The following is a 45774-nucleotide window of genomic DNA, read 5'->3' as shown; positions in this document are numbered from 1 at the left end:
GCGGCAAGCCCCTTCGCGCGCAAGCGCGCTCCTACAGGGCAGGGGCTGCGTGGTATTCTTCCGGCCCCTCGAAGAAGACCCCTCATGCATACCACCCGTTGGAACCAGCAGTGGTTCTTCAACGTGCGCGGCGACATCCTTTCGGGACTTGTTGTCGCGCTCGCGCTCATCCCCGAAGCCATCGCGTTCTCGATCATCGCGGGCGTCGACCCGAAAGTCGGTCTGTACGCGTCGTTCTCGATGGCGGTCGTGATCGCGTTCGCGGGCGGCCGTCCAGCGATGATCTCCGCCGCGACCGGCGCCATGGCCCTGCTCATGGTCAGCCTGGTGAAGGAGCATGGCCTCCAGTACCTGTTCCTCACGACGATCTGTACCGGCGTGGTCCAGATGATCATGGGTGCGCTGAAACTGGGATCGCTGATGCGCTTCGTATCGCGCTCGGTCGTCACGGGGTTCGTCAACGCGCTCGCCATCCTGATCTTCCTGGCCCAGTTGCCCGAACTGATCGGCGTGCCCTGGCTCGTCTACCCGATGTGCGCGGCCGGCCTCGCGATCATCTATCTGTTTCCTTATGTGACCCGGGCCGTACCTTCGCCGCTGGTTGCGATCGTCCTGCTGACCATCGTCGCGATCGTGTTCAAGCTGGATATCCACCGCGTCGGCGACATGGGCGCATTGCCCGATTCACTGCCGCATTTCCTCTGGCCGGACGTGCCACTGAACCTGGATACGCTGAAGATCGTGCTGCCGTATGCGCTGACGATGTCGGTAGTGGGCCTGCTCGAGTCAATGATGACCCTTCAGATCGTCAACGACATGACCGAGACGCGCGCGGACAAAAACCGCGAATGCATGGGCCAGGGCCTGGCCAATATCGCGACGGGCCTGATCGGTGGCATGGCAGGCTGCGCGATGATCGGCCAGTCGGTGATCAACGTGAAGTCGGGTGGCCGTGGGCGCCTGTCCACCCTGGTGGCGGGCGTCGTCCTGCTGATCCTCGTGGTATTCGGGGCACCGTGGGTCCGTCAGATCCCCATGGCCGCTTTGGTGGCTGTGATGATCATGGTCTCGCTGAGCACCTTCAGCTGGCGCTCGCTCGCGACGCTGCGTTCGCACCCGACTTCGTCCAGCGTGGTGATGCTGGCCACGGTCGTGGTCACGGTGTGGACCCACGACCTCGCCCGCGGTGTGCTGACGGGCGTGCTGTTGTCGGCGGTGTTCTTCGCCACGAAGGTCGGGCGCATGCTCGACGTCGATAGCTCGCTTTCGCACGACGGCATACGCACGTATTCGGTCAAAGGCCAGGTCTTCTTCGCCTCGTCCGATACGTTCGTCGAGGAATTCGATATGCGTGAGGATGGCCTGTCAGGTGTGGTGATCGACGTGGAAGAGGCCCACTTCTGGGACCTCACCGCGGTCGGGGCGCTGGACAAGATCGTGCTGAAATTCCGCGATCTGGGCGTTCCCGTGGACGTTCGTGGCCTCAACCAGGCCAGTGCGACCCTGGTGAGCCGCCTGGGTATCCATGACAAGGAAGGTGCCCGTCCGGGCACGGGTCACTGACATCGCAGGTTTCCGTTCCGTTTCGGTGTTGCAGAATAGGGGCTGATATAACTTGCGGAGGCTCCCGTGAACATCATCGTGGTCGAGGACGACGAGCGGCTGGGCGCTGCGATCAAGCGCGCGCTGGAACAGCTCACCCACGCGGTGATGTGGCTGCGCACGGGCAACGAGGCGCTGGAAGCGCTGCGCCAGGAGAATGTCGACCTGGTCCTGCTCGACCTGGGCCTGCCCAGCAAGGATGGCGTGCAGGTGCTGCGCGAGGCGCGCAGGGATGGCATTCGCACCCCGATCCTGGTGATGACGGCTCGCGACAGCATTGAATCGCGCGTCGAAGGCCTGGATGCGGGCGCCGACGACTACCTCGTCAAGCCGTTCCATCTGGATGAGCTTGCCGCACGTATCCGTTCGCTGGCGCGGCGTGCGCAGGGCCTGGCCGATAATGTCATGGAGGCCGGCAACCTGCGCCTGGACGTAGGGCGCATGGAACTGACGCTCGAGGGCGACCGTATCGAACTTACCCGGCGCGAATTCGCCCTGGTGCACGTGCTGATGGAGCGGGCAGGGCGTATCGTCCGCCGCGAAACCATCGAGCGCTCGGTCTACGGCAATGAATCGGATGTAGGCCCCAACGCGCTCGAGGTCCTTGTGCACGCCCTGCGCCGCAAGCTTGGCTCCGACAGTATCCGCACGGTCCGTGGCTTCGGTTACATGGTGCCGATCGATCCCGCCTGAGAGGCGATTCGCGACGCGGCAACGCGAATGGCGACCTGGCGTGCCGTCTGCTCAGGGCCCGCTTCATCACACGTGATGCCCGCGTTGCCCGCGCCGTAAGGCGAGTACCTTTGCGGGTCGGTACGGCTGAACAAGCCCACGGTGGTGGCCTGTGTCGCGGCAGCGAGGTGCATCACGCCACAGTCCGCACTGATGTAAAGACCCGCCGCCTCGATGAAGGCGGCCAGCTTGCGCGGGTCGCTGGTGAAGTACGTAGGGTAGACGTTATCTAGCCTTGACAGGCCATCTGCGGCGACCAGTTCGACAATGCGGTAGTCGCCGATGCGCTCAAGCAGTGCGGCGAGGAAGCATCGCCACCAGGTGGCATCCTGGCACTTCGCGCCCGTGGCATTGGGAAAGATGGCCAGGACCGGCGCGGCGCTCGTATGGCCGGCTTTCAATACGCGGAGCAGTGTTTCCGCGCCCTTGGCACGCTCTGGCGCGCTCAGGCGGAGGTCTAGCACAGGCCACTCGCCACCGTTCACGCCGAGCGCCTCCCGCAACGCGTGTACTGGGCGTGCCGCGAAATGGGCGGGCGCATCCGGGCTTCCTTCCACGCGAAGCTGGAACCGGGCGCGCGCAAGATGCGCCGCCATTCTTCCGGAGGTAGAGCCGGACGCGGCATCGATCACCAGGTCGTAGCGTTTCGCGCGCAAGCGCCCAAGCGTGCGCAACGTAGCGAGCGGATGGCGCAGGGCACGCCTATCGAGCAGGAAGAGCTCGCCCACCGAGGGGAAGCCGGCGAATACGCTTCGAGCGGCCCCGCCCGATGCGAGCAGATCGACCTCGGCACCAGGAAACCGTGCTTCGAGCTCGGCAAGCAGCGGAGTCATCATCAGCGTATTGCCCAGCCGATGGTTGGGCCGGCAGACCAGGATGCGTTGCATGCCACTTCGCGGCAATTGCCCGGGGGAAACCAGGTTGTCGGCATCCGGAAACGCCTTGCGCACGAGCCATGCCATGGCCCGGCGACGAAATGATTGCAGGCGCCCGTGCATGGGCGTGCGTTTTCCGTCCGTGGAAGCCGTAGCGTGAGACGTGGCGAGGAGCGATGACATTCGTAGTCCGTGGGCACCCGACAGACAGGCAGTGCGCACACCTTGCCTGCCTGACCTTAGAGCCTCCTGTCAGGCAGATGACAGGATCCTTACTTAGCCTAGCCTTAGCTGAGTGCTCACTGGAGCAGACGGCTATCGTCGAAGGTGCAGCTAAGGACACGTCGCCATGCTTCCCGCTCCAAGGAGAAGGTAGATGTTCTTAGCGATCCTGTTTGCCTGCACCATCGCGGCGTTTACGGTAAGTGCTGTGAGCGGCGGTGGCGCCGGGTTGGTGCTGATGCCCGTGCTGCGGGCCGGTTTACCGATGGCACAGGTCCCCGTTGCGCTATCGCTGGGTAGCGCGGTGAGTTCCCTCACGCGAATCGGTGTATTCGTCCGGCACACCCACTGGGGTGTCGTGCGTTGGTTCGTGCCGTCGTCATTGCCGGGCGCGCTGCTCGGTGCATGGCTTTTGCAGCGCGCCAGCTCTGCGTACGCAGAGCTGGCGGTTGGCGTGTTTCTCGTCGCCAACCTGCCCATGCTGTGGCGCAAGCCTCGCGCCGTCGTTGCGAAGCGCCCGCCAGCGCGCGGCTTGCTCACCCTCATCGGATTTGTCGCAGGGTTTGTATCAGGGTTTACTGGTGCGGTGGGCCTGCTCTTCAACGGCTTTTACCTTCAGCAAGGCTTATCACGGGAACAACTGGTCGCGACGCGCGCGGCGAACGAAATAGCCCTGCATATCGTCAAGCTCATCTTGTACGCGTACTTCGGCCTCGTGACGAACGAGGCGATGGTGGCTGGCGCCGTGCTTGGCGCGGCGGCCGTGGTCGCCACGCTCGCCGCACGGTACGTGCTTCCGCTGCTTAGTGAATCGGTCTTTCGCCGCGTGGGCTATGCGTCGATGGTCGTGGCGGGCATGGCGATGCTCGATGGTTCAACATCGGACCTGGCCGCGCATCACGGTGTCGCGTTACATGCCAGCCGCGTTCCCGGTGGACTCGACGCCCGGGTGATGGGTTTCGGTCGCGAAGCCATGCTCGAGTTCCGCCGCTCGGAGCCCATGGAGGTGGAGTACGAAGTCATGCTGGCCGATCTGCCCGAACACGTGCGCGCACGCGCGGAGCGTCTGGCCGAGGGCGCTGATCGGGTCATGGTTGAGGTCGTGCAGTCCCTCACCCATCGTGCCTTCGAGGTTCACGTATGGCGCGATGGCGTGGTGGCGAAGTACACGTTGTAGCGTTTAGCCAGCGATCGGCGCAGGACTTGCCTTGAGCTGCGTATACCCATGCAGGGTAGCGAGGGACGAAGGATCGTTCGTCGTTCGATGACGCGCGAGCTCCGTCAACAGGGGCAGCAGGTCGCGCGTGGCCGCCTGGTGTGAAGGCGTATCCGTATCGTCGACAAGCTGGCCGACCATGTACTTCTGCACGTGCGTATCGTGGCTGGCATCGTGGCTGATGCTTGCGGAAAGGAGCTCACCCCTGGCGTAAGCAATGTTCGTACTGGCGTGCGCCGAGTCGTCGATCTGTGTGTAGAGGTAGTTCTGTGAACCCAGCTTGTTGGTGAGGTTCAAAGGCGTATCCGACCACGGTGATGCGTGGAAGCTGGCCTTCAGGTGACTCGCCTGCTGCTGGGTGATGTGCCGGTCGCTGGCGTTGCGGCCGCTGATCGTCGAGGACTGGGATACGTCATAGTTGAACGTATCCAGCTCGCTGCCACGCATGGGATTCGGTGCGCTGGTCGCCTGGGATAGGGAAGCGCTGAAATCGGCGAGCCCGGTGAGCAGTGCGTGGTCGCTGCTGGCGAGGTCGCGTATCGAACCACGCGTAGTGGCCGTGGCGGGTGTCGGCGGGTAGTGGCTGTTGAGCTGGCTGAAGCCATCCTTGAACAGCGCCACCAGTGAGGCATCGGCATGGCCGCGAAGCGCCGCCGCATCGATCTGGCCCAGGGTGTTCGCCACCGAGGCATCACGTTGGGTTCGGTTACCCCACGTCGCCGGTTGACTCATGTCGAGGTTCAGTGCGACCGAACCCGCGGGACCATCAACCTTTAGTGAGCGGCTATCGCTGCCGGCATGCAGCGCGATGGATTCGTGGATACCTGGCGCGGTCGCGACCGACGCGTTCAGATCGACGCTGGTCAGTACGGAGGGGTCGGCGGCCAGCAGACCGTCCAGTGCGAGCGTGGGTGGTTGCTTGCCCAGGCCACCGACGGCGTCTTCGAAGGCGCGCGCCAGTCCCGCGACGGCCTGTTTCTCGGTGTCGCTGAGCGTGCGGTCGGTATGCAGGTTAACGGACAAGCCGTTCTCAGTGGCATTCAACGAGAGATTCACCGTCGCGCCGCTGGCGGTACGGATGCCAAGGGAGATGGCGCTGTCCGCGCCAGAGGACCCGCTGACGTCGGAGGTGAAGTTCGCCCCTTCCGTGGCGAAGCGTCCGAGCAGGGCCTGGCCAAGGCCAGCGAAGATGTTGCCGGTATGGGTCGATGCGCTGTTCCGTGCCAGGAGCGCGCCAAGCGCAGCGTCCGATGACGGATCGACGGTCGTCTTCGTCGGATCCGCGTAGGTAGCACTTGCAGGCGTGGCCGAGGGTTCGAAGACGACGGATGGCGTCGCCACGCGTTGCACCACGGCGGCCAGCCGGGTGGCCAGCGTGTACAGCCGATCCTGCCAGCTCGTGGCTACCGTGCTCGATGGGGTCGTTAGCCGCAGGGGATTCACAACGGTCCTTCGTTAGATTCTCTCCTCCGTAGCGGCCGGCGGTCGCAAATCTTGAGGCCGCCGGCCGGTCGCCATCACTCCGCGACTTCGAGCAATACTTCCAGTTCCACCGGCACGCCAAGCGGGAGGCTGGCCATGCCGAGGACAACACGTGGTGCAAGCATGTCGTCACCAAACACGCGGGCCATCAGTTCCGACGCACCGTCGGCAATGGCAGGGTGTTCGCGGAAATCACCCACGGTGGCGATGTAAATACCCAGCTTCGCTACCGCGGTGACCTTGTCGAGCGAGCCAAGGAACTCCTTCGCCGCGGCGAGTGCGCTCAGGGCAGCCATTTCAGCGGCCTTGCGGCCATCGGCTACCGTCAGTGCCTCGCCCACGCGGCCCAGCAAGGGCAGGTCATGGCCGACCGCAGGCAGCATCCCGCTGAAGTACACCATGTTGCCCACCCGCACCGCTTCGACGTACTTGCCGAAAGGTGACGGCGGCGGTGGGAGCGTGAGGCCGAGTTCCACCAACCGACGTTCTGCGCCGGCGGCGTGCGCTTGCGAGGCGTTCATTACCCACTTACCGAGGTGGGCGCCGCCATCCACGCGGAGCGCTTCGCCGGTCACGCGCGGCGCTTCGGTGACGAACACCACGGCGTCGACCACTTCCTGGATGGTGGAGATACCGTTGATCGGCGAGAGCGTGGCCAGGATGTCCTTCGGGCCGTTGGCGTGCATCGGCGTATCAACGATGCCGGGGCCCACGGTGTTCACGCGGATGCCCTGCGACGCGTATTCCATCGCGAGGTTCAGCGAGGCCGACTCGATGCCGCCCTTGGTGATCATGGCGATCGAGGCGGGCACGCCGGCGATCGGGTGATCGGCAAGCGGAGAGGTGATGCTGGTGATCGCGCCACCCGTGCCCTGGGCGAGTAACTGCTTGATCACGCGCTGGGTCATGTAGACGAAGCCATCGAGGTTGATCGAGAGCAGCTGGCGGTAGTCGTCTTCGGTCGTGTCGGTGAACGGCTTGGCGATGAAGATGCCGGCGTTGTTCACCAGGCCATCAACCTTGCCGAAGGCCTTGACCGCAGCGTTGACGACGGCTTCGGCGGTGGCGGCGTGGGCGATGTCGCCATCGACGCGAACCAGACGGTCGGAAACCGGCAGTTCCTTCGATTCGCTCACCTTGCGGGAGGTGGCGACCACGTTATAGCCGCGCTCGAGGAAGGTTTTGACGAGGCCGGCGCCGATGCCCTGCGAAGCGCCAGTGACGATGATGGTTTTAGCGTTCATAAGTGACTCCGAATCGTGTGGGAGGAGGTGTCTTGCTGGATGGGTATCCTCCGCCGATCGGTATTGATTGATTAGATGGAAAAATGTGGAATCTCTTTTCCATCTGTGCAAAAGTCCCGGCATGCTCGATCTCAACGACATCGCCGTCTTTGTCCGGGTGGCCCAGCTGGGCAGCTTCAGCCGTGCCGCACAGGCCCTCGGCATGCCCGTATCCACGGTGAGCCGGCGGGTGACCGCGCTGGAAGAGGAGCTCGGTGTCACCTTGCTCCAGCGCACGACGCGCAAGCTGAGTCTTACCGTGCAGGGCAGGGCGTACTACGAACAGTGCAGCGAACCGCTCAACGAGCTGCATGACGCGGAGCGCGCTCTGACCGAGACCCAGCGCACGCCTGAGGGCTTGTTGCGCATCTCCGTGCCGGTGATCCTTGGCCAGGCGCCGTTTTTTGAGTTTGTCTCGGATTTCATGCGTGCCTATCCGCGCATTCGCGTGGACTTGTTCATCACCAACGCATTCCTCGACCTGATCGGGGAAAACATCGACGTCGCCATACGTTATGGCGATCTGCACGATTCGTCGCTGGTGGCTCGGAACATCGGCACCAGCGTGCGCTATGTCGTCGCCACGCCCGATTTCCTTGCCGGGCGAAAATTACCGCAGAAGCCCGAAGACCTCATGGGTTTCGAGTGCGTGATGATCAACGCACGAAATAACCAGGCCGAGTGGCTACTGACGAAGGGCAAGCATAGGGAACGCGTGCACGTCACCGGGCCACTTTCGAGCCGTGATTTCAATTCAGTGAGTGCGTTCGTTTACCGCGGCCACGGTGTCGGCTTTCTGCCGACCGCCTATTGCGATGAGATGCTCGCCTCGGGCGAGCTTGTGCGGCTGTTGCCGGAGTGGGCATCGCCCGAATTCCCCGTGCACGCGGTCTATCCCACGCGCCGTTTCATGCCGCAGCGTCTGCAGGTCTTCCTGGATGCGCTGGCCGCGTGGCAAAGCCCGTCGTGGCGACGGGCCTGAGCGCTTAGCGACGGGGGCGCCGCACGTCGTCGCGCTTGACCACGACGCGGACAGGGCGCGGTTTACGCAGCAGCGTGATCCAGAAAGCGGCCTCGAAGAGTGCGCCGGCGGCGAAAAGGAACATAGCGCCCGTGGCGAAACCCGCCATGTAAAGGGAGGCTGCTACACCAAGGATCGCTGCCAGGATCGTGAAACGCTTCATCGCTGCTCCGGTCGGGGTCGACTGCTTTGAGGTATGACGTGGAGCCAGCATCGCACGAAAGCTAGCCATGCGGCTGAACATCGTGGAAAGGCGGCGCCGCCGGCCCATGGGCGCATGAGACGATTGCGCCAGAATTTGATCATTTATCGCCTTATTATCTCGATGGAGCGAGCGGAGCATAGCCGTCAGCCGGGCCCTACGGCCCGTTAACCCTGGAGCTGACATGAATACCGCCTTTCGTTCCCTGCTGGAACGCTTCGTTCGCCTCGAATCCATCGGACCGAACCTGGTCCGCATCGCCATCGCCGTTGTCTTCATCTGGATCGGGGCGCTCAAGTTCGTGCCGTTCGAGGCAGATAGCATTACCCCCTTCGTGGCGAATAGCCCGGTGATGTCGTTCTTCTACGAGCACCCGACCGAGTACAAGGCGCACCTGACCCACGAAGGCCAACTCGTGCCCGAGCAGCGCGCATGGCAGCAGCAGAACAATACCTATGGTTTTTCGCGTGGGCTTGGTGTCGTCGAACTGAGCATCGCGTTCCTGGTGCTCTCGTTCCCGTTCTCGAAGCGCCTGGGCTTGTTAGGTGCGTTTCTTTCCTTCGGAACGACACTCGTGACCCTGTCATTCCTGTTCACCACGCCCGAAGCCTGGGTGCCCGCTCTAGGCGATGCCCAACACGGCTTCCCCTATCTTTCTGGCGCAGGCCGCCTGGTGATCAAGGACACGCTGATGCTTGCTGGCGCATGGGTGATCGGCATCGATGCCGCCAAGCGCATCCTCGCCGAGAAGCGCGCCCGAGTCTGAATTCACGCGTGAGGATCCGTTACCTGCGCCGGCGTATCTCTCCTTACGTCGGCGCAGGTAATGGCGTGGTCGGTGGCAGGGCCAATGACCGGGCAGGGCGTTGCGGTGTTCGGAGATCAGGCACGTCGCTACCGGATGTCCGCCGCCACGATGCCGTGGATCGACGAACACGCGCTAGTCGGCCGAATCGCCTAAGTGAAATTTCGGCTTTAAATTGTGTCCGGGTAAAACGTAATAATGTGATGCCAATCACGTTTTGGTGCTAGCGTAATCCCTTGCGTGTCCGGGCAGGGCGGGCAAGCCGGTGCCTTATCCCTTGGGGGTGGATGGGGCGGCTTCGGCAGTTCGTCGTGGGGAGAGCACGCGTGGTAGCGCAACGGTCGGCGACGACGGCACGTCGCTATCGAGCCTTCATCAGCTACAGCCACCGGGACAAGGCCTGGGCGGCTTGGCTGCACCGTGCGCTGGAGACCTACGCGATTCCACACCGGCTCATCGGGCGCGTCACCGATCTGGGTGCCGTTCCCAAAAGACTCGCGCCGGTGTTTCGCGACACGGATGAATTGGCCACAGCGCGTGATCTCGGCCAGAAGGTCACTGAAGCCCTCACGCAATCGGCGTGCCTCCTGGTGGTCTGTTCGCCGGAAGCCGCGCTATCGCGCTGGGTAGATGAAGAGGTGCGCACGTATCAGCGCCTGGGGGGCACGGAGCGAATTTTCTGCCTCGTCGTCGCCGGTGAACCCAATGCAAGCCGCATTCCCGGGCGCGGCGCGGAAGAGTGCTTTCCACCCGCGTTGCGCCAACGCTATGACGCGGAAGGCAACCTCACCGCCGATGTGATCGAGCCGCTGGCGGCCGATGTGCGCCCGGGTGGCGATGGCAAGACCGATGCACTCTGCAAGCTGGTCGCGGGCATGCTTGGCCTGGACCTCGATATGCTGAAGCGGCGTGACCTGCAACGCCGGGCGCGGCGTGCGGTCGCGTTATCCGCGGTAGCGGTCGCTGTGACGGTGGTGACAACGATCCTTGCCATCAATGCGACGCTGGCGCGGCGCGATGCGGTGGCGGCAAGCCACGTGGCGGAGCGCCGGCAAAAGAACGCGGAAGATCTCGTCGCCTTCATGCTCGGCGATCTCAACGACAAGCTCGCACAGGTATCGCGGCTCGATATCCTGGAGGCGGTCGATGACCGCGCCATGGCGTACTTCCAGGCGCAGCCTTCTAACGAACTGAGTGACCGGGCGCTTCTCCAGCGGGCCACTGCGCTGGAAAAAATCGGCAGCGTACGGCTCGACCAGGGCCGGCTCGAGGCCGCGCTGGTGTCGTACGAGGCGGCCCGTACCGTCGCCGCCCGCCTCGTCGCAGAAACGCCAGCCGACGTGCCGCGCCAGGTCCTCCTGGCCGAGATCACGACCTTCATCGGCATGGTGCATTGGCGCCAGGGGCGCCTGGACGATGCACAGCAGTCGTTCGCCGGTGCCCGGTCGCTCCTTTCGGGGGCGGAGCAGGCCGCTCCAGACAACAACGACCTGCACTTCCAGCTCGCGATGCTCGACAACAACATGGGCCGGGTCATGGAGACGCGAGGTGCGCTCGACGAAGCCGAGAAGCATTACCGCGACATGCTCGATCGGCTGCAGCGGCTCGCCCACGCGACACCGCACGATGCCGATGTCGCTGAATGGCTGGGTGCGGCCCACTACAACCTGGGCAAGCTGGCCCTGATGCGCGGTGAGCTCGCCGAAGCCATCACCCGCTACGCAGACGACGAAGCCATCCAGGCCCGACTCAGCCGCGCGGATCCGAAGGATGCGAGCCGGCGCGACAGCCTGCTCACGGTCCAGGCGATCCTCGGCCGCGCGCAGGTACTCGCGGGTGATGTCAGCGCGGGTACCGAGCGGCTACAGCGCGCGGTCGACTCGGCCCACGCCCTGGTCGCGCTGGATGCGACGAATACCGATGCGCAGGAGCACGTCGCTCTTTTCTCCACGCAACTTGCGCGTCTTCGCCGCCTGGCAGGCGACGCCACTGGAGCGAGCAGCCTGATAGCTACGGCACTGCCGATCTTCGCTGCGTTACACAAGCAGGACCCCGAGAACGCAGCGTGGAAACGCGAGTACGCGGAAGCGCGCAGCGAAGCATCCATCCAGGCGTTGTTACGTGGGGATGCCGCCGCGGCCACTACCGCCGCCCATGAGGCCTTGCAGGTCCTCGAGCCTTTGCGCGCGGCGCAGCCGGCCGATCGTGCCACGCTGCTGGCCACGCTCGACGCGCGCCTCGCTGCCGCTGCCGCGACGCGCGACACGGCGGCGGCACGCGCACTGCGCGAGGCCTCGCTACGCGACGCGCAGGCCGTGATCAGTGGGCAGGCCGACCCGCGGCTTGTCGCGCTGCGCGTCGAGGCGCTGCTGGCGCTCGGGCGCCATGATGAGGCGGAAGCCGCCATTCGCGGGCTCTGGAGCGCGGGATACCGCGATCCCGCCCTGGTCCAGCAGTTACGCCGCGTGCACATCGAATACCCCGTCAATGAAGTCGCCCAGCGCGAACGGGTGGCGGCGACGGGCGGAAGCCGGTAGCAGGGGCCGGGTGTGATCCACCACCGCAGTGGGAGAACGACATGTCCAACAATCCACGTGACGATTCATCCGAAGACGAGCGCCAGGACCTCCGCGAGAACGATGCTGACACGCCGGAAAACGCTGTGCCCCAGCGGTTCATGGACAAGCCCGACGTGACCAAGAAATCAGGCATCAAGCCCTCATGACCCCACTGGTTGTCGGTGTCACCAGCCATCGTGATATCGCACCCGAGGATGTCGAGCCAGTTCGTGCAAAGGTCAGGGCCTTTTTCCTGCACCTCCAGGAGGATTTTCCGGGGTTGCCGTTACTGGTCCTGTCCGCCCTGGCAGAGGGAGGCGACCAGCTCGTGGCGGAAGAAGCCCTTGGCGTGGGGGCGCGGCTAGTGGCGCCGCTCCCCCTGCCACCGGACCTGTATGTCGACGATTTCGACGATGCTGGCGTGCACGCCACGTTTGAGTCCTTGAGCAAACGGGCGGAAGTCGTGTTGTTGCCGCGGCTGATGGAGATGCCGCGGCACATCGTGGGTGCACCGGGCGCCGCGCGCGATCGGCAATATGCGAAGGCCGGTGTCTACATTGCGAGCCATTGCCACGTGCTTCTCGCGCTATGGGATGGCAACGAGGCGAACGGCGTCGGGGGTACCGCGCAGATCGTGCACTACCACCTGACCGGTGGGCTGCCGGGGCCAGCTTTACGACACCAGCATTTGCGCCACGTGCTGGCGGGCGGGGACGAGAGCCTGCTTTATCACATCGTCTGCCCGCGCGCGGGGGAGCCCGTTGCTGAAGGGCTGCAAGCGTTGGAAGCAGGCTGGCGCATCGCGGACGACATGTCATTCCAGCCCTGTCTTCCGAACGATTTTCGATTGATGTTCGAGCGCATGGCCGAATTCAACGAGGATGCGCGGCGCCACGCCAGCGAGATCGATGACGCACCCCGCGACCTGCATGGCAGCCCCTGCGGCGCGACCGCCACGATCGAGAAAGTCTTCCACGCCGCGGACTGGCTGGCGATTCATTTCCGCAAACGTGTCGTGCTGGCACTGCGCGCCACGTATACCGTGGCCGCCCTGATGGGCATCGCGTTCACGTTCTACGCCCACCTGCCGGGGAACAACTCGCTGATCTATGGCTTCTTGTTGCTGTTCGCCACGGGCGGCTTCGTCGCGCTGCTGGCGCGGCGGCGTGGTTGGCATCGTAAGTACCTGGATTACCGGGCGCTCGCGGAGGGTTTGCGTATCCAGTCGTGCTGGCGTCGTGCCGGCATCGCCGCAAGCGCCGACCATGAGTTCGCGCACGATAACTTCCTGCAGAAGCAGAACATCGAGCTGGGCTGGATCCGCAACGTGATGCGCGCGGCGAGCCTGTACCCATCGACCCACCCGGAAGAGCCTGGCGAAGCGAGCCTGCAGGAGGTGATCGCCGAATGGGTCGGCGAGCCTGGCCTGTCTGGCCAGCTTCACTACTACGAATCCAAGACCGCCGAACGTACCGGCTTGCACCACATCACCGAGACCGTCGGGCGCATCAGTTTATGGGGCGGAATCGCGATCAGCGTGTTCCTAGCCCTGTTTGCCTTGCGGCTAGGCGAAGAGGCCAAGATCACCCTGGTGACGGTGATGGCCGTGCTCTCGATCGTCGCGGCGGTGCGTGAGGCATACGCCTACCGCAAGGCTGACCGCGAACTGATGCGCCAGTACCGCTTCATGCAGCGCATCTTTACCAGCGCACGTTGCGCCCTCGACCGCACGCGTGATCCGGCACAACAGCGCGCCATCCTGCATGCGCTCGGCGAGGCGGCCCTCACCGAGCACGCCGAGTGGACGCTTATGCAGCGCGAGCGCCAGGTGGAGCACAGCAAGCTGTAGCACCCGTGGGGGGCGCCGATCAGGCAGGGGAATGGGATACTTTGCTTGGCCGCCTGCGCGTGCCTATACTCGCCCCTGGTGCCCCCGCTTGGATCAGGGCGGCACAGGGGCAGGGGGTCAAACGTCACTTTCGTCGCCGCATTGCAGGCGCAGCCTGCCGTGGCGCGCGGGCGGGTGCCGTGCGAGCTCAGCCTTACGAACCGCTGACGCTATCACCCAGACAGGACCCACGGAATGGATAACAACCCGTACGCCGCACCCACTGCCGAGCTCGATACCGGCACCATCAGTCCCGCCAGGCTGGAGCGGGTGAAGGCCAGTCGCGGCCAGCGCTTTGGCGCCGCCATGCTCGATGGCATCTTCACGGTCATCTGCATCGCTCCATGGACCTACTCCACGATGGGTCACCAGAAAATGAGTCCCTCGGCGGCCATCCTGGGCTTCATCCTACTGATCGCCTTGTGCGCGATCAACATCACGCTGCTGCACAAGAACGGCCAGTCCCTGGGCAAGAAAATCGTCGGCACCAAGGTGGTCATGGCTGACGGTTCGCCGGCACCGCTATGGCGCATCTTGCTGTTGCGCTGGCTGCCGCTTGCCGTGATCTCGCTCATCCCGGTCGTGAAGTTCCTGTCGTTTCTGGATGTGGTCGTCATCTTCGCCAGTGACCGCCGCTGCATCCACGACCACATCGCGGGCACCATCGTCGTCGACGCCTGATGCTCGATACGGTCCGCCAGATCGAGACGCCCGAGGGCGTCTCGCTCCGGTTGCATGCAGCTGGAGCGATCCCGCGCGCCCATGCGTGGCTTATCGACTTTGGCCTGAGGGCGATCGCCGCGTTCGTCCTTTTGGCGATCCTGGGCACGCTCGGGCGTACGGGGATGGGCATTGGCATGCTCGTGCTCTTTGCCGTGTACTGGATTTACAGCGTGCCATTCGAGGTCTGGGCCGATGGCCAGACGCCCGGCAAGCGCATGATCGGTTTGCGCGTGGTCAATAGCGATGGCACGCCGGTCACCCTGTTACCGTCCGTGGTACGTAACCTGCTGCGCACCGTGGACGGATTGCCCGGCGTCTACGGCGTCGGCCTGGCCTGCTGCCTCCTGGATCCGCACGGTCGGCGCATCGGCGACATCGTTGCCGGCACCATGGTTGTCCATGTGCTCGGGCGCGGTGCTCTCGCGGAGGTGCCGCAGGAAGTGGCCGAAGCGCCTGCGACGCCACTACGCCTCGAAGAACAGGAAGCGATCGTGGCGTTCGCCGGCCGCTCGCGGAACCTGCACGAGGCACGCCAGCGTGAACTCGCGGACCTGCTGGAACCGCTGACCGGCCGCATGGGAAATGCCGGCCTCCGCAAGCTGGTGGCGCATGCCAACTGGCTGTTGGGGCGCTCGTGAAGCAAGCCCGGTTCGTCGCCATGCATGATGCCGCCTGGTCGGAGGTTGAGGCCTGGATGCGCGGCAGTGGCCGCAAGGCGTGGTCGTCGGTGCTCGCCGAGCAGGGCAAGGATTTTCCGAGTCAATACCGGCGCATCTGCCAGCACCTCGCCATCGCGCGCGCACGTGGCTACAGCCACGACGTGACGGATCGCCTGCAGCGCATCGTGGAGATGGGCCACCGGTTGCTGTACCGGCCGCCCGCGCCGCGCTGGCACCGGGTGGGTGAGTTCATCGTCTCGGGCTTCCCTTGCCTGGTGCGCCGCGAATGGAAAGCGATGCTGATCGCGGCGGCGCTGCTCTACCTGCCCACGGTCGCCTGCATGGTGCTGATCCATTTTCGCCCGGAGGTGGCGAGCATGATTTTCGCCGGGCACAAGCTGGACGAGTTCGAGCACATGTACGACCCGGCACGGGACCGGATCGGACGTACCAGCGGTACCGACGTTGCCATGTTCGGCCACTACGTGCTCAACAACGTAGGGATCGCTTTCCGAACCTTCGCGTCGGGCCTGTTCTTTGGCATTGGGGCCGTGTACGTGCTGGTGGCCAACGGCATCCTCATGGGGGGCGTCGCCGGACATCTCGACGCTATTGGGTACGGTGGCCCCTTCTGGCGATTCGTGGTGGCGCACTCCGCGTTCGAGTTAACCGCGCTCGTGATCACAGGCGGGGCCGGCCTGCGTCTCGGCTACACCTTGCTCGCCCCGGGGCGCATGCGCCGCGGCGATGCATTGCGTGCGGCGGGTAGCGTGGGCGCGCAACTGGTACTGGGTGCGTTCCTGATGTTGGTGGTCGCCGCGTTCATCGAGGCGTTCTGGTCATCGGTCGCGTCATTCCCCGATATCGTCAAGTTCGGCAGCGGAGCCTTGCTGTGGGCCTTGGTAGCTAGCTGGCTGCTGCTCGGCGGACGCGGGAGGCACCTTGGAGATTGAGCGCATTTCAGTCGCACTACGCGTCCGTACGGCCCGCGAATCGATGGATCTTGGCGTGGCCATGCTGCGCCAGCATGCGCGGCCGATCTTCATCGCGTGGTTCATCGCCTCGCTGCCGTTCCTGGCGGCCGCCATCGCGCTGGAAGTATGGCTGGGACGCCCGTGGATCCCGCTGTTGTTCGTGTGGTGGATGAAGCCGCTGTTCGCGCGTATCCCACTTTACGTGGTGTCGCGCGCCGTCTTCGCCGACGCGCCAGGATGGCGCGAGGCCTTGCGTAGCGTCTGGGCATGGGGTCTGAAAGGTATGTGGGGCTGGCTGACGTTCCGCCGGCTGGATCCGCGTCGCAGTGTGCTGCAACCGATCATTTACCTGGAAGGATTGGATCGCCAGGCGCAGGCACGGCGCTGGAAAGTGTTCGGTCGAGGTGTGGAAGGGCCGGGCACCGCGCTCATGTTGACTTGCGTCATGTTCGAGTGGGTGCTGGCACTGAGCCTCTTGCTGTTCCTGCCCATGTTCATCCCCTCCGAGCTGTGGGAGTCGTACTGGGTGAACTCCTGGTACCTGAAGAGCATGCCGCACTGGCTCGCCATTCCACTGATCGTGGCCTGGTACCTCGGCATGTCCGTGGCCGAGCCACTATGCACGACGGGTGGCTTCGCGATGTACCTGGGCCGCCGCACGGAGCTGGAAGCGTGGGATCTCGACCTCGCGTTCCGTCGCCTGCGTGATCGCCTGGTCGCGGCGGGGACGGTGGTGGCGCTGCTCCTGGTCATCGGTATCGCCAGCACACCCGTTAACGCCGCCGATGTGCCGCACGCAGTGAAGCCGGAAGCGGTGTCCATTACGTTGAGCACATCGTTTCCTGCACCGGCCGGCGGCACGGATACGCGCATGGCGCGCGTATCGGCCAAGGTCATGGCCGATCCCTTGCTTGGCGGCAAGGGCCATGAACTGCGCTGGTCACTCAAGCATCCGTCCAAAGTCACACCCCCTGCAGAACGCGAGCGCGATGAACCTGCGCTGGCGGATGACCGCGGTGGCGCGGGCCTCGCCGTCAAGACTGTACTTATCGCGGTGCTGATCGTCGGCGTGGGCTGGCTGGCCTGGTTCGCACTGCGACGCTGGCCCACGCGTGGCATCGGCAGGGCGACGGTGGCCGCCGTCGCGCGTGCGCCGAGTCGTATCGATACATCGCCGGTCGCTCCCGCTGCAGGCAAAGGTTTCGGCGACGAGGCCGGCCGGCTTTGGCAGATCGGCTCGCGGCGTGAAGCCCTCGCGCTGTTGTATCGCGGCACCGTCGAGCATGTATCCGCACGGCTGGACGAGCCTGTACCGGCGGATGCCACCGAAGCCGATGCGATCGCGGGCGCGCAACGCCTGGGTGACGATGATGCGAGCCGGCGTGCTATCCGCATCGTCCGGACCTGGCAATATGCCGCCTACGCGGATCGGTACCCGAGCGACGATGATATGGCAGCCCTGCTCACGGGCTGGCCGGTGGAGCGCGCATGACCCGCGGGATCGCATGGGCCGTGGCCTTGATCGCATTCGTGCTGCTCTGCGTGATCGGCTTTACCAGCGTGTTCGAACGCAAGGATGTCGAGGTCGATATTCCCGCGTCGGGCAAGGCGGCGACCAACCGCTTCTACGCGCTCGAGGGTGTGATGCGTGGCATGGGCCTCGCCGCGCATTCGGCGCACGGCATTCCGGACGACAACGAGTCGCTGGTCCTGCTGGGCGTCAATCCTGCCAACCTCGACCGCGGCGACGTGGATGACCTGCTCGGTCTCGTCGCCGACGGCAGCACCCTGGTGGTCCGGACCGGCGCTCCCGGGGACTTCGACCGGGGACCGTTCTGGAAAGAGGTGGCGGGCGACGCCGGCCTGGTCCCGGCCGGTACGGGTTGCCTTGCGATCCAGGGCGAAGCCGGCGAGAAGTCGTACGAGTGGTGCGGGACACGGGTAACCGAGCGCGCGAGCGCGCGCATCGACGGCCTGGGCGATCACAAGGGCGACCTGCTGGTGACGCTTCACTATGGCGAAGGCCAGATCACGCTGGTGCCGTCGCTGGATCCGTTCAGTGGTCGTGGGCTCGACGATCCCGTGGCGCGGCGCCTGGTCACCCGCGTGCTCCACCTGGACAACCAGGAGCAGTCTGCCTCGCTGGTATATCGCGTGGATGGCGACCGCATCTGGAGCCTCGTGTTCACCCGCGGCTGGCCCGCGATGCTGGCGTTCGCTGTCCTGCTGCTCGCGTGGGCCGTGTCGCGTGCGGTGCGGTTCGGTCCCTTGCTCGATTCACCGGGCGACGATCGCCGCGCCCTGGTGGAGCATGTCCAGGCGGCGGGTGAATTCCTGTACGGCCGCGATCGTGGTCGCGGGCTGCACACGCGCGTATGTGCTGGCGTGCTCGCCCGCGCACGACGCATCGATCCCGGTACGGACTGCCTCGAAGGTGAGCTGTTGTATGCCCGCCTGGCTGAACGATTCGACGAGGCGCCCGCTGATATCGCGCGGGCCTTCCAGCCTCCTGTCGACGCGAACGCGTTTCGCGAAAGCGTCGCCATCCTTTCCCGTTTGCGGAGACACGCATGAACACCCCCGTCGAGACCCCGCGCGATACCGCGACGCCGGTCAGCTTCACCCCCGAACAGGTCGCGCAACGGATCGCTGCGCTACGCGCGCAGGTCGGGCACGCCTTCATCGGCCAGCCGCAGGTGTTCGAACAGGTGCTGCTGGCCCTGCTCGCGGCGGGCCACGTGTTGATCGAAGGCGTGCCCGGCCTCGGCAAGACGCTGCTCGTACGCGCGCTCGCCAGTGCCGTGGGCGGTAGTTTCGGTCGCGTCCAGTTCACGCCCGACCTCATGCCATCCGACGTGACTGGCCACGCCATTTACGACATGAAGGCCGAGCGCTTCCAGATCCGTCGTGGCCCGGTGTTCGCCAACCTGTTGCTGGCCGATGAAATCAACCGCGCGCCCGCGAAGACCCAGGCGGCGCTGCTCGAGGCGATGCAGGAGAACCAGGTCACCATCGAAGGCCGGCGCTTCCCGTTACCGCAACCCTTCATGGTCGTGGCCACGCAGAACCCGATCGAGCAGGAAGGCACCTATGCGCTGCCGGAGGCGCAACTGGATCGCTTCCTGGTAAAGGTTCAGATCGATTACCCGGCGCTGGCTGATGAGACACGCATGGTCACCGAGGTGCTCGGCGGCCAGGTGGCCGCCGACCTGGATGTCTCGCGGGTCGCCGCGGTCATGAATGACGCGGGCCTGATCGCCATCCAGCGCATGGTCGCCAGTTTGCGGGTTGACCATGAAGTGGTGGACTACGCGGTACGCATCGCACGCGCCACGCGCGAATGGCCTGGCGTAATGACCGGCGCCGGGCCGCGCGGCGGCCTCGCCCTGATTCGTCTGGCCCGCGCCGCGGCGCTACTCGATGGTCGCGATTTCGTCACACCCGACGATGTGCGTGGCGTCGCTATCCCGGCCCTTCGTCATCGCATCGTGCTCGCGCCGGAAGCCTTGATCGATGGCCAGCATGTGGAAGACATCCTCAAAGGCCTGTTGCACAAAGTACCCGCACCTCGCCGATGATGCGCCCCGCCGCACCGCTGTTGTCGCTGGTCGCTGGCTGGTTCCTGGTGGGCGTGCTCGCGGCACTCGACGTATTGCCGTTACTGGCATGGGCAGCGACCGGGGCGTCGCTGGCGATGATCGCGCTGGTCGACGCGTGGCGAGCCACGCGCGCACCGTCACCTCGTCTGGTTCGCCAGCTGGACGCCGTGTTGCCCCTGGGCGAGCGCGCGGAGGTCACCCTGCGCCTGCGCTGCGAAGGCGCACGCAGGCAACGCGTGCGCGTCCACGACATGCACCCAGGCGGCTGGCGCGTGGAGGGCTTGCCACGTGCGCTTGTGTTATCACCCGCGCATGAGCTCGCGTTCACCTACACGTTGTGGCCGGCAGCCAGGGGCCGCTTCGCCTTCGCGGGTTGCCAGGTCGAAGTGGCGTCGCACTGGCGCCTTTGGCATGTGCGCCGCACGCTGGATGTACCCGGCGATGTCCGTGTGTTCCCGAACTACGCGCCGCTGGCACGCATGGCAGGCCTCAGCGTGGAGCTCGCATCGCGATCCGTCGGCGCACGCCTGCAACGTCGACGCGGTGAAGGTACCGAATTCCAGGAACTGCGTGATTACCGCGTAGGCGATAGCTTGCGCAAGGTGGACTGGAAAGCCACGGTGCGCAGTGGCCGCCTCATGTCGCGCCAGTACCGTGAGGAGAGCCACCAGCAGGTGGTGCTGATGCTCGACTGCGGCCGGCGCATGCTGGCGGAAGACGATGGCGTCGCACACTTCGACCAGGTGTTGAATGCCTCGCTCGCACTGGCTTACATCGCCTTGCGCCAGGGCGATAGCGTCGGCTTGCTTGCCTGCACGGGCCAGATGACCCGCTGGCTGGCGCCGCAGCAGGGCGCAGGTGGCATGGACATGGTGCTGGGCGCGGGCTACGACCTTTACGCGCAACCCACGGCCACGGATTACCTGCATGCGGCGAGCGAGCTACAGACGCGCCAGGGTCGCCGCGCGCTGGTCGTGCTGGTGACCAACGTACGCGATGAAGATGACGAGGAGTTGCGGGCGGCAGTGAAAATGCTCTCGCGCCGCCACCTGGTACTTGTCGTGAGCCTGCGTGAACTCGCCCTCGATCGCGCCGCGGCCGGCGGCACCGAGAGTCTCGAGTCGGCGATCCGTACCGCCGGTGCGCTTCGCTACCTGGACCAGCGTGACGCTGTGCATGCGCGCCTGCGTCGCGAAGGCATCGCTACCCTCGATGTGCTCGCCAGCGAACTCTCGGGGCGGCTTGTGGAGCGTTACCTGGCGATCAAGCGGGCAGGGCGGTTGTAGTCCTGGTGGGCCGGTGCCGTCCCTTTAACCGAGAGCCGCCACGAGACCTTCACTGAACCACTCGCGCAATAGCTGCCCCGCAAGGGTGGCCGTGTCCGTTTCCGGCTGGTGAGCGGCCAGCCATGCGCAGAGCTCGCCGAAGGTGCCCCCGGCCATGGCCAGATCGAGGCAACCGGTTTCAGCGACCGGCATGCTCGTGAAGCGTGGCGTGAGATCGCAGCGCCAGATGCGTACGGCGACCGGTACCGGCAGCAAGCAGGCGTCAGGCGCTTCCTGCGCTGATGCAAGTGCGGACCAGATCGCCGGCGCATTGGTGTGCATGGTCCGGAACCGCAGCGTCGGCACAAAGGTGAATACCGCGCGCTCCCAGTCCTCGATGACGAGTTCGTGGAGCGTCAGGGGCGCCACATCCACGGCGTAAAACGCATCCCGCAGTGCATTATCAAGCCACGCTAGTTCCGCGACCGGATCAGGAAGGAGAATGGCGCGGGCGACGTGCTCCGGAAACGTCTGGCCGTAGGCATTGAGGCTCCACGAGGCCGACGGATTCGCGTCGATGTAGGCCCGCGCGAGTTCGGTGAACACCTCGTCGCCGAGCCACTGCGCCGTCCGCTGGTACGTATCGCGCAGCGAACCGAGCAACTGTCCGTGGTAGTTATTGACATACACACGCAGGCCGCGCGGGTCTGCGATCGAGGTGTCGTGCCCCTCGAGCAAAGCGGCAAGGAATTGCTGTTGTAGCCGCGCGAGGCTCATGCGGCAGCGGCGAGCACGGACGCCGCATAGCGCCGGGCCTGGCCCAGCTCGTCGAGCAACTCGGCGAAGGGTGGAATGTGGTCGTCACGTTCGATCATCGTGGCCACCGGGCCAAGGCGCGCGACGAAACGCTGATAGAGCTCCCATACGGAGAGCGGCACGGGCGCATCGTGCGAATCCACCAGCAGGTCACGCCCCTGGCTATGCCCGGCCAGGTGGATCTGCCTGACACGATCCAGCGGGATGTGATCGAGCCATTCGTCGATGGCGCGCCCGTGGTTGGTGGCGCTCACGACGATATTGTTCACGTCGAGAAGGAGGTAGCAACCGGTCCGCTGACACAACGCGGCGAGGAAGCCGGCCTCGGTCATCGAACCCGGGAATTCGATATAGGTGGAGGGGTTCTCGAGGACGAGGGGGCGGCCCAGCACGTCCTGTGCGGTCATGACATTCCGGCTGACGATATCGAGCGCTTCCTCGCTATACGGAAGCGGGAGCAGGTCATGCGCCTGGATACCATCGACGCCAGTCCAGCACACGTGGTCGGAGACCCATAGTGGATCGAAACGATCCGCCAGCTGCCGAAGCTGCCTGAGGTAGTCCAGGTCAAGGCCATCGACGGCGCCGATGTTCATGGACACGCCGTGGAGCGCGAGCGGGTAGCGTGAGCGCACCTGTTCCAGGATGTGCAGCGGCCTGCCACCATCGACCATGAAATTCTCGGAGATGACCTCGACGAAATCCAGCGGTTGCCTGGCCGTGAGGACGTCCTCGTAGTGCGGCACGCGCAGGCCCAGGCCAAAGCCGGCGAAGGTGGGAAGCGTCGTTGTGTTCATCGTTATCTCCGGAAGACCCGGCCGCCGGAGCGGCCGGGCACGATCATCAGGCCGCCGGCGGGGTCGTGCTGCCGCCCTGGGCCTTGCACTCGGACACGGACACAGCCTTGAAGCCCTGGCCCTTGCACTCGTTCTGACCCTTGCACTGGTGGTTGCCCGACTTGCAATCGGAGGTGCCCTTACAGGTGTTGATGCCGTAGCAATGGACGGTCTTGCCGGCAGCCTGCTCGGCGGCCTGTGCAGGCGCCACGATGGCGGCGGCGGAGACAGCGAAGAGTGCGGCAGCGGCGGCAATGCTATGCGTGGCGGTATGCATGGTGAATCTCCGAAGGGATGTGGAATGCCGAAGTGGCATGGATCAGTTCGCCGGGTAAGGCCGGCCGGTTACACGGCAAAGAAAAAAAATCAGCGGATGCGTAGCCACTGGTCGATCGACAGGCGGCCGCCACCGCGGGCGATAAGGTAAAGCAGGATCGCAGCCCACGACAGGTGCGTCGGCCACGCATCCGGGTAAACGAAGATCTCGATGATCGTCGTCATGCCAAGCAGCACGGTGGCCGACAGGCGCGTGCACAGCCCAAGTACCAGGAACATCGGCACGAAGGTCTCGACGTAGGCCGACATGTGCGCGGCAATCTCCGGCGGGATCAGCGGCAGCTTGTACTCCGTTCGGAAGAGCTCATAGGTTCCTTCGGTGATCGTGAGGAACCCATCGACCTTCGTACGGCCCGACTGGAAGAAGATCGCGGCGATGGACACGCGGCTGACCAGGGCTAGGAAGCTGTGCCCGACCAGCGCTTCGACGCGCGTCGCCAGGGCGTTCCATCGATCCCGGAGCGTGTAGGGAGGAGCGGCGGAGGTAAGTGAGTCCATGGTCATTCCTGGGCGAGGGTTAACGCGCCGGCCGTAAGCAGCTGGGCGAAGAGAAGATCGACGCGCGCAGCAGGGTGCGAGCGTGTGACGTGTTCGACACAGGCAGCCAACGTGGCGCCTGCACGGCATGCGTCAAGAAAGGTGAGCGTCGGCGCATCCGTCGTCGCCACCAGCACGGTGTGCACAGGCCGCGTCATCAGGGTGGCCTGCGGTTCCCATGCAAGGTCGCCCGCGACGGGGTGGCCTGCGCGGCTCGCGTCCCAGATCGCGAACGCAGGCGAGGCCGACGCCGAGACCCGGGTCGCTGGATGCGGCGCAACGAACAAACCGCCCAATGCATTGGCGTCGAGGGCCCGGACCGATGTTGCCGATAGCGGAGCGATGTCCGCAGCGATATAGCTCTCGATCCAGAGCCGATCGAGCCGGGCAACGTCGGCCAGGTAAGGCAGGTCGCGCGCTGCGGGCGCCTCGGCCAGGAAATCCGCGAAGCCGGCGCCGTACCGCAGCAGACGAGCGTCGCGGGCGGGACACTCCGCGGCGTACGCCGCCGCCACGGAGCGGAACCACTCGATCCCTACCAGACACACCACCGCCGGGTAGTTCGCCTCCAGCGCGTCGATGGCCGCCTGGGCCACCGTGCTCCGGTGAACGGCGAAGCCACGTTGGCCTGCAAAAGGCGAGCGTGGCTCGCTGCGCAACAGGTCGCCCTGGAAGGCGCGCTGGAGTTCAGCGAGCGGCTCAGCGCCATGGCCGACGGTGGGGGCGAGCATGGCGGTGGCTCAGCCGATCTTGGTCAGCGAACCATTGCCGTTCGGCGTCTTGATCGCCGTGCAGGTGCCAGCGGGAACGTTCTTCCACGCGTTCTTCTGGTAGTTGGCCTTGGCCGTGCCTGCGCAAGTGGTACCCGGACCGGCCGCGCAATCGTTCTGGCCCGCCTTGGCGACACCCCAGCACTTTTCGACAGCAGGCTTCTTCGCATCCTTCTGTTCATCAGCATGGGCGACGCCTGCGACCAGGGCAGCGACAGAGAATGCGAACGAGGCAACGTAACGAGGGGACATGGAACCACTCCAGCTATGCCGGGCCCGTTGGCCGGCTTCATGAAGCAGTTCGCCACGTGAGCGCCCTCGGTTACACGCATCGGGAAAAATCGTTTGCCATGCGCCTGTAACCTAGCCCGCCGCGGGCGCGAACTAGGGGGTATGGACGCCATGCCCTTTCTCTCGCCCGCCATATGTCAACCCGGAATGGGTCCTGGCTGGTTTACACTGATGGTCGCGCGGGTTCCCGGCGCGCGGCACAGGAGTGAAAGGTCGGCGATGACGAGTGATCCAGCGCGCGAGCACGCAGGGGAAGGCGCCTTTGCGGTCGAGCACGAACTAAGGCGGTGCTTCGTCCTCGGGCTTGCGGGTGACGCGGCCGCGTATCGCCGGTGCCTCGATGGATTGGCCACGCACCTCCGTGCCTACCTGCGGCGGCGGCTGCCGCGTGCACTCGAAGATGTCGAAGACATCCTCCAGGACACGTTGCTCGCCGTCCACAATGCCCGTCACACGTACCGCGAGGGCGAGCCGCTCACAGCGTGGGTCCACGCGATTACGCGTTACAAGCTCATGGATTTTTTCAGGTCGCATGCCCGGCGCGAAGCCCTGCACGATCCGATCGACGACGACGACCTGTTTGTTGCCTCCGATGCGGAGCCAGCGGACGCCCGTCGCGACGTGGGACAATTACTGGAGACGTTACCGGATCGCCATCGCTTGCCTATCGAGTTGGTCAAACTACAGGGCCTGTCCGTCGCGGAAGCGGCGGAATGTAGCGGGCTGTCGGAGTCGGCCGTGAAGGTCGGCATTCATCGCGGGCTGAAGGCGCTCGCTGCCCGTATCCGGAGCAGCGCATGAAGACGGATGACCTGATCGACTTCCTCGCCCGCGAACCTGCGCCGCCGCCTGGCAGGCAGACTGAACGCCGCCGTTTCTCGGCAGGGATCCTGGCTGGCTTGGCGGCGTCATCCCTATTGATGGTGGGCCTGCTCGGTTTGCGCCCTGACCTCACCCAGGTGAGCCATACCCCGATGTTCTGGGTACGCCTGGCGTTTCCCTCGGCTGTCGGCGTGGCCGCGCTGCTAATTACCCTGCGCCTGTCACGACCGGGCACCCGCGTCGGTGGCAGCCGATGGGCAGGCCTTGGCTTGCCCATCCTGCTCGCCTGGGTGCTTGCCGGTGTGGTGATCGCACAGGTCCCTGGCGACGCTCGCGGCGCGCTGGTGCTCGGGCATACGTGGAAAGTCTGCTCGACGCTCATCGCCATGCTTTCCCTGCCATCGATCGTCGCGGTGTTCTGGGCCGTGCGCGGCATGGCGCCCGTGCACCTGCGTCTTGCGGGCGCCGCGGCGGGTCTCCTCGCCGGTGCGATGGCCGCGATCACCTATTGCCTGCATTGCCCCGAGATAGCACCCCCGTTCTGGTCGGTGTGGTACCTGCTCGGCATGCTCATCGCCGGCGGGCTGGGCGCGCTGGCCGGGCCACGCTGGCTGCGCTGGTAAGGTGGCCATCCGCCTCTGCCATCCGTTGAGGCATGCATATTGATGGGTGGCGGGGCCGGGGGGCTTGGAAGATCTTTCCCCTGCATTTTGGACGGCTACGAGGCCTACAGTACGAAAGACGGCTAAAGAATCCTGATCGGCCGCCGTTAACGCGGCATGCCGGGCCGTCTCGCGTCGTCAGGTACGCGAACAGCGCCGAACTCAAGCCAAGGGGAAGGAATATGCGCGATACAGTAGAACTACTGGAAGCGATCGGCCGCGATGCACAGTGGCGTCATGCGTCACCGGCAGACCTTGCGAAGGCCCTCGAAACTGCTGGTGCATCGCAGGGTGTGCGCGAATTTGCCGCCAATGGTAACGCCGCGGTCCTGATTGAAGAGCTGGGCATCGTTGAGTTGGTCGGCGAGCACGCTAGCCACATCAGCGGGCACGACGGCGACGGTGGTGATGACCACTCGCATCATCACGACCACGACCACGACCACGACCACGACCACGGTAAGCCCGGCAGGGATCACGGCGGTGAGGACAATACGTCGAAATCGGATCCCGATAAATCCATCGATTCGCCTGCAGACTGACGGCTACCCAGAATGCTCGGTAGAGCCGGCCGCTACCTGCGTGCGTCGGCGAGCGTCTTAGCGCTTGCCCTATGGGCGCTGTCGTTCTGCGCCCATGCTGCTGCCGAGCCGCCATCGGGTACGGGGCGCGTTCGGGTTGCCCAGGCAGACGCGCTGCGCGCATCAGACCATACTCGTTTCGTGAGCATGCTGGCCGACCTGCACAGGGATGAGACGAGCCTGGGAGCGAGTGACAGGCGCTATCTACACCTGCTGGATGGCTGGGAGACCAGCTATAACGGTCGCTACGCGGAGGCCGAGATTATCCTCCGTGGGGTCATGGCGCAGGCGGATGACGATGCCGTTGGCACCCGTGCAGCGGCGGCGTTGATGTTCAGCCTGGGTGGGCAGGGGAAGTACGCTGAGGCCTATGCCATTGCGACGCGTGCGGCGGATGGCCTGCCTGAGGTGACCGATCGGGAAGCGCGGTTTGTTCTCCTGGGAAACCTGTCGCAGATGCTTACGTTCGCGGGTGAGCCTCAGCTCGGGCTGAAATACGCGGACATGATGCTGAAGGAAACGCCGGCCGGTCAATCGCCTTGCGTTGCCATGGTGCAAAGGGTCACTGCGCTCGAGGGGGCGCGTCAGCTCACGTCGCGTAGCCTGGAGTTGAAGCAGACGATCGACATCTGCGCGGCGGATCGACAGCCGGTCTTTGCGAACACGATCTCGCTCATCCTCATTGATCGGCTTATCGCCGAACACAAGCTCGACCAGGCGCTAGCTGCCGTCGAGCACGTGACGCCAGGCGTTGTGTCAAGCGATTATTTTTCGCATCTCATTGACCTGGCTAGCCAGCGCGCGCAGATCTACAAGGCTATGGGCAAGGATGTCGAGGCGGAAAAGGCGGCGCTTGAGGCGGTCGCCATGAGCCACCCTGGCGACATGCTCGAGGCGCTCCGCTCCGCCTACCGCGTGCTGTACTCGATCGAAAAGTCACGAGGGCATCACGCAAGCGCGCTGGACTACTACGAGCGCTATGTCATCCAGGACCAGGGCTACCTGCGTGATGCCAATGTACGTAACGCAGCCTATGAAGCCGCTCGTCAGCACTTCCTTGCCGAGAAGTTCGAGACCGAGGGGCTGAGCAAGCAGAACCGTATCCTGCGTCTGCAGCAAGCGCTCGATGCCAATGCCGTCGAAACCAGCCGGTTGTATGTGGTGGTGCTCGTCCTCGTCCTTGTCTCGATCATCTTCTGGATGGTGCGAATAAAGCGCTCTCAACTTCGCTTCAAGTGGTTGTCCTCGTGCGATGGTCTGACGGGTATCTACCACCATCAGCATTTCATGAGCGAAGCCGAGCGTGCATTGCGAACGCTTGAAAAAAGGTCTGGCGAGGCATGCCTGCTATTCCTTGATCTTGATCACTTCAAACAGGTGAACGACACCTATGGGCATGCCGTGGGTGATGCCGTGCTGAAGCACGTGGTGGCGATATGCAAAGGCCAATTGCGGCAGGCCGACTTGCTCGGCCGCCTGGGGGGTGAGGAGTTCGGCATGCTGCTGATGGACACGCCGCGCCTGCAGGGGTCGGTCGTGGTTGAACGCCTTCGCCTCGCCCTCGCGGCGACGCCGTCGGTGATCGATGACCAAACGATCAGCTGCACCGCCAGCATGGGGCTCGCTTGCACGGATAACTGGGGCTACGACCTTCAGCGGCTGAGTCGCGCTGCGGATGCTGCCTTGTATGCGGCGAAACACATGGGCCGTAACCGCGCCGTCCTCGACGAAGGGGGAGCGGACTCCGCCATGCCCGCGCATCCACCTGGCACAAGCGCGTCCCCTCGCGCGGTATGATCGAGCGAGAATCCACGCCGTCCCATGGTCGTCACAATTATCTTGCCTACTGAGACCTATGAACCTACCTACTTCCGCTTCGACCGAGACCCTTTCAGGCAGCATCGCGTGCGTGGGCATGGGCATCACCCTGGGCTCCCACCTGACACCTATCTCGCGTAATTGCATCGAGACGGCGGATATCGTCTTCGCCGCGCTGTCGGATCATGTCGTCGAGCTTTGGCTGGAGCGCCTGAACCCAAACGTCGTGAGCCTCCAGCCGTACTACAAACCCGGCAAGTCGCGCATGAAGACCTATCGCGAGTGGGTCGAGGTGATGATGGCGGAGGTCCGGGCCGGCAAGAAAGTCTGCGCCGTGTTCTACGGCCACCCGGGCATCTTCGCCTGGTCGCCGCACAAGGTAATCGAGGTCGCCCAGGCCGAGGGTTACCAGGCGTATATGGAGCCCGGCATTTCCGCCGAAGCCTGTCTGTATGCCGACCTGAACATCGATCCAGGCCGGGTGGGCTGCCAGAGCATCGAGGCCAGCCAGCTCTTGTTCTTCGAGCGGCAGCTTGACCCGGTGGGCTACGTGATCTTGTGGCAGCTGGGTGTCGTTGGCGATCGCTCGCTCGGCCGCTTCCGCACGCCGGACGCCTATAGGGAATTGCTGACCGAGCGCCTGCTCCAGGATTACCCCGCCGATCACGAGGTTATCGTTTACCGTGCGCCGACCCTGCCCGTCGAAGGGCCCCACATCCAGCGCGTGGCACTGCGAGATTTTCCGCTCGCTGAGTACACTGGACACGAAACACTCGTTATCCCGCCAGCACAGGCGCTGAAGCCAAACGTGGTCATGCGGGCTCGACTCGATGCGCTGGACGCCATTCATGGCTCAGGCGTAGAGCCCTCCATCACGGCGTGAACGGCCACCCTACCAACCAGGCAAGAGCATCAGGAGAAGCACATGCGTGACACCGTTGAATTACTGGAACAAATTGGTCGTGATGCCAGCCTGCGTCGCGCCTCACCCGAAGTACTTTCCAGCGCTCTGGAGGATGCCAATGCCTCGGAAGGCCTTCGCGTACTCGTCGCGCATCATGACTCGACGGTCCTCGCACAGGAGTTAGGCCTGGTCGAGCGCTTCGGTGAGCACATGACCCAGACCGGTGCGCACGAGGACGACACGCTCCTGAACTAACTCGATGCCCCTGCGACCTTCAACCGGTCGCAAGGGGGCATCAGTAAGCTCAGGGTTGCTCAAAGGCGTGAATCACTGCCTCGTTGATCGCCCGCACTTTGGCTTCGTCCACCTTCTCGACCTTGCGGTCGTAGGTGTACAGGCCATTGTGCTCACCTTCTACGTCGGTGATCTGGGTGTACACACTGCCCGACATACCCACGGCCGGGCCCTTGTCGCGCAGGACCGCGGTATTGGCGACATACCCCGCGTTCAGTGCGGCGTTGTCCTTCACGTCGCCGTACGGGTTGATCGCCGTATTCGGCCACACGTGCCCCGGTACACCCAGGGTAAGGCCGCCATGCTCACCATCCATGGAAGCGCGCTTCGCATCCGGTGCGGGCAGGCCCGGACCCTGGTAGTCATGCACGTCGATGATATCGCCCGCGTGCACATCGCCCTTCGTGTCGCAGCAGTTGTAACCGCTGCGCGCGTTGACCAGGCGTGAGGGGTCAAGCGTCTTGATCTGCGTGGCCAGTTCGCCAGCTGCCGGGATGCTCCACTGGCCCCAGCCTTCGTTGAACGGGATCCAGCCGATGATCGAGGTCTCGCCCTTGAGCTGCTCGACGATCGCCGTGACGTCCTTGCGGAAGCGTGCTTTGTCGGCATCGGTGAGCTTTTCATTGTGGCCGTTCGGCAGCGCCGGCATGTCCTGCCACACCATCAAGCCGATGCGGTCGGCCCAGTAGTACCAGCGGGCGGGCTCGACCTTGATGTGCTTGCGAATGGTGTTGAAGCCGAAATCCTTGGTTTTCTGGATGTCGAACTTGAGCGCCTCATCGGTCGGGGCGGTGTGGATGCCATCCGGCCAGTAGCCCTGGTCGAGCGTCGCCAGCAGGAATGTCGGCTTGCCGTTGAGCACGATACGGTTCTTGCCGCCGACGTTCTTGATGCCGATGGTGCGCAGGCCCGCGTAGCTCGTCACCTCGTCGCTCTGGCCACCCTGGGCCAGGGTAGCCTTGAACGTGTACAGGAAGGGATCGTTAGGGCTCCAGAGGTGCGGGTCCTTGATCGCGATACGCAGCGGCTTGCTGGCGGGGCCGCTGGCCTCACCCACGGCCTTGTCGTTCGCATAGGCGGTGACGTGGAGCATCGCGCCGGCCGCCTTGCCAACGACTTTCGCGTTAACCGTGAACCCATCCAGGCTCTTGTCCGCGGTGAACACGAGCTGGGCAACGCTCGTCGCCGGCACCGGCTCCAGCCACACCGATTGCCAGATGCCTGATGCGGCGGTGTAGAAAATGCCTTCGGGCTTCAGTCGCTGCTTGCCGACCATGACGTTTTCACCATCCACCGGTGCATGCACGGCGACGATGATTTCCTGCTGGCCTTGTGGCTTGAGCGCCTGGGTGATGTCCGCACTGAAGGAGGTATAGCCACCCGCGTGCTTCGCCACCTGCTTGCCGTTGACGTAGACCGTCGCGTCCTGGGCCACCGCGCCGAAGTTCAGCCGTACATGCTGGCCGTTCGCGGTGAAGTCCTTCGGAACGTCGACCATGCGGCGGTAGAGCATGTTATCCGAGTGCTTCTGCACGCCCGAAAGGACCGATTCGGCCGGGTAGGGCACGAGGATCTTGTCCTGCAGGGCCTGGCCGAAATGCGGCGCTGCCTGCGTGTCCGCGGCAGCGTATTCCCACAACCCGTTGAGGCTCAGCCATGTCGGCTTCTCAAGCGAGGGGCGGGCAAGCTGCGGGCGAGGGTACTCGGGCAGGGCGTGGGTCGGGGAGACCTCGGCGGTCCACGGGGTCGGCAGTGCGGCGGTCTTGCCGTTCCATACGCCGTCTGCCGTGTTGGCAGCGAAGGCGGGAGCGGTCAGTGCGAGGGCCAGGGCGATCGCGAGACAGGTGGGGGAGCGGTGGGGCTTTGGGGGGAACTTCATTGACAGTCCTTTTTGCGGTGTCGCGGGGTGATCGCGCGCAAGCGCGCTCCTGCAGGGAGCGGCGCGATGCGCGCGATCAGGCGACTACCGGGTGGTGCGGGTCATGGAGGGTGGGGCGTCTTCGGGGGCTGTACCCCAGGTCTTGCTCGGCTCAGGGCCCATGGTCAGCACCAGCGTGGCGCCGTTCACGATATCGCCATGGCTGAACCAGGGCTTGGTCCATGGCTTGCCGTTGAGCGTGGCGGACTGGATGTACTTGTTCTTTTCGGACGTGTTCTTCGCGACGATCTCGAATAGCTTGCCGTTGCCGAGGCGCAGGCGGACGTGGTCGAAGATCGGGCTGCCGATGATGTAATCCGGCGTGGACGGATCGACCGGGTAGAAGCCCATCGCGCTCAGCACGTACCAGGACGAGGTCGAGCCCTGGTCATCCATGCCGGGAAAGCCGTAGCCGGTGGCATCGCTGCCATACATCTCAGCGAGGATCTGGCGGGTCAGTGCCTGGGTCTTCCACGGCTGGCCACTCCACGCATAGAGATACGCGGCCTGCTGATCCGGCTGGTTGCCCTGCACGTACTGGCCGATCAGGCCCGTGCAGTCGCGGCAGACGCCCTTGGCCGTGTATGGCGTGGAGAAGAACGCATCGAGCTTGGCGTTGAACGCCTCGCGGCCACCCAGCAGGTTCATCAGGCCCTGGACGTCATGCGGTACCAGCCACAGCGTGGACCAGCCCGAACCTTCCTTCATCATGAAGTTGTAGTACGGCTCGCCCGGATCGAACGGGGAAATCCATTTGCCATCCGCGGTACGCCCGCGGAAGAAACCGACCGAGGGATCGAACACGTTGCGGTAATTCGCCGCGCGGCGTTCGAACATGTCCGCATCATCCTTCTTGCCGAGGCGGCGCGCGAAGTCGGCGAGGGCATGGTCATCCCACGCGTATTCGAGCGTGGTCGCGACGCCGGCCTTGCCACCTGCGTACGGCGGGCTCGGATCGCCGTCCGGAATGATGTCGGAGATCCAGCCCTGCTTGTCGTACTCGGCAAGGTAGCCACGCGGGCCCTTCGGATCGGTGGCGTTCTTGCGCAGGTATTCGTACGCGGCGTTGTAGTCGAAATCGATGCCGCGCTGCCATGCGCCGTCGTACAGGAACACGGCATGGTCGCCGTGGAACGAGGTGTTCATGTAACCGCGTTCGCGCGCACGGTCGAGTTCCGAACGCATGATGTCCTGCACGACGGTCGGCTGCATCAGCATGAGCAGGGCGATCTGGTTGCGGCCGGTATCCCAGAACGGCACCGGGCCGTAATGGTCATAGTCCGCGACCTGGTCATTACCCTTCGAGTCGGTGTAGTGCTCACCCTTGCGGGCGATCATGCGTGGGCTGGCAAACGAGTGATAAAGCGTCGAGTAGAACAGCATGCGCTGCTTCGGCGTGCCGCCAGTCACCTGGACGCGATCGAACAGATCGGCCCACTTGGCGCGGGCCTTCGCATGCACGCGGTCGAAATCCGCGTCGCTATCCTGGGCCTTCAGGCGCTGGTCCGCCTCTTCGGCGCTATGGCCATGGGCGATGCGCACGACGACCTGGTCGCCGGCCTTTGTGTCGAAATGCAGGTACGCGCCGGCGTAATCGCCCGAGATCTTGCGGCGGCCGGCCTGGATGTCTTCACGACCCAGGCCTTCGCCCTTGTCGGTCATCTCGGCGTGGAAGGTGCCATAGCTCGCAAACGGCCGCGAGAACTCCGCGACAAAGTAGGGGCCGTCCGCGTCACGGTCGCGACGGCCCGTCGTGGCGACGCCCCGCACGGTGTGGTCATCGACGACTTCGACCTCGCCGCCATTGCGGCGGAGGTTGAGCACCACGTTCGAACGGTGGCTTTCGGGGAAGGTGAAGCGCATGAGGCTCGTCCACTGCGTCGCAGTGAGCTCCACCTTCGTCTTGAACGTGGCGAGGTCCACGGCGTAGTAGCCCGGCGAGGCCTTTTCGGTGGCCTTGTCGTAGTACGACGTCATGTAATCGGGCGGCACGGTCCAGTCGCCGACCACCGGCATCACCATCGGCGCGCCGCGCGCACCGTACGTGGAGCCGCCGCCGGTGAAACCGATCATGGTCGGGCGGTTGTAGTCATAGGCCACGGGCACGCCGGTGGCAAAGCCGAGATCGGCATTGATGTTGACCGGCGCGGCTTCCGTCGCGCTCTGCGGCAGGCTGGCGCCAGGCGTGGTCATGCCGGTGTAGGTGGGCTCGCCGGGCGGAGGCGCGTTGCCGAGGAGCTTCTGGTCATCGAGCGGGGCGGTTCCGACCAGGGGGCTTGCGATGTCGACAGGCGCGCCCGTGGAGGGGGTGGGCTTCGCCGGCTTCGTTTGTGCCGCGACAGCGGAGCCCAGCGCGAAGATCGATAGCGCCAGGACGAGGGCACGGCGGGGTGCGCGTGCCAGGAGCATATTCATAGGGTTTTCCTTCACGGAGCGGGGATTCATCCGTTGAAACGAAGACGGGGCCGGGCGATGTGCCCGGCCCCGTCCGATTTTTTACTTGTTGCTTTCACCACCGAACTTGTAGGTCACGCCAACGTAGTACTGGCGGCCCGGGTAGAGCAGCTGCACCAGGCGAGCCCGCGTGTCCCCACCGAGGTAGGTGTGCGGCGTTGCTTTGTTGAAGTTGATGACCGAGGCGGTGACCATGAAGTGCTTGTTGAACTCGTAGTCGCCGTTCAGATCGATCTGGTGGTACGGCTGGGCATACACCGGCAGGCCCGAGGCCAGGCCGGTCATCGTGCGGCCGGTCCAGTTGTCGCTGGCGCGGAGCAGCAGGCCGTTCTTTTCATAGAACAGCGAGACGTTGGCGGCGTACTTCGCGCTACCGATCAGCTCGGCCTTACCGACCTGGGTATCACCCAGCGAGACTGCGGTTTCGTTGGTCTTGTTGAGCGTGTAGTTGACGATGGCGCCGAAGCCCGACTCGAAGCTGTGCTGCGCGTAGATTTCCACGCCCTTCGACGTACCGGAGCGGCCGTTGGCATTGGTGCTGTACTGCAGGAAGTTCGTCGCGGTGCCGCCCACGTCAACGTTGATGTTGTTGACGGTGACTGGGACGACGAAGTTCTTCACCTTCTTCTGGAAGAAATCGACGCCGACGACGCCCTTGGTTGCGTAGTACCACTCACCGGCCAGGTCGAACTGGGTGGCCGTGAACGGCTTCAGGTCGGCGTTGGCACCCGAGCCGTACCAGCCCGGCAGCGGCGCACCGAACTGCTTACGGTCGTTGTAGTACTCCTGCGTGTTGTTGGTCAGCTGGCCCAGCTGCGCCAGGTCGGTGTAGTTGGCGCGGGCCATGGCCTGCGAACCCGCGGCGCGGAGGACGAAGTCTTCGGCGATCGTCCAGGCGACGTTGAAGCTCGGCAGGAACTTGTTGTAACGCTTCTTGGTCGTCGAGTTGGTGAAGTCCTCGATAACCGACACTTCGCGCGGCAGGTACTGGAAATCACCCGGGGCGCACGCACCGCCGCCTGCGTTCACGCCCGAGGCCGGGCAGATCAGGATGTTGCCCGACGGGTCGTGGTAGTACACCGCGTTGTTGGTGGTGACCTGGTTGGCGACGGTGAGGTCCTGCTGCGTGGTGACGAAGCGCACACCGACGTTACCGCGCACAGTGCCCGTATCGAAGTTCGCCTGCACGTAGGCAGCAGCGACCTTCTCACCGATGGACGACTTGTTCTGCGGTTTGTTGTAAAGCGTCCGGTCGTAGGTCTGGTTCAGGTAGTTGTAGTACGCCGGGAAGTTGATCGCCGGGAAGATATCGTCGCCGTAGGCGTGATTCACGCCATTGAGGTAGCTCGACTGCAGGAAGCCTGCGGGCAACTGGCCGGCGTTTGGATCGCAGGTCTGGAATTGCAACTGGGTGCCCTTGCAGTACCAGCGCACTTCGTTGCCCTGCTGTTCGGCGTTCGCGTCACTGTACTTGCCACCAAACTGGATCGACTGCAGCCAGCTCGAATCAAGCGACCAGGTGAAGTCCGCTTGTGCGAAGTTCTGCGAGTTGCTGGTGTTGACCATGTTCGAACCCGTGGAGCCCAGATCGACCTGGCCTGCACCGTTGATCATGTTGTTCAGCACGTCCTGGTCGGCACTGATGCCCGGCTTGCCGCTGAGGTCCCTGCCGGACGTGGTCCACGAGGCACCGGTGCTGCCGTTCACCCACTGGCCGTCCACGAAGTTACGCGGCTTGGCGGCCATGCCCAGCTCGACCGAGGGACCGCCCTTGGCCCACGTGCGGCCGAAGTTGAACGAGCCGCTCAGGTCGCCGCCGTTGTCCCATTCGCCTTCGAGGTTGAGGGTCTGCGAGGTGGCCTTCTCGACGGAGTAGTTACCGTTGAGCCAGGGGATTTCCGTGTTGCAGACATCCACTGCCTGGCGGGCGGCACCGGTGACGGGGTTGGTCGCGGAATTACAACCGACGCCCGCGGCGGGCAGCTTGTAGTTGGCACCGGTCACGATGGTGTGCGACGGATCAAACGTCAGGCCGTTCGGTGCAAGCAGGCGGCCGTTCTGGTCGGCGTAATTGCTGTTGTTCGGCAGGCCCCACTCGGGGATCTCGAGCGTGTTGGTGATCTGGGTCTGCTGGCGCTCGAAGCGGAAGTAGTTACCCGTCAGCAGCAGGTGGTCGCTCGGCTTGAACTGCATCGTTGCCTGCGCGCCCTTGGTCTTCAGGCTCAGGTCGTTGCGGCTGGTCGCGAACTGCTGCGGCATCCAGAAGCCATTCGATTTGTTGCCTGCCTGATCGACGACACCATTGCCCCACAGGTCAATATTGTTGTTGACCGCGGAGTCATACGGGTTGCCGTGGATATCCACCGGTGCCTGGGTGCAGGTTTCATGATCGCGGCAGTTATCCGACCACCAGTGCCAGCTCGTGGCATCGGCCTCGTAGGTGGTTGCCTGGCGCTTCTGGTACGAACCGGCGACGAGGAAGCCGAATGTCTCGTCCTTGTTCTTCCACGAATACAGCGCAGAACCCTGCGGTTCGGTCTTGCTGCTGGTATCGGACATGGCGCCGGTACCGGTCACGAAACCTTCGTTGGCCGCCATCTCGAGCGGACGACGGGTGCGCAGGTCGACGTTGCCGCCGATGCCGCCTTCATCCAGGCGCGCCTCGAGGCTCTTGTAGAGCTTGATGTCCGAGAACATGTTCGCCGGGAACAGGGTGTAGTTGAACGAACGGGTCAGGCCGGCCGAGGTATCGGCAGACGCGACGTAGTTGCCGTTCAACTGGGTGTAGGTCAGTTCGGGGGCGAGGCCGCGGATGCTGACGGTCTTGCCTTCGCCCGATTCACGGCTGATCACCACGCCCGGTACGTGCGCCAGCGCGTCGGCGATATTCTTGGCCGGGAACTGCGCAATATTTTGCGCGTTGATCACTTCAACGATCGAGTTGGCCTCGCGCTTGTCGATCACGTTCTGCTCGATCGACTGGGCGTAGCTGGTCACGACCACCGTATCCAGGTTGGTCGGGCTCTGGCCTTCGTTCGCACGCGTCTGTTTGCCGTCCTTCTTGGCCTTGGCGGCGTCGGTCTGCTGCTGCGTGGCGTCGGTCTGGGCCGGCGTTGTCGCGGGCGCGGCCGTCTGCGCGAACGCGGCGGCTGGCATGGTCATGGCAAGTGAGAACGTGGCTGCGGCCAGTGCGGCACACAGCGGTTTACGCTTGAAGAGTTGCGGCATGTAAGACATTTTTTTTCATCCCTCAATGAAAATGAGCCCTTGCGGGCCAAGCGCGGTGATCCCCCGGTTGATCACCCGTGCAGATGCGCGAATAAGTGCTGCACACGTCCTCCTCTACCCTTTAGATTGGATCGATTGATTGGATCGATCCAAAATTTCGACGACCTGACGTGCGCCGGCACGTCAGCGCTGGATAAGTCAGTGTTCTGGATGCGCCATGGCAGGGCGCTGTTGCTGGCCCGCCGACACGGCACGACGAAGCGCACGCTGCGGGCGTGGGCCATCGGATAAGGGATTTCGCGCAGATGCTGCTTTCACGTGTTGACTCCCCATTCCCTCAAAACAGGACGGCGGGAAGCGGCCCTATCCAGGGCAGCGCTTGATGCGCACATCCCCTCAGCCCCCACCCCACCGCGCACCAACCCAGTCCCGATTCGCAATAGGAATCTTTCGTGGGTTGGATCGATCTAATTCCCCGACGCAGATTTAAATCGCTTAGGGCAGGGGGTGTCACGCTGCGTCGCAAAAACGTAAGAGATCTACGAAAAATCTTAAGAAAACGGCGCCATAGCGTGGCCTGACTGAGCCAGATGGCCAGCGTTCAGTGCGGAGTTGTTGCGCCGCAGTTACGTGAGTTCGTCCGAAACTATGTAAATTCGGCAAAATGTAAGAGAAAAGTAGGTCTTGACTCTGGAGTTAGCTCAAGGCTCTAGACTTATGTCATGACGACTCAAACCTCCCTCACGATCGGCCGCGTCGCGCAAAGCGCGGGTGTGGCGATCGACACGATCCGGTTTTACGAGCGCGAAGGATTGCTACCCGAACCGCGACGTCGGCCCTCGGGTTATCGCGAGTACGACGCCTCGGCGGTTTCCCGGTTGCGCTTCATTCGCCGCGCGAAAGACCTGGGATTTACCCTGGATGAGATCCGTGAACTGCTCGCCTTGTCGGCAGATCGCCATGGCGGGGTAGAAGGCGTACGCGAGCGAGCTACCGCGCGATTGCAAGCGATCGACGACCGCATCACCGAACTGCAGCGCGTCCGCAACGGCCTTGCCGAGCTGGTCGAAGCCTGCCCCGGCCACGGCTCGCCCGACGATTGCCCGATCCTCAAGGCACTCGCGGAGCCCGGCGCATGACCCATAGCTGCTGCTCAACCCCCGCCAGCGATCCGCAGCCCGGTAGGAGCGCGCTTGCGCGCGATAGCTCCGCCCCACCGCACAAGGCCGCGTTACCCCCCGGCACCCTCTACACCTGCCCCATGCACCCCGAAATCCGCCAGGATGGCCCCGGTTCCTGCCCGAAGTGCGGCATGGCACTGGAGCCGGCCATGCCATCACTCGACGATGACGATGGCGAAGTCCAGTCGATGGCGCGCCGCTTCGGCGTCCTCCTCGCACTGACGTTGCCGGTTTTCATCGTCGCCATGGGGCCGCATCTGTTTGGCTGGATGTGGCCATCACCCTGGGATGCGATCGCGCGTTGGGGCGAAGCGCTCCTCGCCACCCTCGTCGTCCTGTGGGGTGGCGCCCCGTTCTTCGCCCGCGGCTGGGGCTCGCTCAAGCCGTGGTCGCCGAACATGTACACGTTGATCGCACTCGGTACGGGCGTGGCTTGGCTATATAGCGTGGTTGCGTTGTTGCTGCCGGGCGTCTTCCCGGCATCCATGCGCGACATGCACGGCCATGTCGCTGTGTACTTCGAATCGGCGGCGGTCATCGTCACCCTGGTGACGCTGGGCGATTTCCTTGAGCTGCGTGCGCGCCGCCGCACCGGTGCCGCATTGCGCGGCCTGCTTGGCCTGGTGCCGAAGACGGCCCGGCGGATCGGTGCCGATGGTAGCGAAGAAGACGTAGCGCTCGATCATCTGCACAGGGGCGACCACCTTCGCGTACGCCCCGGCGAGAAAGTGCCCGCCGACGGCACCGTGATCGATGGCGAAAGCCATGTGGACGAAGCGATGCTGACCGGCGAAGCGAATCCGGTGGCGAAGCGCGTGCACGACAAGCTGACCGGCGGTACGCAGAACCAGCACGGCGCGCTCACCATGCGCGTGGACCATGTCGGCGCGGACACCGTGCTTTCCCGCATCGTCATGATGGTCGCGGAAGCGCAGCGGTCGCGCGCGCCCTCGCAGCGTATCGCCGACAAGGTCGCCGCCTGGTTCGTTCCGGGCGTGGTAGTCGTTGCGCTGCTGGCCTTCGCCGCATGGTGGATGTTCGGCCCGCAGCCCGTCTTCGCGCATGCGCTGGTCGCGGCGGTGTCGGTGCTGATCATCGCGTGCCCCTGCGCGCTCGGCCTGGCGACGCCGATGTCGATCATGGTGGCCAGCGGCCGTGGCGCGCAGGCCGGCGTGCTGTTCCGGGATGCGGCGGCGATCGAGTCGCTGCGCGATATCGACACCCTTGTGTTCGACAAGACCGGCACCCTGACCGAAGGTAAGCCCGCGCTGGTGGACGTACGGACGTTCGGCCGCGAACGGCGCGAGGTGCTCGCGCTCGCCGCTGCGGTGGAACGGCCCAGCGAGCATCCACTCGCCGCCGCCATCGTGGCTGCGGCGGAAGGCGAGGGCGCTGCGGTCCTGGCGGTCTCCGGCTTCCAGGTCGTTGTGGGCCGTGGCGTCGCGGGTCGGGTGGATGGGCATGATGTCGCCGTGGGCAACGGCCGCCACATGGAAGACCAACGGGTTGAAGCCGCGGCGGGTCGTGACGTGGCCGAAAAATGGCGTGCTAAGGGTGCGACCGCGATGTACGTGGCGATCGATGGCCGGCTGGCCGCGGTGCTGTCACTCGCAGACCCGGTGAAGGCGTCGACGAAACCAGCGTTGGATGCGTTGCATGAGGCGGGCGTCCGCCTGGTGATGCTGACCGGCGACAACGCGGCGACCGCGAAGGCGGTAGCCTCCGCGCTGCCGATCGACGAGATGCATGCAGGCGCCTCGCCGGAAGACAAGGCGAACTACGTAGAGAGGTTGAAAGCCGAGGGACGCAAGGTGGCCATGGCCGGCGATGGCGTGAACGACGCGCCTGCGCTGGCGAAGGCGGATATAGGCATCGGCATGGGCAATGGCAGCGATATCGCGATCGAAAGCGCCTCGGTGACGCTGCTGAAAGGCGACCTCGCCGGCATCGCACGGGCGCGGGCACTGTCCGAAGCGACGGTGAAGAATATACGCCAGAACCTGCTTTTCGCCTTCATCTACAACGCTGCCGGCGTACCGCTCGCGGCCGGCGTGCTCTATCCGCTGTTCGGCATCACCCTCTCGCCGATGATCGCCGCACTGGCGATGAGCCTGAGCTCGGTGTCGGTGGTGGGCAACGCTTTGCGTCTGCGCAAAGCGTCGATCTGACCGTGGGAGCGCGCTTGCGCGCGATGGGACTTTGGTAGCTCCCATCGCGCGCATAAGATTATTCCGTCACGCTTAGTGACAGGAGGTTGCCACTGGTTTCGGTCAGGTAGAAGTCGAGCATATCGAAGACCTCGCCCTTTGCATTCACTGGGCCGTCGAAGGTCTGCGGTTCGGGAGAGCCAAGGTACTGACGATCACCAATGATGTGAGATATCCCCTTTCGGAAACTTAGCTCACAGAAGAATGCATCGAGTTTGATTAGTCCTCTGGCGTGTGAAAAATCGCGACGGAACCGAACAAGTAGGATTAACCCTCTGCCACCTTCATGATCCATGCGGATGGATTGCTTTCCCTCGTGCTTTTCGAGCTTTAGTGATCCCGCCGATGCCAGATAATAATCAGCCAGGTCTGTCTCGATCATACTGGGCTCGACCTGTTGCGCGCTCGAGAAGTCTTCGTGGAACGTCGCGCGCGGCTTCGTCGCGCGAGCTTTGTGCACCTTCCGAAACTCGTTGAGGTGTGCCAGACCTTCCTTAACCAGATCGTCGCGCGAGGCGTCGTGCTTTTGCATCGTCATGATGTGCTACTCCTATGGGAGCCGATAGTTCAATCCGACGCGCAGCCGAGCGCAATGCAACTTGCGTTGTAGGGGAGCACGCGGGTTTTTCGGCACGATAGCGTCAATACTGTGATCTTTAAGGCGTAAGTCGAGCGCGATTGGGGATCCAAGGATGCTCAATCGCGCACAGGCGCGGTCCTACAGGCTATTTTGAGTCAAACGACGGCGGGGCATCTTTCGCCGTCGCGGCCCACGCCTTGTTCGGGGTGTCCTTCAGGTCGAACTCGAGCGTGCCGCCCCTCAGGGCGAAGCTCTCCGGCAGCCACGATTGGTCGACCGCCTTGCCGTCGACCTTGAGCGCGTTGACGTACGGCTTGCCCATGCCGGCATTCGGCGCAAGGATCGTCACGTCGCCGCCTTCGCGGTGAATGACGGCCTTGGTGAACAGGGGGCTGCCGACGATGAACTCGGCGCGGCCCGGGATGTTCGGGTAAACGCCCAGCGCGGCGAACACGTACCACGACGACATCTCGCCAAGATCATCGTTGCCTGGGATGCCGTTCGGCGCATTCACCCAGATCGTGTCCAGTACGCGACGCACGAGTTCCTGCGTCTTCCACGGCTGGCCGGCGTAGTTGTAGAGCCACGGGCCGCCGATCGAGGGCTCGTTATCCAGCTCGGCGTGCAGCGGGCCCGACTTGGTGACCGCGAAGGTGCCGTCCGGCTGGTAGAAGTAGTTGTCCAGGCGCTTCGTGGCCTTGTCCATGCCGCCCATGGCTTCAAACAGGCCATGCACGTTGAACGGGATCATCCACACGTACTGGGCAGCGCTGCCTTCGACGAAGCCGTCACCGGTCGACGGGACGAAATCGTGGGCTTCCTTGTCGTCGTCGTCCTTCACCTTCGCCCAGGTGCCATCCGCATTGCGGTTACGGATGTAGCCGCCCTCCGGCGCAGCCTTCGGGTCGAACAGGTTGCGCCAGTACTGCGCGCGGCCGAGGAAGCGCTCTGCGTTGGCCTTGTCGCCCATGCGCTCCGACATGGCGCTCAATGCGAATTCCGCGGCGACGAGTTCAAGCGTATCGGCGGCCGGACCCCACGACGGGGCGCCCACGGGGATGTAGTGCAGCTTCAGCCACTGGTCGAGGCCGGGGCGCTGGCCGACGCATTCGACCGGGCAGCCGTCCATCGAGGTGTCCAGCGCCGTCGGGTTATCCGCTGCGTGGATCAGCGAGGCGAGGGCGCCCTTCGCATCGAAATCGCGAGCGCCGAACGCGTAAATGCCAGCGATCGACGGTGCCGCCGGATCACCGTTCATGACGTGCGTGGCGCCGTTGTTGTGCGTCCAGCGATCCCACACTCCATGGTTCTGCTGCGCCTGGTTGTAGAGGCTCTGGGCGATGTCGCTGGCGATCTTGGGCGTGAGCCACGCGACCATCGGCAACTGCGAACGGTAAACGTCCCAACCGGAGAAATTCGCGTACTGCGCCTGCTGCGTGCCGGCGACCTTATGGACCTTCTGGTCGAAGCCCATGTACTCACCGTTGACGTCGCTGAAGACGTTCGGGGTCATGGAGGCGTGGTACAGCGCGGTGTAGAACACCGTGCGCTGGTCAGGCGTGCCGCCTTCGATATCGATGCGTGAAAGCTGCTTGTTCCAGGCGCTCACCGCATCGTTGCGGACTTTCTCGAAGGGGGTTCCCTTCGGCACTTCGGCATCTAAGTTAGCCTGCGCGTTGGCCGCGCTGGTGTACGAAATGCCGACGCGGACGTTGACGTCCTTCGTGCCCGGCTTGAATCCGACCCACGCACCGGAGCCATTGCCTTCCTTCGGCCAGCCCTTGTCGCCGTAGCCGGAGCCGCCCTCGCTCTTCGTGCCGCCCTTGGTGACCGTGGTGTTCTTCCAGGTGCCGGTGCTGGCGAACGGCTGGTCGAACTCGATCACGTAGTGCACGGTGTAGTAGCTGTGCCGGTCGGCCTTGTCGATGTAGCCGCAGAAGTTGCCGCTGGTGACCGAGCCACTGATGCGGTGGTTGGCCTTGTCGATGCTGGCCGTGGCGTTCTCGGAGCCAACTTCAGAATCCGAGGCACGCACGAGGATATTCACCGGCTTGCCGGCGGGGAAGACGAAATGCCCGGCTCCACTGTGCAGCGCGGCGGTGAGGTCGGCGGTGACGCCGTTCTCGAGCTTGACCTGGTAGTGGCCGGCTTTCGCCTTCTCGTTGTCGTGACTGAACTTCGATGCGTAGGCGTGGCGGAAGTCCGAGCTCGGCGAGGTGGTGACCTCGTCCGTGATCGGCATGATCGGGACATCCCCCGAACCGCCACCACAACCCCAGCCCTCGACATTGGTGAGGGCGAAGCCACGGATCGCATCCGCGCGGTACTCGTAACCGCCCGGCGCGGCGATCGGCGATTTCTTGCCCGGTAGCGGCGAGGCCTCCGGCGTGAACTGGAACATGCCGAATGGCACCACGGCGCCGGGGAACACATTGCCCCCGTTGGTGGTGCCGATCAGCGGGTTGACGAGTTCCGCGGGCGCGGTAGCGGCGCCGGCCATGGCGGGGAGCAAGGCGGTGGCAAGGATGATCGGCTGAAGAGCGCGCAAGAGGTAACCTCCACGATGGGCAATTTATATCGATTGAAATGCCTATAAGCCGCAATGTCGTGTGCCACCGGTCACGACTGCACCGCAGCATTGTAGGAGCGCGCTTGCGCGCGACCGGGGGTGTCGGGACGCCCGGACCGAAAGCATCGCGCGCAAGCGCGCTCCTACAGGGCCTGTTAGAGGAGGATGCCGTCTTGGGGCTGGAGGGGCGTCAGGCCGTGGGACTCGCCGAGCATGTCGCGGAGATCGATCTCGATGGCGCGGGTGAGTGTGCTCATCGGCACGTCGTCGTCGAGGTTCTCGAACGGGTTCTGCATGTCGTTGCCGATCTGCAGCAGGGCAAGGAACAGGAAGCCGGCCACGGTCGAGCCCAGCGGGGTCCATATGCCCAGGCTTTCGACCAGGCTAAGCGGTAGCAACAGGCAGAAGCCGTGGGTGAAGATGGCGGGGTAGGTCGCGTACTGCTGCGGCAGCGGCGTGTTCTTGATCCGCTCCATGCCACCCTGGGCATTGCTGATGTCCGAAAGCGTGCGGGTGAGGGCGGCCCACAGGATCGGTTCGGGCTTCGCGCTAGCCATCAACTCGGCTGTGCCGCTGAGGATAGCGTTCGGCACGTTGGCCACTTGCTGCAGCCGCTCTATGTCGCCGGCGGGCAGGCGGGGGGCGAGTTCTTCCCACGGGGACTGGCGACGCAGATGCAGGCGCAGGGCCTGTACGTAAGCGATCTGGCGATGCGCCACGGTGACCGCGGTGCCACGCGAAGGCATCAAGCTCAATGCCTCGCGTGCCAACGTGCGCGAGGCGTTGACCATCGCGCCCCATAACGTCCGCGCTTCCCACCACCGCGCATAGGCGGTGGTGTTACGGAAGCTCAGGTACACGGCGACGGCCGAGCCGAGCAGGGTGATCGGCAGGGCGGGGAATTCGGCGGTCCAGCGCGGGTGGGCGAAGTACCAGAATGCGGTGACCGCCACATCCCATGCGAACAGCAGCACGAGCGGCCTGCCGACATAGCGCAGGATGTGGCCGAGGTGCGCGCGCCCCGGCAGGATCATGCGTTGTGTTCTTTCTTGATCGCTTCGGCCAGCGGGATGAAGGTATCCGAGGCCTTGTCCAGCACCGCGATGGTGCCGTCGCCGATATCGTAGACCCAGCCCTGCAAGGTGATCGCGTGGTTGGCCAGCGCGGCGCTGACGGCAGGATGCGAGCGCAGGTGGGTGAGCTGCAGGCGCACATTCTCTTGCGTGACGTCCTTCAGCACGTCCTTGTCATCGGTCTTGCGCGCGAACACGGCGCTCTTGGCGGCAGCCGCGTTACGCAGCCATGCATCCACCGTCGGCAGGTCTTTCGTGGAATCCGGGTTGAGCAGGCCCTTCATGGCGCCGCAATCGCTATGGCCGCAGATGACCACGTGGCGCACGCGCAACACGGCCACGGCGAACTCCACCACGGCGGATACGCCGCCGAGCATCTCGCCGTAACCCGGCACGATGTTGCCGATGTTGCGGCAGACGAACAGGTCTCCCGGCTGGGTCTGGGTGATCATTTCCGGCACCACGCGGGAATCCGCGCAGGTGATGAAGAGGGTATGCGGGCTCTGGCCTTCGGCCAGTTCGCTGAACAACTGCTGGGTCTCGGGGAAGACGTTGGCGCTGAAGTCTTCAACGCCCTTGAGCAGGCCAAGCAGGCTGTCGTCGCGCGGGATGTCCTGGGTCATGGGCTCACCTTGGAGGAACGCCGCCGGGCGAGGCGCCGGGCGGGCTTAGGTGGAGCAGTTTAAGCCAAACCAGGGTGATGGGAATGCGCAGCGGTATGGAAAGGGCCCCTTTGCAGAGGCTGGCCGCCACTTGTAGGAGCGCGCTTGCGCGCGATGGGTGCTTGAGGC

General features: G+C 64.4%; 40 protein-coding genes. 23 read left to right on the top strand and 17 right to left on the bottom strand.

Going from position 1 to position 45774, the window contains the following annotated elements:
- The first annotated feature begins 84 nt into the window (after positions 1–84).
- Both VGN46_RS06660 and VGN46_RS06655 read left to right on the top strand, forming a co-directional pair.
- Positions 85–1563, top strand: a complete 1479-nt coding sequence (locus tag VGN46_RS06660; protein WP_331641965.1) for a SulP family inorganic anion transporter — start codon at positions 85–87, stop codon at positions 1561–1563.
- A 66-nt stretch (positions 1564–1629) separates the two neighbouring features.
- Entirely contained in the window at positions 1630–2295 is a 666-nt protein-coding gene (locus tag VGN46_RS06655; protein ID WP_331641963.1) for a response regulator, read from the top strand.
- Here VGN46_RS06655 and VGN46_RS06650 read toward each other — a convergent pair.
- Positions 2268–3392 (bottom strand): glycosyltransferase family 9 protein, encoded by a 1125-nt coding sequence (locus VGN46_RS06650; RefSeq protein WP_331641961.1) that lies wholly within the window; start codon positions 3390–3392, stop codon positions 2268–2270. The genes VGN46_RS06655 and VGN46_RS06650 overlap by 28 nt on opposite strands.
- A gap of 193 nt (positions 3393–3585) precedes the next feature.
- Here VGN46_RS06650 and VGN46_RS06645 point away from each other — a divergent pair, with 193 nt between their 5' ends.
- Positions 3586–4608 carry a sulfite exporter TauE/SafE family protein gene (locus tag VGN46_RS06645; protein WP_331641959.1) on the top strand — a complete coding sequence of 341 codons (1023 nt, stop codon included), beginning with the start codon at positions 3586–3588 and terminating at the stop codon, positions 4606–4608.
- Positions 4609–4611: 3 nt separating this feature from the next.
- Here VGN46_RS06645 and VGN46_RS06640 read toward each other — a convergent pair whose 3' ends face one another.
- Complete coding sequence (locus tag VGN46_RS06640) at positions 4612–6090, bottom strand: hypothetical protein (protein ID WP_331641957.1); 1479 nt, start codon at positions 6088–6090, stop codon at positions 4612–4614.
- Positions 6091–6164: 74 nt separating this feature from the next.
- Complete coding sequence (locus VGN46_RS06635) at positions 6165–7373, bottom strand: SDR family oxidoreductase (protein WP_331641955.1); 1209 nt, start codon at positions 7371–7373, stop codon at positions 6165–6167.
- An 85-nt stretch (positions 7374–7458) separates the two neighbouring features.
- Between VGN46_RS06635 and VGN46_RS06630 the strand changes: the two genes are divergently transcribed.
- The gene (locus VGN46_RS06630; protein WP_331641953.1) at positions 7459–8394 is read left to right on the top strand and encodes a LysR family transcriptional regulator; all 936 of its coding nucleotides are present in this window, start codon (positions 7459–7461) and stop codon (positions 8392–8394) included.
- Between the two features lie 4 nt (positions 8395–8398).
- On the opposite strand, the gene VGN46_RS06625 is transcribed toward VGN46_RS06630, so the two are convergent.
- Complete coding sequence (locus tag VGN46_RS06625) at positions 8399–8776, bottom strand: hypothetical protein (RefSeq protein ID WP_331641951.1); 378 nt, start codon at positions 8774–8776, stop codon at positions 8399–8401.
- A gap of 43 nt (positions 8777–8819) precedes the next feature.
- Here VGN46_RS06625 and rclC point away from each other — a divergent pair, with 43 nt between their 5' ends.
- The 11 genes from rclC to VGN46_RS06570 all read left to right on the top strand — a co-directional run bounded on the left by rclC (position 8820) and on the right by VGN46_RS06570 (position 21127).
- Entirely contained in the window at positions 8820–9401 is a 582-nt protein-coding gene (gene rclC, locus VGN46_RS06620; protein WP_331641949.1) for a reactive chlorine resistance membrane protein RclC, read from the top strand.
- Between the two features lie 365 nt (positions 9402–9766).
- Positions 9767–11977: a toll/interleukin-1 receptor domain-containing protein gene (locus VGN46_RS06615; protein ID WP_331641947.1), complete on the top strand. Its 2211-nt coding sequence runs from the start codon at positions 9767–9769 to the stop codon at positions 11975–11977.
- 41 nt (positions 11978–12018) lie between these two features.
- Complete coding sequence (locus tag VGN46_RS06610) at positions 12019–12165, top strand: hypothetical protein (protein ID WP_331641945.1); 147 nt, start codon at positions 12019–12021, stop codon at positions 12163–12165.
- The gene (locus VGN46_RS06605; RefSeq protein ID WP_331641943.1) at positions 12162–13847 is read left to right on the top strand and encodes a hypothetical protein; all 1686 of its coding nucleotides are present in this window, start codon (positions 12162–12164) and stop codon (positions 13845–13847) included. The genes VGN46_RS06610 and VGN46_RS06605 overlap by 4 nt, the downstream gene beginning before the upstream one ends.
- A 234-nt stretch (positions 13848–14081) precedes the next feature.
- Positions 14082–14567: an RDD family protein gene (locus VGN46_RS06600; protein ID WP_331641941.1), complete on the top strand. Its 486-nt coding sequence runs from the start codon at positions 14082–14084 to the stop codon at positions 14565–14567.
- Positions 14567–15247: an RDD family protein gene (locus tag VGN46_RS06595; protein ID WP_331641939.1), complete on the top strand. Its 681-nt coding sequence runs from the start codon at positions 14567–14569 to the stop codon at positions 15245–15247. The genes VGN46_RS06600 and VGN46_RS06595 overlap by 1 nt, the downstream gene beginning before the upstream one ends.
- Positions 15244–16221 carry a stage II sporulation protein M gene (locus VGN46_RS06590; protein WP_331641937.1) on the top strand — a complete coding sequence of 326 codons (978 nt, stop codon included), beginning with the start codon at positions 15244–15246 and terminating at the stop codon, positions 16219–16221. The genes VGN46_RS06595 and VGN46_RS06590 overlap by 4 nt, the downstream gene beginning before the upstream one ends.
- Entirely contained in the window at positions 16211–17734 is a 1524-nt protein-coding gene (locus tag VGN46_RS06585; protein WP_331641934.1) for a DUF4129 domain-containing protein, read from the top strand. Before VGN46_RS06590 ends, VGN46_RS06585 begins: the two co-directional genes overlap by 11 nt.
- Positions 17731–18816 carry a hypothetical protein gene (locus VGN46_RS06580; RefSeq protein ID WP_331641932.1) on the top strand — a complete coding sequence of 362 codons (1086 nt, stop codon included), beginning with the start codon at positions 17731–17733 and terminating at the stop codon, positions 18814–18816. The genes VGN46_RS06585 and VGN46_RS06580 overlap by 4 nt, the downstream gene beginning before the upstream one ends.
- Positions 18813–19820, top strand: a complete 1008-nt coding sequence (locus VGN46_RS06575; RefSeq protein WP_331641930.1) for a MoxR family ATPase — start codon at positions 18813–18815, stop codon at positions 19818–19820. Before VGN46_RS06580 ends, VGN46_RS06575 begins: the two co-directional genes overlap by 4 nt.
- Positions 19820–21127 (top strand): DUF58 domain-containing protein, encoded by a 1308-nt coding sequence (locus tag VGN46_RS06570; protein ID WP_331641967.1) that lies wholly within the window; start codon positions 19820–19822, stop codon positions 21125–21127. Before VGN46_RS06575 ends, VGN46_RS06570 begins: the two co-directional genes overlap by 1 nt.
- 24 nt (positions 21128–21151) lie before the next feature.
- On the opposite strand, the gene VGN46_RS06565 is transcribed toward VGN46_RS06570, so the two are convergent.
- The 6 genes from VGN46_RS06565 to VGN46_RS06540 all read right to left on the bottom strand — a co-directional run bounded on the left by VGN46_RS06565 (position 21152) and on the right by VGN46_RS06540 (position 24653).
- On the bottom strand, positions 21152–21883 hold the full coding sequence (locus tag VGN46_RS06565; protein WP_331641928.1) for a DNA-binding domain-containing protein: 732 nt from the start codon (positions 21881–21883) through the stop codon (positions 21152–21154).
- Complete coding sequence (locus tag VGN46_RS06560) at positions 21880–22719, bottom strand: DUF692 domain-containing protein (protein ID WP_331641926.1); 840 nt, start codon at positions 22717–22719, stop codon at positions 21880–21882. Before VGN46_RS06560 ends, VGN46_RS06565 begins: the two co-directional genes overlap by 4 nt.
- Before the next feature lie 46 nt (positions 22720–22765).
- On the bottom strand, positions 22766–23035 hold the full coding sequence (locus VGN46_RS06555; protein WP_331641924.1) for a hypothetical protein: 270 nt from the start codon (positions 23033–23035) through the stop codon (positions 22766–22768).
- 89 nt (positions 23036–23124) lie between these two features.
- On the bottom strand, positions 23125–23592 hold the full coding sequence (locus tag VGN46_RS06550) for a DoxX family protein (protein WP_331641921.1): 468 nt from the start codon (positions 23590–23592) through the stop codon (positions 23125–23127).
- A 2-nt stretch (positions 23593–23594) separates the two neighbouring features.
- The gene (locus tag VGN46_RS06545; RefSeq protein ID WP_331641919.1) at positions 23595–24362 is read right to left on the bottom strand and encodes a DNA-binding domain-containing protein; all 768 of its coding nucleotides are present in this window, start codon (positions 24360–24362) and stop codon (positions 23595–23597) included.
- A 9-nt stretch (positions 24363–24371) separates the two neighbouring features.
- Complete coding sequence (locus VGN46_RS06540; RefSeq protein WP_331641917.1) at positions 24372–24653, bottom strand: DUF2282 domain-containing protein; 282 nt, start codon at positions 24651–24653, stop codon at positions 24372–24374.
- 141 nt (positions 24654–24794) lie between these two features.
- Between VGN46_RS06540 and VGN46_RS06535 the strand changes: the two genes are divergently transcribed.
- From VGN46_RS06535 to VGN46_RS06510, 6 genes are all read left to right on the top strand, one after another.
- On the top strand, positions 24795–25493 hold the full coding sequence (locus VGN46_RS06535) for a sigma-70 family RNA polymerase sigma factor (protein ID WP_331641915.1): 699 nt from the start codon (positions 24795–24797) through the stop codon (positions 25491–25493).
- Entirely contained in the window at positions 25490–26137 is a 648-nt protein-coding gene (locus VGN46_RS06530; protein ID WP_331641913.1) for a DUF1109 domain-containing protein, read from the top strand. The genes VGN46_RS06535 and VGN46_RS06530 overlap by 4 nt, the downstream gene beginning before the upstream one ends.
- A 221-nt stretch (positions 26138–26358) precedes the next feature.
- Positions 26359–26718, top strand: coding sequence for a hypothetical protein (locus VGN46_RS06525; protein WP_331641910.1), 360 nt, complete (start codon positions 26359–26361; stop codon positions 26716–26718).
- A gap of 12 nt (positions 26719–26730) precedes the next feature.
- Positions 26731–28554, top strand: coding sequence for a GGDEF domain-containing protein (locus VGN46_RS06520; RefSeq protein WP_331641907.1), 1824 nt, complete (start codon positions 26731–26733; stop codon positions 28552–28554).
- 58 nt (positions 28555–28612) lie between these two features.
- Positions 28613–29458, top strand: coding sequence for an SAM-dependent methyltransferase (locus VGN46_RS06515; RefSeq protein WP_331641905.1), 846 nt, complete (start codon positions 28613–28615; stop codon positions 29456–29458).
- Positions 29459–29500: 42 nt separating this feature from the next.
- Positions 29501–29734, top strand: a complete 234-nt coding sequence (locus tag VGN46_RS06510) for a hypothetical protein (RefSeq protein ID WP_331641902.1) — start codon at positions 29501–29503, stop codon at positions 29732–29734.
- Between the two features lie 49 nt (positions 29735–29783).
- Here VGN46_RS06510 and VGN46_RS06505 read toward each other — a convergent pair whose 3' ends face one another.
- The 3 genes from VGN46_RS06505 to VGN46_RS06495 form a co-directional block, all read right to left on the bottom strand.
- Positions 29784–31652: a glycoside hydrolase family 2 protein gene (locus VGN46_RS06505; protein ID WP_331641899.1), complete on the bottom strand. Its 1869-nt coding sequence runs from the start codon at positions 31650–31652 to the stop codon at positions 29784–29786.
- Between the two features lie 84 nt (positions 31653–31736).
- Entirely contained in the window at positions 31737–34106 is a 2370-nt protein-coding gene (locus tag VGN46_RS06500) for a GH92 family glycosyl hydrolase (RefSeq protein ID WP_331641896.1), read from the bottom strand.
- 81 nt (positions 34107–34187) lie between these two features.
- Positions 34188–37382: a TonB-dependent receptor gene (locus VGN46_RS06495; protein WP_331641894.1), complete on the bottom strand. Its 3195-nt coding sequence runs from the start codon at positions 37380–37382 to the stop codon at positions 34188–34190.
- Positions 37383–38095: 713 nt separating this feature from the next.
- Between VGN46_RS06495 and VGN46_RS06490 the strand changes: the two genes are divergently transcribed.
- Together VGN46_RS06490 and VGN46_RS06485 are read left to right on the top strand one after the other, a co-directional pair.
- Positions 38096–38512 carry a heavy metal-responsive transcriptional regulator gene (locus tag VGN46_RS06490; protein WP_331641892.1) on the top strand — a complete coding sequence of 139 codons (417 nt, stop codon included), beginning with the start codon at positions 38096–38098 and terminating at the stop codon, positions 38510–38512.
- A complete protein-coding gene (locus VGN46_RS06485) occupies positions 38509–40722 on the top strand; it encodes a copper-translocating P-type ATPase (RefSeq protein ID WP_331641890.1) in 2214 nt (737 codons plus the stop codon). The genes VGN46_RS06490 and VGN46_RS06485 overlap by 4 nt, the downstream gene beginning before the upstream one ends.
- Before the next feature lie 58 nt (positions 40723–40780).
- On the opposite strand, the gene VGN46_RS06480 is transcribed toward VGN46_RS06485, so the two are convergent.
- The 4 genes from VGN46_RS06480 to VGN46_RS06465 form a co-directional block, all read right to left on the bottom strand.
- Positions 40781–41299 (bottom strand): hypothetical protein, encoded by a 519-nt coding sequence (locus tag VGN46_RS06480; RefSeq protein WP_331641888.1) that lies wholly within the window; start codon positions 41297–41299, stop codon positions 40781–40783.
- A gap of 187 nt (positions 41300–41486) precedes the next feature.
- Positions 41487–43889 carry a GH92 family glycosyl hydrolase gene (locus VGN46_RS06475; RefSeq protein WP_331641886.1) on the bottom strand — a complete coding sequence of 801 codons (2403 nt, stop codon included), beginning with the start codon at positions 43887–43889 and terminating at the stop codon, positions 41487–41489.
- Between the two features lie 176 nt (positions 43890–44065).
- Positions 44066–44944, bottom strand: coding sequence for a bestrophin family protein (locus VGN46_RS06470; RefSeq protein WP_331641883.1), 879 nt, complete (start codon positions 44942–44944; stop codon positions 44066–44068).
- Positions 44941–45606, bottom strand: a complete 666-nt coding sequence (locus VGN46_RS06465) for a carbonic anhydrase (RefSeq protein WP_331641881.1) — start codon at positions 45604–45606, stop codon at positions 44941–44943. Before VGN46_RS06465 ends, VGN46_RS06470 begins: the two co-directional genes overlap by 4 nt.
- Positions 45607–45774: the final 168 nt, after the last annotated feature.

The organism is Luteibacter sp. (assembly GCF_036500425.1).
Taxonomy (GTDB): domain Bacteria; phylum Pseudomonadota; class Gammaproteobacteria; order Xanthomonadales; family Rhodanobacteraceae; genus Luteibacter.
This window is presented reverse-complemented; position numbering and strand designations above follow the sequence as displayed.

Bases quoted from the DNA above. Each gene is read 5' to 3' on its own strand.
- VGN46_RS06660 (WP_331641965.1), top strand. From the start codon at position 85: ATGCATACCACCCGTTGGAACCAGCAGTGGTTCTTCAACGTGCGCGGC.
- VGN46_RS06650 (WP_331641961.1), bottom strand. From the start codon at position 3,392: ATGTCATCGCTCCTCGCCACGTCTCACGCTACGGCTTCCACGGACGGA.
- VGN46_RS06645 (WP_331641959.1), top strand. From the start codon at position 3,586: ATGTTCTTAGCGATCCTGTTTGCCTGCACCATCGCGGCGTTTACGGTA.
- VGN46_RS06635 (WP_331641955.1), bottom strand. From the start codon at position 7,373: ATGAACGCTAAAACCATCATCGTCACTGGCGCTTCGCAGGGCATCGGC.
- VGN46_RS06625 (WP_331641951.1), bottom strand. From the start codon at position 8,776: ATGCTCCGCTCGCTCCATCGAGATAATAAGGCGATAAATGATCAAATT.
- rclC (WP_331641949.1), top strand. From the start codon at position 8,820: ATGAATACCGCCTTTCGTTCCCTGCTGGAACGCTTCGTTCGCCTCGAA.
- VGN46_RS06610 (WP_331641945.1), top strand. From the start codon at position 12,019: ATGTCCAACAATCCACGTGACGATTCATCCGAAGACGAGCGCCAGGAC.
- VGN46_RS06605 (WP_331641943.1), top strand. From the start codon at position 12,162: ATGACCCCACTGGTTGTCGGTGTCACCAGCCATCGTGATATCGCACCC.
- VGN46_RS06600 (WP_331641941.1), top strand. From the start codon at position 14,082: ATGGATAACAACCCGTACGCCGCACCCACTGCCGAGCTCGATACCGGC.
- VGN46_RS06595 (WP_331641939.1), top strand. From the start codon at position 14,567: ATGCTCGATACGGTCCGCCAGATCGAGACGCCCGAGGGCGTCTCGCTC.
- VGN46_RS06580 (WP_331641932.1), top strand. From the start codon at position 17,731: ATGACCCGCGGGATCGCATGGGCCGTGGCCTTGATCGCATTCGTGCTG.
- VGN46_RS06575 (WP_331641930.1), top strand. From the start codon at position 18,813: ATGAACACCCCCGTCGAGACCCCGCGCGATACCGCGACGCCGGTCAGC.
- VGN46_RS06570 (WP_331641967.1), top strand. From the start codon at position 19,820: ATGCGCCCCGCCGCACCGCTGTTGTCGCTGGTCGCTGGCTGGTTCCTG.
- VGN46_RS06565 (WP_331641928.1), bottom strand. From the start codon at position 21,883: ATGAGCCTCGCGCGGCTACAACAGCAATTCCTTGCCGCTTTGCTCGAG.
- VGN46_RS06560 (WP_331641926.1), bottom strand. From the start codon at position 22,719: ATGAACACAACGACGCTTCCCACCTTCGCCGGCTTTGGCCTGGGCCTG.
- VGN46_RS06555 (WP_331641924.1), bottom strand. From the start codon at position 23,035: ATGCATACCGCCACGCATAGCATTGCCGCCGCTGCCGCACTCTTCGCT.
- VGN46_RS06550 (WP_331641921.1), bottom strand. From the start codon at position 23,592: ATGGACTCACTTACCTCCGCCGCTCCTCCCTACACGCTCCGGGATCGA.
- VGN46_RS06545 (WP_331641919.1), bottom strand. From the start codon at position 24,362: ATGCTCGCCCCCACCGTCGGCCATGGCGCTGAGCCGCTCGCTGAACTC.
- VGN46_RS06540 (WP_331641917.1), bottom strand. From the start codon at position 24,653: ATGTCCCCTCGTTACGTTGCCTCGTTCGCATTCTCTGTCGCTGCCCTG.
- VGN46_RS06535 (WP_331641915.1), top strand. From the start codon at position 24,795: ATGGACGCCATGCCCTTTCTCTCGCCCGCCATATGTCAACCCGGAATG.
- VGN46_RS06530 (WP_331641913.1), top strand. From the start codon at position 25,490: ATGAAGACGGATGACCTGATCGACTTCCTCGCCCGCGAACCTGCGCCG.
- VGN46_RS06525 (WP_331641910.1), top strand. From the start codon at position 26,359: ATGCGCGATACAGTAGAACTACTGGAAGCGATCGGCCGCGATGCACAG.
- VGN46_RS06520 (WP_331641907.1), top strand. From the start codon at position 26,731: ATGCTCGGTAGAGCCGGCCGCTACCTGCGTGCGTCGGCGAGCGTCTTA.
- VGN46_RS06515 (WP_331641905.1), top strand. From the start codon at position 28,613: ATGAACCTACCTACTTCCGCTTCGACCGAGACCCTTTCAGGCAGCATC.
- VGN46_RS06510 (WP_331641902.1), top strand. From the start codon at position 29,501: ATGCGTGACACCGTTGAATTACTGGAACAAATTGGTCGTGATGCCAGC.
- VGN46_RS06505 (WP_331641899.1), bottom strand. From the start codon at position 31,652: ATGAAGTTCCCCCCAAAGCCCCACCGCTCCCCCACCTGTCTCGCGATC.
- VGN46_RS06500 (WP_331641896.1), bottom strand. From the start codon at position 34,106: ATGAATATGCTCCTGGCACGCGCACCCCGCCGTGCCCTCGTCCTGGCG.
- VGN46_RS06495 (WP_331641894.1), bottom strand. From the start codon at position 37,382: ATGTCTTACATGCCGCAACTCTTCAAGCGTAAACCGCTGTGTGCCGCA.
- VGN46_RS06490 (WP_331641892.1), top strand. From the start codon at position 38,096: ATGACGACTCAAACCTCCCTCACGATCGGCCGCGTCGCGCAAAGCGCG.
- VGN46_RS06485 (WP_331641890.1), top strand. From the start codon at position 38,509: ATGACCCATAGCTGCTGCTCAACCCCCGCCAGCGATCCGCAGCCCGGT.
- VGN46_RS06480 (WP_331641888.1), bottom strand. From the start codon at position 41,299: ATGACGATGCAAAAGCACGACGCCTCGCGCGACGATCTGGTTAAGGAA.
- VGN46_RS06470 (WP_331641883.1), bottom strand. From the start codon at position 44,944: ATGATCCTGCCGGGGCGCGCGCACCTCGGCCACATCCTGCGCTATGTC.
- VGN46_RS06465 (WP_331641881.1), bottom strand. From the start codon at position 45,606: ATGACCCAGGACATCCCGCGCGACGACAGCCTGCTTGGCCTGCTCAAG.